Origin of the sequence: Rhizobium sp. BK538 (genome assembly GCF_014197575.1) — a bacterium.
Classification (GTDB): Bacteria; Pseudomonadota; Alphaproteobacteria; order Rhizobiales; family Rhizobiaceae; genus Rhizobium.
Window position 1 is genome coordinate 1 of the sequence record NZ_JACIFT010000008.1, and the last position, 56,258, is coordinate 56,258.

General features: G+C 60.0%; 54 protein-coding genes and 1 pseudogene (1 of these 55 running past the window's edge). 34 read left to right on the top strand and 21 right to left on the bottom strand.

The window, feature by feature from the left end:
- Positions 1-185: 185 nt before the first annotated feature.
- The 3 genes and pseudogenes from FHX09_RS11300 to FHX09_RS11310 all read left to right on the top strand — a co-directional run.
- Positions 186-341, top strand: a pseudogene (locus FHX09_RS11300) (polysaccharide deacetylase family protein); the annotation flags it as partial.
- A 96-nt stretch (positions 342-437) separates the two neighbouring features.
- Positions 438-1,364 (top strand): Gfo/Idh/MocA family oxidoreductase, encoded by a 927-nt coding sequence (locus FHX09_RS11305; protein ID WP_132591820.1) that lies wholly within the window; start codon positions 438-440, stop codon positions 1,362-1,364.
- A 61-nt stretch (positions 1,365-1,425) separates the two neighbouring features.
- Positions 1,426-1,974 carry a GrpB family protein gene (locus FHX09_RS11310; RefSeq protein WP_132591818.1) on the top strand — a complete coding sequence of 183 codons (549 nt, stop codon included), beginning with the start codon at positions 1,426-1,428 and terminating at the stop codon, positions 1,972-1,974.
- Between the two features lie 3 nt (positions 1,975-1,977).
- Here the strand turns inward: FHX09_RS11310 and FHX09_RS11315 are convergent, their stop codons facing one another.
- Together FHX09_RS11315 and FHX09_RS11320 are read right to left on the bottom strand one after the other, a co-directional pair.
- Positions 1,978-2,427: a DNA polymerase III subunit chi gene (locus FHX09_RS11315; RefSeq protein ID WP_132591816.1), complete on the bottom strand. Its 450-nt coding sequence runs from the start codon at positions 2,425-2,427 to the stop codon at positions 1,978-1,980.
- On the bottom strand, positions 2,424-3,917 hold the full coding sequence (locus FHX09_RS11320) for a leucyl aminopeptidase (protein ID WP_132591814.1): 1,494 nt from the start codon (positions 3,915-3,917) through the stop codon (positions 2,424-2,426). Before FHX09_RS11320 ends, FHX09_RS11315 begins: the two co-directional genes overlap by 4 nt.
- A gap of 190 nt (positions 3,918-4,107) precedes the next feature.
- Between FHX09_RS11320 and FHX09_RS11325 the strand changes: the two genes are divergently transcribed.
- The 7 genes from FHX09_RS11325 (at position 4,108) to rsmA (ending at position 12,592) form a co-directional block, all read left to right on the top strand.
- Entirely contained in the window at positions 4,108-4,878 is a 771-nt protein-coding gene (locus FHX09_RS11325) for a phosphatase PAP2 family protein (protein ID WP_132591843.1), read from the top strand.
- A gap of 97 nt (positions 4,879-4,975) precedes the next feature.
- Positions 4,976-6,154 (top strand): LPS export ABC transporter permease LptF, encoded by a 1,179-nt coding sequence (lptF, locus tag FHX09_RS11330; protein WP_132591812.1) that lies wholly within the window; start codon positions 4,976-4,978, stop codon positions 6,152-6,154.
- Positions 6,151-7,239 carry an LPS export ABC transporter permease LptG gene (lptG, locus tag FHX09_RS11335; RefSeq protein WP_132591810.1) on the top strand — a complete coding sequence of 363 codons (1,089 nt, stop codon included), beginning with the start codon at positions 6,151-6,153 and terminating at the stop codon, positions 7,237-7,239. The genes lptF and lptG overlap by 4 nt, the downstream gene beginning before the upstream one ends.
- The gene (locus tag FHX09_RS11340) at positions 7,239-9,596 is read left to right on the top strand and encodes an LPS-assembly protein LptD (protein ID WP_007800945.1); all 2,358 of its coding nucleotides are present in this window, start codon (positions 7,239-7,241) and stop codon (positions 9,594-9,596) included. The genes lptG and FHX09_RS11340 overlap by 1 nt, the downstream gene beginning before the upstream one ends.
- Before the next feature lie 187 nt (positions 9,597-9,783).
- On the top strand, positions 9,784-10,734 hold the full coding sequence (locus tag FHX09_RS11345; protein ID WP_132591808.1) for a peptidylprolyl isomerase: 951 nt from the start codon (positions 9,784-9,786) through the stop codon (positions 10,732-10,734).
- Between the two features lie 5 nt (positions 10,735-10,739).
- Positions 10,740-11,765 (top strand): 4-hydroxythreonine-4-phosphate dehydrogenase PdxA, encoded by a 1,026-nt coding sequence (pdxA, locus tag FHX09_RS11350; protein ID WP_184449983.1) that lies wholly within the window; start codon positions 10,740-10,742, stop codon positions 11,763-11,765.
- A complete protein-coding gene (gene rsmA, locus FHX09_RS11355) occupies positions 11,765-12,592 on the top strand; it encodes a 16S rRNA (adenine(1518)-N(6)/adenine(1519)-N(6))-dimethyltransferase RsmA (RefSeq protein ID WP_132591804.1) in 828 nt (275 codons plus the stop codon). Before pdxA ends, rsmA begins: the two co-directional genes overlap by 1 nt.
- A 109-nt stretch (positions 12,593-12,701) precedes the next feature.
- Here rsmA and gmk read toward each other — a convergent pair whose 3' ends face one another.
- The 7 genes from gmk to fabD all read right to left on the bottom strand — a co-directional run bounded on the left by gmk (position 12,702) and on the right by fabD (position 19,221).
- Positions 12,702-13,367, bottom strand: a complete 666-nt coding sequence (gmk, locus tag FHX09_RS11360) for a guanylate kinase (RefSeq protein WP_007800937.1) — start codon at positions 13,365-13,367, stop codon at positions 12,702-12,704.
- Positions 13,368-13,370: 3 nt separating this feature from the next.
- Positions 13,371-14,258, bottom strand: coding sequence for a YicC/YloC family endoribonuclease (locus FHX09_RS11365; protein WP_132591802.1), 888 nt, complete (start codon positions 14,256-14,258; stop codon positions 13,371-13,373).
- Between the two features lie 15 nt (positions 14,259-14,273).
- A complete protein-coding gene (gene mltG / locus FHX09_RS11370) occupies positions 14,274-15,509 on the bottom strand; it encodes an endolytic transglycosylase MltG (RefSeq protein WP_007800933.1) in 1,236 nt (411 codons plus the stop codon).
- 117 nt (positions 15,510-15,626) lie between these two features.
- Positions 15,627-16,889 (bottom strand): beta-ketoacyl-ACP synthase II, encoded by a 1,263-nt coding sequence (gene fabF, locus FHX09_RS11375; RefSeq protein WP_037084008.1) that lies wholly within the window; start codon positions 16,887-16,889, stop codon positions 15,627-15,629.
- A gap of 93 nt (positions 16,890-16,982) precedes the next feature.
- Entirely contained in the window at positions 16,983-17,219 is a 237-nt protein-coding gene (locus tag FHX09_RS11380; protein ID WP_003547058.1) for an acyl carrier protein, read from the bottom strand.
- 290 nt (positions 17,220-17,509) lie between these two features.
- Complete coding sequence (gene fabG / locus FHX09_RS11385; protein ID WP_132591800.1) at positions 17,510-18,247, bottom strand: 3-oxoacyl-[acyl-carrier-protein] reductase; 738 nt, start codon at positions 18,245-18,247, stop codon at positions 17,510-17,512.
- Positions 18,248-18,276: 29 nt separating this feature from the next.
- Positions 18,277-19,221 carry an ACP S-malonyltransferase gene (gene fabD, locus FHX09_RS11390; RefSeq protein WP_132591798.1) on the bottom strand — a complete coding sequence of 315 codons (945 nt, stop codon included), beginning with the start codon at positions 19,219-19,221 and terminating at the stop codon, positions 18,277-18,279.
- Positions 19,222-19,427: 206 nt separating this feature from the next.
- Between fabD and FHX09_RS11395 the strand changes: the two genes are divergently transcribed.
- The 6 genes from FHX09_RS11395 (at position 19,428) to rplI (ending at position 25,152) form a co-directional block, all read left to right on the top strand.
- The gene (locus FHX09_RS11395) at positions 19,428-20,471 is read left to right on the top strand and encodes an aldo/keto reductase (RefSeq protein ID WP_132591794.1); all 1,044 of its coding nucleotides are present in this window, start codon (positions 19,428-19,430) and stop codon (positions 20,469-20,471) included.
- A 193-nt stretch (positions 20,472-20,664) separates the two neighbouring features.
- A complete protein-coding gene (locus FHX09_RS11400) occupies positions 20,665-22,440 on the top strand; it encodes an adenylate/guanylate cyclase domain-containing protein (protein WP_184449984.1) in 1,776 nt (591 codons plus the stop codon).
- A gap of 255 nt (positions 22,441-22,695) precedes the next feature.
- Positions 22,696-23,154, top strand: coding sequence for a 30S ribosomal protein S6 (gene rpsF, locus FHX09_RS11405; protein ID WP_007800921.1), 459 nt, complete (start codon positions 22,696-22,698; stop codon positions 23,152-23,154).
- 12 nt (positions 23,155-23,166) lie between these two features.
- Entirely contained in the window at positions 23,167-23,415 is a 249-nt protein-coding gene (gene rpsR, locus FHX09_RS11410) for a 30S ribosomal protein S18 (RefSeq protein WP_004680498.1), read from the top strand.
- Between the two features lie 156 nt (positions 23,416-23,571).
- Positions 23,572-24,555 (top strand): DUF2232 domain-containing protein, encoded by a 984-nt coding sequence (locus FHX09_RS11415; protein ID WP_132591790.1) that lies wholly within the window; start codon positions 23,572-23,574, stop codon positions 24,553-24,555.
- 21 nt (positions 24,556-24,576) lie between these two features.
- Positions 24,577-25,152, top strand: coding sequence for a 50S ribosomal protein L9 (rplI, locus tag FHX09_RS11420; protein ID WP_007800916.1), 576 nt, complete (start codon positions 24,577-24,579; stop codon positions 25,150-25,152).
- Between the two features lie 60 nt (positions 25,153-25,212).
- Here the strand turns inward: rplI and FHX09_RS11425 are convergent, their stop codons facing one another.
- Genes FHX09_RS11425 through FHX09_RS11435 form a run of 3 tightly spaced genes read right to left on the bottom strand, consistent with a single transcriptional unit; the run spans position 25,213 to position 28,429 of the window.
- On the bottom strand, positions 25,213-26,277 hold the full coding sequence (locus FHX09_RS11425; protein ID WP_132591788.1) for an HlyD family secretion protein: 1,065 nt from the start codon (positions 26,275-26,277) through the stop codon (positions 25,213-25,215).
- Between the two features lie 15 nt (positions 26,278-26,292).
- The gene (locus FHX09_RS11430; protein ID WP_132591786.1) at positions 26,293-27,975 is read right to left on the bottom strand and encodes an MFS transporter; all 1,683 of its coding nucleotides are present in this window, start codon (positions 27,973-27,975) and stop codon (positions 26,293-26,295) included.
- A 10-nt stretch (positions 27,976-27,985) separates the two neighbouring features.
- The gene (locus tag FHX09_RS11435) at positions 27,986-28,429 is read right to left on the bottom strand and encodes a MarR family transcriptional regulator (RefSeq protein ID WP_007800909.1); all 444 of its coding nucleotides are present in this window, start codon (positions 28,427-28,429) and stop codon (positions 27,986-27,988) included.
- A 341-nt stretch (positions 28,430-28,770) separates the two neighbouring features.
- Here FHX09_RS11435 and FHX09_RS11440 point away from each other — a divergent pair, with 341 nt between their 5' ends.
- The gene (locus FHX09_RS11440; RefSeq protein WP_007800907.1) at positions 28,771-30,267 is read left to right on the top strand and encodes a replicative DNA helicase; all 1,497 of its coding nucleotides are present in this window, start codon (positions 28,771-28,773) and stop codon (positions 30,265-30,267) included.
- Between the two features lie 31 nt (positions 30,268-30,298).
- Here FHX09_RS11440 and FHX09_RS11445 read toward each other — a convergent pair whose 3' ends face one another.
- The 3 genes from FHX09_RS11445 to FHX09_RS11455 all read right to left on the bottom strand — a co-directional run bounded on the left by FHX09_RS11445 (position 30,299) and on the right by FHX09_RS11455 (position 32,194).
- Positions 30,299-30,601, bottom strand: coding sequence for an AzlD domain-containing protein (locus tag FHX09_RS11445; protein ID WP_007800906.1), 303 nt, complete (start codon positions 30,599-30,601; stop codon positions 30,299-30,301).
- Positions 30,598-31,302, bottom strand: a complete 705-nt coding sequence (locus tag FHX09_RS11450; RefSeq protein WP_132591785.1) for an AzlC family ABC transporter permease — start codon at positions 31,300-31,302, stop codon at positions 30,598-30,600. Before FHX09_RS11450 ends, FHX09_RS11445 begins: the two co-directional genes overlap by 4 nt.
- Positions 31,303-31,372: 70 nt before the next feature.
- Entirely contained in the window at positions 31,373-32,194 is an 822-nt protein-coding gene (locus FHX09_RS11455; protein ID WP_132591841.1) for an AraC family transcriptional regulator, read from the bottom strand.
- Positions 32,195-32,374: 180 nt separating this feature from the next.
- Here FHX09_RS11455 and alr point away from each other — a divergent pair, with 180 nt between their 5' ends.
- Positions 32,375-33,541 carry an alanine racemase gene (gene alr, locus FHX09_RS11460; protein WP_184449986.1) on the top strand — a complete coding sequence of 389 codons (1,167 nt, stop codon included), beginning with the start codon at positions 32,375-32,377 and terminating at the stop codon, positions 33,539-33,541.
- 4 nt (positions 33,542-33,545) lie between these two features.
- Here alr and FHX09_RS11465 read toward each other — a convergent pair whose 3' ends face one another.
- Positions 33,546-34,181: a LysE family translocator gene (locus tag FHX09_RS11465; RefSeq protein ID WP_132591781.1), complete on the bottom strand. Its 636-nt coding sequence runs from the start codon at positions 34,179-34,181 to the stop codon at positions 33,546-33,548.
- Between the two features lie 150 nt (positions 34,182-34,331).
- Between FHX09_RS11465 and radA the strand changes: the two genes are divergently transcribed.
- The 4 genes from radA to FHX09_RS11485 all read left to right on the top strand — a co-directional run bounded on the left by radA (position 34,332) and on the right by FHX09_RS11485 (position 38,935).
- Positions 34,332-35,735, top strand: coding sequence for a DNA repair protein RadA (radA, locus tag FHX09_RS11470; protein ID WP_007800895.1), 1,404 nt, complete (start codon positions 34,332-34,334; stop codon positions 35,733-35,735).
- A gap of 93 nt (positions 35,736-35,828) precedes the next feature.
- Entirely contained in the window at positions 35,829-36,455 is a 627-nt protein-coding gene (locus FHX09_RS11475; protein ID WP_132591779.1) for a CvpA family protein, read from the top strand.
- 170 nt (positions 36,456-36,625) lie between these two features.
- Positions 36,626-38,116, top strand: coding sequence for an amidophosphoribosyltransferase (gene purF / locus FHX09_RS11480; RefSeq protein WP_007800891.1), 1,491 nt, complete (start codon positions 36,626-36,628; stop codon positions 38,114-38,116).
- A 78-nt stretch (positions 38,117-38,194) separates the two neighbouring features.
- On the top strand, positions 38,195-38,935 hold the full coding sequence (locus tag FHX09_RS11485; RefSeq protein WP_007800889.1) for an SDR family NAD(P)-dependent oxidoreductase: 741 nt from the start codon (positions 38,195-38,197) through the stop codon (positions 38,933-38,935).
- Between the two features lie 10 nt (positions 38,936-38,945).
- Here FHX09_RS11485 and FHX09_RS11490 read toward each other — a convergent pair whose 3' ends face one another.
- A complete protein-coding gene (locus FHX09_RS11490) occupies positions 38,946-39,695 on the bottom strand; it encodes a GH25 family lysozyme (RefSeq protein WP_132591777.1) in 750 nt (249 codons plus the stop codon).
- Positions 39,696-40,052: 357 nt separating this feature from the next.
- On the opposite strand from FHX09_RS11490, the gene cysS reads away from it, so the two are divergent.
- The 6 genes from cysS to cimA are packed head-to-tail and all read left to right on the top strand — an operon-like array spanning position 40,053 to position 45,478.
- Positions 40,053-41,444, top strand: coding sequence for a cysteine--tRNA ligase (cysS, locus tag FHX09_RS11495; protein ID WP_184449988.1), 1,392 nt, complete (start codon positions 40,053-40,055; stop codon positions 41,442-41,444).
- Positions 41,441-41,917, top strand: coding sequence for a GFA family protein (locus FHX09_RS11500; protein WP_007800882.1), 477 nt, complete (start codon positions 41,441-41,443; stop codon positions 41,915-41,917). The genes cysS and FHX09_RS11500 overlap by 4 nt, the downstream gene beginning before the upstream one ends.
- Positions 41,914-42,402 carry a GFA family protein gene (locus FHX09_RS11505; RefSeq protein WP_132591773.1) on the top strand — a complete coding sequence of 163 codons (489 nt, stop codon included), beginning with the start codon at positions 41,914-41,916 and terminating at the stop codon, positions 42,400-42,402. The genes FHX09_RS11500 and FHX09_RS11505 overlap by 4 nt, the downstream gene beginning before the upstream one ends.
- Complete coding sequence (locus tag FHX09_RS11510; protein WP_007800878.1) at positions 42,399-42,875, top strand: GFA family protein; 477 nt, start codon at positions 42,399-42,401, stop codon at positions 42,873-42,875. The genes FHX09_RS11505 and FHX09_RS11510 overlap by 4 nt, the downstream gene beginning before the upstream one ends.
- Positions 42,872-43,831 carry a prolyl aminopeptidase gene (gene pip / locus FHX09_RS11515; protein WP_132591771.1) on the top strand — a complete coding sequence of 320 codons (960 nt, stop codon included), beginning with the start codon at positions 42,872-42,874 and terminating at the stop codon, positions 43,829-43,831. The genes FHX09_RS11510 and pip overlap by 4 nt, the downstream gene beginning before the upstream one ends.
- A 30-nt stretch (positions 43,832-43,861) precedes the next feature.
- Positions 43,862-45,478 carry a citramalate synthase gene (gene cimA / locus FHX09_RS11520; protein WP_184449989.1) on the top strand — a complete coding sequence of 539 codons (1,617 nt, stop codon included), beginning with the start codon at positions 43,862-43,864 and terminating at the stop codon, positions 45,476-45,478.
- A gap of 3 nt (positions 45,479-45,481) precedes the next feature.
- On the opposite strand, the gene FHX09_RS11525 is transcribed toward cimA, so the two are convergent.
- Positions 45,482-46,345, bottom strand: a complete 864-nt coding sequence (locus FHX09_RS11525) for an rRNA adenine N-6-methyltransferase family protein (RefSeq protein WP_184449991.1) — start codon at positions 46,343-46,345, stop codon at positions 45,482-45,484.
- A gap of 108 nt (positions 46,346-46,453) precedes the next feature.
- On the opposite strand from FHX09_RS11525, the gene rarD reads away from it, so the two are divergent.
- A complete protein-coding gene (rarD, locus tag FHX09_RS11530; RefSeq protein WP_184449993.1) occupies positions 46,454-47,368 on the top strand; it encodes an EamA family transporter RarD in 915 nt (304 codons plus the stop codon).
- 65 nt (positions 47,369-47,433) lie between these two features.
- On the opposite strand, the gene FHX09_RS11535 is transcribed toward rarD, so the two are convergent.
- Positions 47,434-48,060, bottom strand: coding sequence for a TIGR00730 family Rossman fold protein (locus tag FHX09_RS11535; RefSeq protein WP_132591763.1), 627 nt, complete (start codon positions 48,058-48,060; stop codon positions 47,434-47,436).
- Positions 48,061-48,215: 155 nt separating this feature from the next.
- On the opposite strand from FHX09_RS11535, the gene FHX09_RS11540 reads away from it, so the two are divergent.
- The 5 genes from FHX09_RS11540 to FHX09_RS11560 all read left to right on the top strand — a co-directional run bounded on the left by FHX09_RS11540 (position 48,216) and on the right by FHX09_RS11560 (position 54,391).
- On the top strand, positions 48,216-50,213 hold the full coding sequence (locus tag FHX09_RS11540; RefSeq protein ID WP_184449994.1) for an Ig-like domain-containing protein: 1,998 nt from the start codon (positions 48,216-48,218) through the stop codon (positions 50,211-50,213).
- 195 nt (positions 50,214-50,408) lie between these two features.
- Positions 50,409-52,286 (top strand): ABC transporter ATP-binding protein/permease, encoded by a 1,878-nt coding sequence (locus tag FHX09_RS11545; protein ID WP_132591759.1) that lies wholly within the window; start codon positions 50,409-50,411, stop codon positions 52,284-52,286.
- Positions 52,287-52,526: 240 nt separating this feature from the next.
- Positions 52,527-53,225: a phosphatidylserine decarboxylase gene (locus tag FHX09_RS11550; protein WP_132591757.1), complete on the top strand. Its 699-nt coding sequence runs from the start codon at positions 52,527-52,529 to the stop codon at positions 53,223-53,225.
- A 17-nt stretch (positions 53,226-53,242) separates the two neighbouring features.
- Positions 53,243-54,091 (top strand): CDP-diacylglycerol--serine O-phosphatidyltransferase, encoded by an 849-nt coding sequence (gene pssA / locus FHX09_RS11555; RefSeq protein ID WP_183722299.1) that lies wholly within the window; start codon positions 53,243-53,245, stop codon positions 54,089-54,091.
- A 159-nt stretch (positions 54,092-54,250) separates the two neighbouring features.
- Positions 54,251-54,391 carry a hypothetical protein gene (locus FHX09_RS11560; protein WP_007792383.1) on the top strand — a complete coding sequence of 47 codons (141 nt, stop codon included), beginning with the start codon at positions 54,251-54,253 and terminating at the stop codon, positions 54,389-54,391.
- Between the two features lie 470 nt (positions 54,392-54,861).
- On the opposite strand, the gene FHX09_RS11565 is transcribed toward FHX09_RS11560, so the two are convergent.
- Together FHX09_RS11565 and FHX09_RS11570 are read right to left on the bottom strand one after the other, a co-directional pair.
- Entirely contained in the window at positions 54,862-55,485 is a 624-nt protein-coding gene (locus FHX09_RS11565) for a LysE/ArgO family amino acid transporter (RefSeq protein WP_183722302.1), read from the bottom strand.
- 37 nt (positions 55,486-55,522) lie between these two features.
- Positions 55,523-56,258: the 3' portion of an SOS response-associated peptidase gene (locus FHX09_RS11570; protein WP_132591753.1), read on the bottom strand. 29 nt of this gene lie beyond the right edge of the window; only the last 736 of its 765 coding nucleotides appear in the window; the start codon falls outside the window, past its right edge; it ends in the stop codon at positions 55,523-55,525.

Genomic DNA, 56,258 nt, shown 5'->3' on the forward strand with positions numbered 1-56,258 from the left:
ATGTGGCTTCCATAACCTGTTCCTTCTGAGCGAGTGCTTTGATGCAGCCTCACTCTGCCAGAGCGTCGGCCGCTGTTCACTCCTCATGGGATCTAGAGCTAGTTGGACACCGCACTATTCTGTGCATTCCCGGACGATCGAAACCGATCGTTGACTATAATCATCAAGGTTGTCTCACCATTTATAAGCCCGGCCGCGGCATCATTCTCATGCACGACATCCACAATCGCACTGCGACAATGCTGCCGACGCTTCTTTCAACGCTCGAGGCCGAGGGGTATAAGGTCGTGACGCTGCAGTTCAAGAAGCCGACAGCGCCCGCCGAGATGGCGTCTCTCTGATGGGGCTATCGACGCTTGCCCGCCGGTTTCTTTCTGTTAAAACAGGCGCCAAATAAATCATACTTTTGAGTGAAACACCGAACGCGAGCCACCAGCATGTCACCTATCAACCTCGCCATCGTTGGCGTCGGCAAGATCGTCCGCGACCAGCACCTTCCTTCGATCGCAAAGAATTCCGACTTCCAGCTCGTTGCAACGGCGAGCCGCCATGGCACCGTCGAGGGCATCCAGAGCTTCACCACGATCGATGCGATGCTCGATGCAGTCCCGGCGATCGACGCAGTTTCCCTCTGCATGCCACCGCAATACCGCTACGAAGCGGCACACAAGGCGCTTTCCGCCGGCAAGCACGTCTTTCTCGAAAAACCTCCGGGCGCAACGCTGAGCGAAGTGGCCGATCTTGAAAGTCTCGCTGCAAGCAAGGGCGTTTCACTATTTGCGAGCTGGCATTCGCGCTATGCGGCGGCCGTTGAAGCCACGAAGTCCTTCCTCGCGTCGACGACGATCAAGAGCGTTCACGTCATCTGGAAGGAAGATGTTCGCCATTGGCATCCAAACCAGGACTGGATCTGGCAGGCCGGTGGTCTCGGCGTTTTCGACCCGGGCATCAACGCCCTTTCAATCGTCACTCACATCCTGCCGAAAGCGATCTTCCTGACGGGCGCAACGCTCGAATTTCCGGAAAATCGCGACGCACCGATTGCTGCCGATCTGCATTTCAAGAACGCTGACGACGTGCCTGTTTATGCCGAATTCGACTGGCGACAGACCGGCAAGCAGAGCTGGGACATCCTCGCGGAAACGGAAGCCGGCCATGTGCAGCTTGCGGAAGGCGGTTCCAAGCTGTCGGTCAATGGCGAGCTGAAGTTCTCGGCGCCGGAAGAGGAATATCCGGCGCTCTACCGTCGCTTCGCGGAAATCGTCAAGGCCGGCAAGTCCGACGTCGATCTCGCGCCTCTTCGCCATGTTGCCGACGCGTTCATGCTCGGCAAGCGCAAATTCGTCGACGCGTTTCACGATTGATAGAAACGTGCCGAACCTCCTAGTATTGTGAAGAGCTCACGGTCTGTCGCGGAGGTTCGGCATGCGAGACGATGCGTCTTATGGTCTTGGCTTGAAGAACATGACGGTTTCTCTCGCCGAACCCAATACCCTGTGGCAACAAGCCTATGCCAACGAGGCGCAAGCCATCCGACAAGTGCTCGGGGACATCGCAATCGACATGCAGCACGTCGGTAGCACCGCCATTCCTGGTATCAAGGCAAAGCCGATCATTGACATACTTGTCGGTGTCAAACACCTGGATGACGGTCCGCGCTGCATCGTCGCCATGGAAGCAATAGGCTACGATTATGCCGGTAGCGACATCGTTCCTGACGATCACATTTTCGGCCGCGGCATCAAGAATGAAAGCCGGACCCATCTGGTCCATGTCGTGGAGTATCGTGGCGACAACTGGAACCGGATGATCGCCTTTCGCGACGCCTTGCGTAGCGATGTCGGGCTCGCACGTGCCTACGAGCAGCTGAAGGTTGGCTTGGCCGGCGAGCATGCAGAAAGCCGCGCACAGTATACCAAGGCAAAGCAGGCTTTCATCGACGAGGTCGTGATGGCTTCCGGCCTGGGCCAATAGAGCTCAGGCCTTCTTCTCCCATCGCCCCTCGGATGTTTGCTGCCAGTATGTCAGGCTGTGCCCCTCACCTTTCAGCTTCTTCCATTGCGCGCGGGCACCTTCCAGCTGCTCTTGGTCGTGACCATCGAACATGAAGACGATCCGCTGATAGGTTTCAACCGGAGGTGGCTCCGCGCCATCGACGATAAACCGGACTGTCGCGGCGTTGGCATTCCCTTCGGAAACCGTGAGGAGAACCGGCTGATTTGCTGCCAGGCCCCGCTCATCAGTGCCATGCGGCAGGAAGCTATCCTCGCGAAATGTCCAGAGATGATGATCGAGCAGGTCGCGCCGCGCCGCGTCTTTCAACTGTACGGCAACCCGCCAGCCGCGCTCGACACTTTTCTCGAGCAGCGGCGGCAGGGCGTCCTCCAATTTGGATTCCGTCAGATGGTAGAACAGAACTTCCGTCATGACTCGTAGTTGGCGCGCACCAGCTCATCGAGCAGGCGCACGCCGTAGCCGGAGCCCCAGGATTGATTGATCTCGTCCTGTGGCGACCCCATCGCAGTTCCCGCGATGTCGAGGTGCGCCCAAGGCGTATCCTGCACAAACCGTTTCAGGAAATGAGCCGCGGTGATCGAGCCTGCGTGGCGGCCGCCGGTGTTCTTCATATCCGCGAACTTGCTGTCGATCAGCTTGTCATATTCTTTACCGAGCGGCATGCGCCAGAGCTTCTCGCTCGTCGTCAGCCCAGCCGCAGTCAGTTGCTCAGAGAGCTCGTCATCATTCGAGAACAAACCAGCATGGACGTTGCCGAGCGCAACAAGAATCGCGCCCGTCAACGTTGCCAAATTGATCATGAATTTGGGCTTGAAGCGGTCGTTGCAATACCAGAGCGCATCACAGAGCACGAGCCGGCCCTCGGCATCAGTATTGATGACCTCGATCGTCTGGCCAGACATCGAGGTGACGATGTCGCCGGGGCGCTGGGCGTTTCCGTCGGGCATGTTCTCGACGAGGCCGATGATGCCCACGGCGTTCACGGCCGCCTTGCGCACCGCGAGGACATGCATCAGGCCGGTGACCGCCGCAGCGCCGCCCATGTCGCCTTTCATTTCCTCCATGCCGGCAGCGGGCTTGATCGAAATGCCACCTGTGTCAAAGACGACGCCCTTGCCGATGAAGGCGATAGGGCTTTCATTGTCCTTGCCGCCCTTCCATTGCATGACAGCAAGTCGCGGAGGTCTGACAGAGCCTTGCGCAACGCCCAATAGGGCGCCCATGCCAAGCTTCTGCATCTCCTTCTCGGTCAGGATTTCCACGTCGACGCCGAGCTTCGCCAGTTCGCTCGCCTTGGCGGCAAACTCCACCGGGCCCAGAACATTCGGCGGCTCGTTCACGAGATCGCGCGCCAGATTGACCCCTGCCGCAACGGCTTCCGAGACCTTGATGGCTTCTGCGGCATCAGTGGCATTTGCGGTAACGATCGTCACCGCCACCCGTCCATTGCGGTTATTGCCGTCCTCGTCCTTCTTCTTGGTTTTGTAAGTGTCGAAGCTGTAGGCGCGCAGAAGCATTCCAAGCGCAAAATCCGCCGCCTCTTTCGCGCCGACGCTGGCGCCCGGCGCATCGACGAAGATCGCAACCTTTTCGGCCTTCTTGATCTTGGACGCCGCGACACCACCGGCCTTGAGCCAATCGTGAGCGGTCTGATCCTCCTGCTTGCCAAGGCCAACGACGATAAGCCGCTCGGCTGCCGAACCCTCCGGAGCGACAAGATCCAATACAGTCGTCGCCTTGGCGGAGAAGCCAGCGATCTTTGCCGCTCTCGAGATCACCCCAGCTGGGTCCGCGACCTTGGCCCCGGCGGCAAAATCGGCACCGCTTGCCTGCAGAAGGACCGCGTAGGCACCGGCGATCTCGGCGGAGGTTGCAAATGAAATATCGAACTTGGTTGACATATCTTCTCCAGTGGGATTGTCCTAAATCCGCTTTACCCGATCATTTCGGGTTTCACCCCCGAAGACAAGTCTTCGGACCGAAGACGTGGCCGCTTGACTAGCCGCCAACTCGTTAACGGGATGTCATCTTCGGCGCATATTCCTCCCGTGGAACTAAGTCCACAGGAATTCCAAATTGCTCTCTCTTCTAATGTCGGCAAAGACAAGGGCGTCTTGGCGCGTACGGCAGCCTGACAGCGATACCACACATGCGTTCGTAGGCCTCTTCTGTCTGTGGTGGTTGCTGCTCCTGCTGTTCAATGCCTTTCCGCAGATCGATATCGACGTGTCGGCGCATTTTTTTGTGCGCGAGACATGCAGCGCTCCCGCGACTCTCGGGGAGAACTGCGGTTATTTTCCCTACCGGCATGAGACGTACCTTGGGCTCCTGAGAACGCTCTTTTTCCGGCTTCCGTATCTCATCGCCATCGTGTTGCTGTGGAAACTGGTGGAGTGCTATTGGCACTGTGGAACCACTTTCAATGTCACACGCGCCCGCGCGTTCAAGATCGCTCTCGGCTCGCTGATTATCGGCCCCGTGATCCTCACAAATCTCATCCTCAAGACATACTGGGGCAGACCGCGCCCGTCCCAAACGCTGGATTTTGGAGGCTATCTGGACTTCGTGCAGGCAGGCTCCATGGCCGGACGATGCGTGTCGAACTGCTCGTTCATTTCCGGCGAAGCGGCAGGCGCCGGCTGGATTTTCTGTCTTATCTTCCTGATACCGCAGCCAGCGCGTTCGGCACTTGCACTGCCACTTGCTGCAATCTCGTTTCTGGCGCCCGCCATGCGGGTTGCTTTCGGCGCCCACTATCTTTCGGACGTGGTCCTCGGATGGCTTTCGTCCGTCGTGGTCTTCGTAGGTCTTCTTGCTCTCACCGATTCGCAACAGCGCAAAAAAAAATTGAAATTTGAATGAATTTTCGACGCCCGCTTGTCGCAAAAGCGAACCAAAGAGCGTAGATGGATTTCGCTGCATAGCGGCATCGGTTCGCAAATGGCGTTCAAGGGCATGAATGAAACTGCTTGAAACATACATACTCCGGCGTGTTGGCCAGATGTTTCTCGTTGCCCTGTTGCCGGTGCTCGCGATCATTTGGACGACTCAGGTTCTGCAGCGCGTCAATCTGGTGACCGATAGCGGCCAGTCGATGGGTTCGTTCGCCAAGCTGGCAACGCTGATCCTTCCGTCGATCATTCCCATCGTACTGCCATTCGCGCTTGTCATCGGCGTCACGCAGACGCTGACAACGATGAACAACGATTCGGAACTGACCGTCATCGATGCGGCAGGCGCCAAGCGCAGTATCATCCTGCGCCCGATTCTTATCCTCGCAGCCGTCATTAGCGCCTTTTCGTTTCTGGTAGACAACGTCGTCGAGCCAAAGGCCAAGACCGGCGTTCGCCAGATGGTGGCGGCTGCCTATGCGGATCTGCTCTCCTCCGTTATTGAGGAGAAGAACTTCCGCCGCATCGATACGGGACTTTACGTGCAGATATCGGAGCGATTGGCCGGTCGTGTGCTCAAGGGCTTGTTTGTCGTTGACGAGCGTGACCCTGCATTCGAGCTTATCTACTACGCACGCGAAGGCGCAGTTGACGAGAAGGGCACGTCACTCATCATGCATGATGGCGAGGTTCACCGCAAAACGCAGACCGGCGACGTCTCCGTTATTCGCTTCGATTCCTACTCTTTCGACCTGTCCGATCTGACACAGAACCGCGGTCAGGCAACGCTTCGTGCATCCGACCGCGAGCTTCCATTCCTGCTTAGTCCGGATCCGAACGACAAGGACTACATCGCCAAGCCCGGCAGTTATCGTGCCGAATTGCACCGCCGTCTGACGGATTGGGCTCTGCCGATGGTGTTTGCGCTGATTTCACTCGCGATTGCCGGCGATGCGCGCTCCCATCGTGAAGCGCGGCTGCATCCGATGGTGGCGGCGCTCATCTTTGCATTCGCGATTCGTTGGGCCTCATTTTATGCAGCAAATCAGATCGACACCGATCCGGAGTATATCGGTGTGCTGTATGCGATTCCCGTGATCGCCAGCCTCCTCGCAATCGCATCCCTGTCGCATCACAAGCGTCTGTCGGTCGTGTCCGCAATGAGCGACCGCATCGCCGCATCTTGGCAGAGCTTGCTGCAACGCTTCGGCCGGTCGGCGGACCCCTCCGCGGGAGGCAGTGCATGATCTTCGGGACGCTCGGCCGTTATTTCTTCCGTCGCTATGTGCTGACCACAATGTGGTTCTTTCTCGGCGTGATTGGCATTGTCTACCTCGTGGATTTCAGCGAGACGGCCGGCCGCCTTTCGGGCCTTCCCGGCTATACCGTGACCGGGGGCCTCGTCATGACAGCCGTGCGCCTGCCGCTCATCCTGCAGCAGACCGTTCCCTTCATTGCCCTCTTTGTGGGCATGACGGTTTTGATCGGCCTCAACAGAAAATACGAACTGGTCGTGACGCGCGCTGCCGGCATCTCGGTTTGGCAGTTCATGTCGCCCTTCCTTATCGGCGCCTTTTTGCTCGGCATCCTGGTCATGACTGTCCTCAATCCGCTGGCAGCATGGGGGCAACGCCAGGCCGCCATCGTGGAGAGCAACTGGCGCGGAGAAGGCTCAGGGCCGAATACCGCAACGCAAGTTCCGTGGCTTCGGCAGATCAGCGGTGGCGACGATGCGATCATAGGTGCGCATACGGTTCTCGAGAACGGCACGCTACTGATGGATGCGGTATTCGTGCATTTCGATTCGACCGACCACATCATCCTGAGACAGGACGCCGCGTCGGCAAAATTGGAAGATGGTTACTGGCTTCTAAAGAACGTTGTCGAGCGCCGTCCCGGCGAAGTCGCGGCGCGCAAGGATGAGGTGCGTGTCCGCACCAATTTGAAACAGGATTTCGTCCAGCAGAGGCTAACAGCCCCTGAAAGTATTGGATTTTTTGATCTTTCGAGCCGAATCGACGCCGCGAAATCCTTTGGGATTCCGACCAAGGCTCTCGAGACGCAATTTCATTCGTTGTTGTCCCAACCACTGCTACTTGTCGCCATGACTCTCATTGCTGCAACAGTGTCCCTAAAATTTAGCCGGTTCAACCAATCGAGGTCAGTGATTCTGGGTGGAATCCTGTCAGGCTTCGTGCTTTATGTGGTCACCGTGCTTGTAAAAGCATTCGGAAGCAGTGGGGTTGTCCCGCCTTTCGTGGCGACGTGGATTCCGGTCACCGTTGCCTTGGCTTTGGGTGCAACAATTCTGCTTCATCAGGAGGATGGCTAGTGGCGGCAGGCGACCGCAAGACTCTTAGTAAACAGTTGGTTGCCCTGTTCGTAGGCGCAGCTCTGTCTACCTATTCCAATGGCTTTCCTGCTGCCTTCGCGCAGGATGCCCTGCAAGGTTTGAAGCCGAACGTATCGGACGACCAGAAGCTGATTCTGTCGGCAAACGAACTCGTCTATAACAAGGACGCGCAGATCGTTTCGGCCATCGGCGGCGTGCAGATTAACTACGGCGGCTACAGGATGGTGGCGCAGCGCGTAGAGTATAATCAGCAGACTGGGCGCCTGATGGCGCTAGGCAACGTCGAACTCATCGGCCCCGATGGCAACCGCATGTACGCCGACAAGCTTGATGTCACAGACGACTTTGGAAACGGCTTCGTAAACGCACTCAGAATCGAGACCGCCGACAATACGCGCCTGGTTGCTGAAACCGGCGAGCGTGTTGGCGGCACGCAAATGATCCTGAACAAGGGCGTCTATACTGCCTGTTTGCCTTGCGCCGAGAAACCGGAACGGCCTCCCTTCTGGCAGGTCAAGGCTGAGCGTGTCATTCAGGACGGCGTCAAGCACACGATTCGCCTCGAAAAAGCGCGCTTTGAGCTCCTTGGTCATCCACTTGCCTACGTGCCGTGGATCGAAGTCCCCGACAACACCGTGAAGCGGAAGTCTGGCTTCCTCTTTCCTAGCTTTGTCACCGCTCAAAATCTCGGCTTCGGTCTTTCCGTCCCGTATTACTACGTTATTTCGCCGAGCAGCGATATAACGGTGACGGGCACAGGTTATACGACCCAGGGCTTCCTTCTGGACGCGGAATATCGTCAGCGATTCGAAAACGGCACGCACATATTGCGCATGGCTGGTATCAATCAGCTCAGCCCGGAGACCTTTACGCCCGGCACCAGTGATGCCGAAAATGACTTCCGCGGCGTTGTAGCGTCCAAGGGAGATTTCAGGATCAATCCGCGCTGGGCGTTCGGCTGGGACGTTATGGCGCAGAGCGACAATAACTTTTCTCGGACCTATAGTCTAAAAGGGCTGGACAACTCAACGCAGACAAATCAGGTCTACCTGACCGGTCTCGGCAAACGGAATTACTTCGATCTGCGTTCGTTCTATTTCGACGTTCAGGACGCCGATCCGAACGACGTTAAGGAGAAGCAACAGGCGATCGTCTATCCGGTGATGGACTATCACTTCGTGGCGCCGCAGCCGCTAGCCGGGGGCGAACTTTCCGCCGACGTCAACTTCACGAACCTGTCGCGCACCCATGACGACTTCTACAGTGTCGCGGGCTTCGACCGGTTCCGTGGCCTTGAGGGCCAGACGTCCCGCCTGACGGGCGAACTGGAATGGAAGCGGACGTTTGTCACGCCTGAGGGTTTCCTGATCACGCCGTTGCTCGCTGCCCGTGGCGATGCCTTGGCACTGAACATGACGCCACCGCCTACTTCCGGTACGTTTGTCTATGATGGCAATTATGATGACAGCAATGCGGCGACGCGTTCGATGTTTACTGCCGGACTGGAGATGCGCTATCCGATCCTCGGGACGACCGAAAACAGCACGCACCTGTTCGAACCCATCGTTCAAATCTACGCACGGCCTGACGAACGCCTTGCTGGCGGTCTTCCGAATGAAGACGCACAGAGCTTCGTGTTCGATGCGACCAATCTTTTCGAGCGTGACAAGTTCTCGGGCTATGATCGCATCGAAGGCGGCACACGCGCTAATGTCGGCTTCCAGTACACCGGCACGTTCGACAATGGCTACAAGCTGCACGGCATTTTCGGGCAATCCTACCAGCTGGGCGGCCAGAACTCTTTCGACACAGCCGATCTGGTGAATGTCGGTGCGGATTCCGGTCTGGAAAGTGACGTGTCCGACTTTGTCGGTCTCGGCGGCATCGAAACGCCGCAGGGCCTCGCCCTTGCAGCCTCCTATCGGCTTGACGAAAAGAGCTTGGGTTTCCGTCGCGGCGATTTCACGGCTGGCTTCCAGAACGACAATCTCCAAAGCCAGCTGATTTACACGCATGTCTCAGCACAGCCAGAGTATGGCTTTGCTGAAGACAACGATGAGATCCAGGCCAAGGGAACTGTTAAGTTCAAGGATTATTGGTCGGTATTTGGCGGCATAGCCTGGGATCTTCAGGACAACAGCATCGTCAGGAAAACATTCGGTCTGACCTATGAGGACGAATGCACGATCTTTACGATCGCATATAGCGAGAAGCGTGATACCACCGCCGAAACCGCTAGCGACTGGAGTATCGGCGCCAGGTTGACCTTCCGCACGCTCGGCGACATCAACCTCGGCGGCGCGGTGGATACCAACACAACCATCTACCAGAATTGACGGCGAGTTCAGTCTTACGGCGAAAGAAAGGGCCTTTCTTTCGCCGTAAGACTATGCAGGACATTGTCGCCAGTTGATATCTGGGGCATATGCTGAATTTTCAATTTAGAGCGGCAGTGCCCGTTTGTCTCGAGAAGGTATGCGCGCCGCGACGTAAATGCGCGGCGTCAATGGGAAGGGTCGATAGATGATTGGCGCAAGAAAAATCGTAACGACGATGATTGCCGGCGCGGCTTTCGCGATGCTGGCGGCTTTTGCCTCGCCTCGGACCGGCTCAGCTTTCGCTGCAAGCGAAGTCAGGGTGGTCGTCAACGGCACAGCAATTACCAGCGGTGATGTTGCCAAGCGTCAGGCATTCCTCCGGCTGCAGCACCAGAAGGCAGATGCCAAGGCTGCAGAAGAGCAACTGATCGACCAGACGCTGAAGCAGCAGGAAATTGCGCGCGTGCGCATGTCGGTTTCCAAGGACGACGTCGATGCATCGTTCGCGCGGTTTGCGACCGGCAACAAGCTGACGACCGATCAGATGACGCAGATTCTCGAGCGCGCCGGCGTCGGTGTCGTGCATTTCAAGGCTTTTATTGCCGTGCAGATGAGCTGGCCGCGTCTTGTCAATGCACGCTACGGCTCAAGCACCCGTATGTCGAATTCCGACCTTGTTGCGCGCATGATGGAGAACAAACAGAAGCCGGAAACCACGGAATATATTCTGCAGCAGATGATCTTCGTCGTCCCCGCCAGCAAGAAGGGCATCGTAGGCAAGCGCAAGAGCGAGGCCGAAGCATCCCGGTCGAAGTATCCAGGTTGCGAGCAGGCCAAGGTGTTTGCCGCAACGATGCGCGACGTATCGGTGCGCGAGCTCGGTCGTGTTCTCGCGCCGGAACTTCCGGCCGAATGGAAGCCGCTTGTCGAGCAGGCTAAGGGCAACACGACAGCCACGCGCGTAACGGACAGGGGCGTTGAATACATTGCCATCTGCAGCCAGCGCCAGGTTTCCGATGACCAGGCTGCGGAATTGGTGTTCCGCCAGGAAGATCTCGATAAGGCGAAGGCGGGGAAGAACGCACCTCCGGAGAATCCGAACGCCCAGAAATACATGGAAGAACTGCGCAAGAAGGCGCAGATCATGCGTCCCTGAGCAAAATGACGATCTCGTTCTCGCGCCCGCTTGCTCTGAGTCAGGGGGATCCGGCTGGTGTCGGCCCTGACATTACATTGCTGGCCTGGATGCGACGTAGGGAGCTTGGTCTTCCTCCGTTCGTGTTTATTGGCGATCCTGATGTGTTGGCGTTGCGTGCCAAGCTGCTGGGCCTGACGGTTGCCATTCGCGAGACCGATTGCGCCAACGCCAATGACGTCTTTGTCGACGCCCTCCCCGTGCTTCCCATATCTGCAGGTATTGAGGTGGTTGCGGGTGAGCCCCATGTCGCGACAGCCAAGGCCACGATCGCCGCGATCGAAAAAGCCGTATCGCTGACGATATCAGGTGGGGCCCTTGGCGTCGTCACCAATCCAATCGCCAAGTCGGTGCTCTATGAGTCCGGCTTCCCCTTCCCCGGGCACACCGAGTTTCTGGCAGATCTCGCCGCACGAGCGACTGGACAAGCGGCCATGCCGGTGATGATGCTCGCTGGTCCAAAGCTCCGCACCATTCCGGTCACGATCCATATTCCCCTTAAGGATGTGCCTCAAGCACTCAATGCGGAACTCATCATCAAGACCTGCCGAATTGCCGATGCCGATCTCAGGTCTCGCTTCGGGATCGCGAGTCCCCGCCTCGCAATTGCCGGTCTCAATCCGCACGCGGGGGAAGATGGTACCATCGGCAAAGAGGATGAAGCGGTCATCAAGCCGGCCATTCAATTTCTGAGGTCCAAGGGCATCAACGCAATTGGGCCGCTGCCCGCCGATACCATGTTCCACGATGAGGCCAGGGCGCGCTACGACGTTGCGATCTGCATGTACCACGACCAGGCCCTGATACCGGCCAAGGCGCTTGGTTTCGACGACTCGGTCAACGTGACACTTGGATTGCCCTTCGTGCGCACCTCGCCTGATCATGGCACCGCCTTCGGCATTGCCGGCAAAGGGCTTGCCCGCGAAAGCAGCCTCGTCGCGGCCCTAAAGCTCGCAGGCCACCTCGGACGCACCACGGAAGGGCGCATTTGATGGCTGCCTTGGATGGGCTTCCGCCTCTTCGCGACGTCATTCAACGCCATGGCCTCGATGCACGAAAGGCCCTCGGCCAGAACTTCCTGCTCGATCTCAACCTGACGCAGAAGGTTGCTCGAACAGCCGGCTCGCTGGAGGGGGTCACGGTCTTCGAAGTCGGCCCGGGTCCGGGCGGTTTGACGCGCGCCATTCTGGCACTTGGCGCAAAGAAAGTTGTCGCCGTCGAGCGCGACTCTCGCTGCCTACCGGCCCTCGCCGAAATTGCGGACCACTATCCTAGGCGGCTCGAGGTCATCGAAGGCGACGCATTGAAGACGGACTTCGAAGCTTTGGCACCCGATGGCCGTGTGAAGATCATCGCCAATCTTCCCTACAACGTCGGGACGCAGTTGCTGGTCAATTGGATCCTCCCGAAGCAGTGGCCGCCTTTCTGGGAATCGCTGACGCTGATGTTCCAGAAGGAAGTGGGAGAGCGCGTCGTCGCGACCGAAGACGACGACCACTATGGACGTCTCGGCGTGCTCTGCGGCTGGCGTACGAACGCGCGTATGGCGTTTGATATACCGCCGCAGGCATTTACGCCGCCGCCGAAAGTCACGTCGACGGTCGTCCATCTGACGCCGAACGAGAACCCCATCCCCTGCTCGGTCACCGATTTGGAAAAGGTGACCCATGCAGCCTTCGGCCAGCGCCGAAAAATGCTGCGGCAAAGCCTCAAACCCCTCGGGGGCGAAGCCTTGCTCAATAAGGCGGACGTAGATCCTCAGCGCCGCGCCGAAACGCTTTCGGTCGCCGAGTTCGTTCGACTGGCGAATTGCCTCTAGGTAACGTGCAGGCGATCTCTCACGCAGAGCGATAGCTTAGACCCTTGGAGACAGGTGGTAACGTCGAGCGGACCGGCTCGCAAATGCCTTCGCTTCAAACTTGCTGAACTTAGAGCTTCGGCTCTTCCGTCAACAGGCCGTTAACAAAGTCGAACAAGCCGTGGCGTCGGTCCCGGCGGACGCGCTCGGCATTGACGATGCAGCTCACGTTGCGAAACGCTTCGTCGAGATCGTCGTTGACGATGACATAGTCATATTCGCGCCAGCGTTCGATCTCGGCGCGAGAATTCAGAAGCCGCGTACGAATGACCTCTTCCGAATCCTCTGCGCGACGATGCAAGCGCGACTGCAGTTCGGTCATGGTGGGCGGCAGCACGAAGATCGAGACGATATCAGCCTTCATCTTGTCCTGAAGCTGCAGAGCACCCTGCCAGTCGATATCGAACAGCATATCGCGACCTTCGGCCATCGCGGATTCCACGGGTTCCCGCGGCGTACCGTAGAAATTACCGTGCACCTCCGCCCATTCGAGCAGGTCGCCTGCGTCTCGCATCCTCTCGAACTGCGGGACAGTGATGAAGTGGTAGTGCTTACCGGCAATTTCGCTGGGCCGCTTGGCTCTGGTCGTAACGCTGACAGAGATTTCGAGGCTATGGTCGTCCCTGAGGAGGTTGCCGGCAATCGTCGACTTGCCTGCACCAGACGGCGAGGACAGGACAAGCATCAGCCCGCGCCGGGCAATTTTAGTTGGTGTGCTCGAGTGGGCCGGGCTCATGTATCACTCCAGATTCTGGACCTGCTCGCGGAACTGGTCGATGACCACTTTCAGCTCGATGCCGGCGGCGGTAACGGCGGCCGAATTCGACTTCGAACAGATAGTATTCGATTCTCGGTTAAATTCCTGTGCAAGGAAATCAAGCTTGCGCCCGACCGGGCCGCCCTTGCTGAGCAGGTCGCGAGCGGCAACCACATGCGCCTTCAGGCGATCGATCTCTTCACGAAGATCCGCCTTCGTGGCGAGCAGAGCAGCTTCCGCATGCAACCTCTCGCGATCCAGCTTTCCCGACCCGTCCATGAGCATTGCGACCTGCGCGGCCAACCGGCCAGCGATCTCTTGCGGAGAGCGGGAAGGATCACGCTCGATCACCTGCGTCAGTCCCTCAATTGTCGAGACATGGTCCAGCAGTACGCGCGACAATGCGGCGCCCTCCAATTCCCGCATCTGCCGCAAATCGACAAGGGCGGCAATCAAGCCATCGACAATGTCGGAATCGCGCGCTGCAATCGCTTCATCGCCGTCTTCCCTGTCCCGGAATTCGATAATGCCTCGAATAGCGAGCAAAGTATCGAGTTGCAACGGCGCGGGATCGATGATGCCGCCAAGCTGGTCCCGCAGAGCGAGCACTGCGGAGAGAGCTTCCTGATTGAGAACGGTTTCGATGCGGCTCTCACCGGCAGAGACGGACAGCGACGCCTGCATATTGCCGCGGCTAAAGCGCTCGCCGGCAAGCCGACGCACGTCATTCTCCATGCGCTCCAGCCCCGGCGGGAGGCGCAAGCGCAGATCCAGGCCTTTGCCGTTGACCGAACGCAGTTCCCAGGCCCAACGCCAGCGGCCACTCGTGCCCTCACGCCGCGCAAAACCGGTCATGGACTGCAAAGCCATGCGAGCCTCCGAAAATCAGTTCGTCTTCTTTTTCTTCTGGGGAGCCGGAGCGGCAGGTGCGTCCGACTGCGTCTGGCTTTCAGGCTGTCCATCAACGACAATATTGGGGTCGGCACCCTTGGCCGCTTCCAGCTGACGCCAGCGTTTGACGTTGGCATTGTGTTCCTCGAGCGTGGCCGCGAACACATGCCCGCCGGAACCATCGGCAACGAAATAAAGATCCTGCGTCTTCCAGGGATTGGCGACAGCCTCCAGCGCATCACGACCCGGATTGGCAATCGGCGTCGGGGGAAGGCCCTTGACCACATAAGTGTTGTAGGGCGTTTCCTTCTTGAGGTCCGATTGATAGATCGGGCGATCCGCCGGTTTTCCGTCACCGCCGAAGAGGCCATAGATGATGGTCGGATCGGACTGAAGGCGCATCCCCTTGCCCAGCCGGTTAAGGAAGACCGAGGCCACATGGGCTCGCTCGTCGGGAACGCCGGTTTCCTTTTCGACGATCGAAGCAAGGATGATCAGTTCGTCCTTTGACTTGAGCTGCAGCGACGTATCGCGCTTGTCCCACACCTGGTCGACAAGCTTCTGCTGTGCCGCAGCCATCTGCTCGATGATCTCTGCCCGCTTTGTGCCGCGCGAGAACTTGTAGGTATCCGGACGCAGGCTTCCTTCGGCAGGCACGACGGTCGGCAGGTCGCCTTCCAGCACGGCATCCTCGTTCAGACGATTGAACATCTGGCGGACAGTGAGGCCTTCCGGAAACGCGACGGAATACAGGATCGACTTTCCCGATTTCAGCAGTTCCATGATGTCGTTCATGGAGGCATGCGCCTTGATTTCGTACTCGCCCGCCTTGAGGCTCTCGCCGTCATCAAGATGCGTCGTGGTGAGGTAACGGAAGATACGCGCGTCCGACACGATGTTGTTGCGTTCGAGGCTTGCGGCGATCTCAGCAACGCCGGCGCCGCTTCGCACGATGAAATTCGTGTTTGTCTCCAGCGGACCGGGATTCTGGTAGGCAGAGATCGTGTAATAGAAAAGGAAGACGGCCGCTGCGCAGCCGAGCACGACAAGCGTCATCAGGAAGTTCAGGAAAATGATAACTTGGCTGCGCGCCTTCTTCGAGCGCTTCGGCGGCTCGGGTACGCGTTCCGGCCGAAGCGCCTCGCTCGGCGACTTGGGAATGATCGGCCCGCTCTGCGTCTGCTGGCTTTCCTCGCCGATCGTCCCGTTGCTCTGGTTCGTATCGCTCACCGGCAATCCTCTAAACTTGGCCTCAAGTCCCGCTTCTTGCTAAGCAATGCGGCAAAATGCAGGTGGGGCCGCGCCGCGCAAGGTGCAGCCCCACTGTCAGGACGTCAACGCCTGCACTCAGGCGACGTAGCGGCGCAGCACCAATGATGCATTCGTACCGCCGAATCCGAAAGAATTCGACAGCGCGACGTTGATTTCCCGCTGGCGCGCCTTGTGCGGAACGAGATCGATTGCGGTCTCGCGCTCAGGATTGTCGAGATTGAGCGTCGGAGGCGCAACGTTGTCGCGGATGGCAAGCGTTGCGAAGATCGCCTCGATCGCACCAGCCGCACCGAGCAGATGGCCCGTCGCAGACTTCGTCGACGACATCGAGATCTTGGAGGCTGCATTGCCGACCAAGCGCTCGACGGCACCGAGTTCGATCGTGTCAGCCATCGTCGACGTGCCATGCGCGTTGATGTAGTCGATATCGGCGGGCGTCAAGCCGGCGCGCTTCAACGCCATCGTCATGCAGCGCTGCGCGCCTTCGCCGTCCTCTGACGGCGCAGTGATGTGATAGGCGTCACCGGAAAGACCATAGCCCACGACCTCGGCATAGATCTTGGCGCCGCGCGCCTTGGCGTGTTCCAGTTCTTCGAGAACGACGATGCCGGCGCCCTCACCCATGACGAAGCCGTCACGATCCTTGTCGTAGGGGCGCGATGCCTTGGTCGGATTATCGTTGTGCTGGGTGGACAATGCCTTGCAGGCGGCGAAGCCGGCCAGCGAGATGCGGCTGACCGGGGACTCCGTGCCGCCGGCGACCATGACGTCGGCATCGCCGAATGCGATGAGACGGGCGGCGTCGCCGATCGCGTGCGCGCCAGTCGAGCATGCCGTGACCACCGAGTGGTTCGGCCCACGCAGCTTGTGACGGATCGATACCTGGCCGGACACGAGGTTGATCAGACGGCCCGGAATGAAGAAAGGAGAAATACGGCGCGGGCCCTTGTCGCGCAGCGTGTAGCCGGCTTCGACGATGCCTTCGATGCCGCCGATGCCCGAACCGATCAGGACACCCGTCGAAACTTGGTCTTCATCGCTTTCTGGGTGCCAGTTCGCATCGTTCAGCGCCATGTCAGCGGCTGCCATGCCGTAGATGATGAAAGGATCGACCTTGCGCTGTTCCTTGGGCTCCATCCAGTCATCGACATTGAATGTGCCGTCGCTGCCATCGCCAACCGGAATGCGGCAAGCAATCTTTGCGGAAAGGTCGTCGATTTCGAATTCAGTGACCAGGCGGGCGCCGTTTTGACCCGCAAGCAAGCGGGACCACGTCACTTCCGTTCCGCATCCCAAGGGCGAGACCATACCGGTACCTGTTATAACGACCCGTCTCATCGACTGTATTCCCCTGCCTTTTATGTTCTTGGAGAACCATGCCAGAAATAAAAAGGGCGGACTCCGGGTCCGCCCTTTCATAAATGCTCAGGATTAAGCCTGGGCCTTTTCGATAAACTTTACGGCATCGCCGACCGTCAGGATCGAGTCAGCAGCGTCATCCGGAATCTCGACGCCGAATTCTTCTTCGAACGCCATAACCAGTTCGACGGTATCGAGCGAGTCAGCGCCCAGATCGTCGATAAAGCTGGCGCTTTCGACAACCTTGTCGGCATCGACGCCAAGATGATCAATAACAATTTTCTTTACGCGTTCTGCGATATCGCTCATGTCGGTTTCCTCGACCTTATGTCCTGATCAGAATGCCTTGTGACATCCCTACCCTGTTTCAGCCTGCGGCGCCCCTTAAAGCCACCTCGGCAAACTCTTTGAACCCGGCTACCAGAAATGTCCCAGGCTTGCACAAAAGCCCGCCGGTCCGTCTGCTTTCTCGGGAGACTGTTCACAGTCATGGCCCGCTTAACACGGTTTAAGTCTGCCGCAAAGCCAGAAAATCAACCCCATCGGGTTGGTCAACACGCTATTGCGGGGAAAATCTGCCCGAAAGGCAGTTTCCCGTTTCAGATCATGGCCATGCCGCCGTTTACGTGCAGCGTCTGGCCTGTCATATACGCAGCTTCCGACGAGGCGAGATAGGCGACGGCGGAGGCAACTTCGGCGCCCGTGCCCATGCGCTTCATCGGGATCGCTCCCATGATCGCTTCCTTCTGCTTGTCGTTCAGTTTGCCAGTCATCGCGGACTCGATGAAGCCCGGCGCCACGCAGTTGACCGTGACGTTGCGGGTTGCAATCTCCTGAGCCAGCGATTTCGTGAAGCCGATCATGCCGGCCTTGGAGGCGCAGTAATTGGCCTGGCCTGGGTTACCGGTGACGCCAACGACTGACGTGATGTTGATGATGCGGCCATAACGGCGGCGCATCATCGGATGCGTCAACTCGCGCGTCAGGCGGAACATCGCCGTCAGGTTCACTTCAATGACGTTATCCCAATCCTCGTCGCTCATGCGAACAAAGAGGCCGTCCTTGGTGATGCCGGCATTGTTGACAAGAATGTCGACGCCTTCGAGATCGGCTTCGGCCTTGACGCCGAGCGCCTTGACTTCGTCGCGGTCTGCGAGGTTAGCCGGGAAAATCTTGACGCGATCTCCAAGCTCGTTCGCCAGCGCCTCAAGCTTATCTACGCGCGTGCCGTGCAGGCCCACGATGGCCCCTTGCTTGTGCAGGATGCGGGCGATTTCTTCGCCGATGCCGCCGGAGGCGCCGGTAACCACAGCCTTGCGGCCGGAAAGATCGAGCATGGAAGTGTTCCTTGTATTCGTTAAATCTATCAGGCCATCAGGGCGGCAACGGCCGCATCGATATCAGCAGGCGTGTTAACGGCGATGCCGTTCACGGTCTTGTCGATACGGCGTGCAAGGCCGGTCAGGACCTTGCCGGAGCCGATCTCGTAGAGCGTCGTCGCGCCGTTGGCCGCGAACCACTCCACCGTCTCTCGCCAGCGGACCTGGCCTGTCACCTGCTCGACGAGCAGCTTTGCAATCTCGTCTGCGTTGGTCACCGGTGCAGCGCGCACGTTGGCGACCAAAGGCACGACCGGGTTCGACTTCTTCACGCCCGCCAGCGCCTCGCGCATTGCTTCGGCAGCAGGCGCCATCAGCGAAGAATGGAAAGGAGCGGAGACCGGCAGCAGGATCGCGCGCTTCGCGCCCTTTTCGGTCGCGATCGCTGCACCGTTCTCAACGGCCGCCTTCTGCCCCGAAATGACGATCTGGCCGCCGCCATTATCGTTGGCGATCTGGCAGGAGCCGACGGCAGAGGCTTCTTCGCAGACGGCGACGACATCGTCATGTTCAAGGCCAATGATGGCAGCCATCGCGCCGACGCCAACCGGCACGGCAGCCTGCATGGCATTGCCGCGAATGCGCAGCAGGCGCGCAGTGTCGGCAAGCGAGAAGGTGCCTGCGGCACACAGAGCGGAGTATTCGCCGAGCGAATGACCGGCAACGTAGGAGACCTTCGCCTTCAGATCGACGCCCCTGGCCTCGAGAACACGGATGACCGCCATCGAGACCGCCATCAAGGCCGGCTGCGCATTCGCCGTCAGCGTCAGCTTGTCTTCCGGGCCGTTGAACATGGTCTCCGACAACTTTTCGCCCAGAGCTTCGTCGACTTCGTGGAAGACGGCGCGTGCCTCGGCGAAGTTTTCGGCGAGATCCTTGCCCATGCCGACAGCCTGGCTGCCCTGACCCGGGAATGTAAAAGCAATGGTCATGCTATGTCCCTTTTATACGGACCTCTGGTTATTTCGCCTCCAATTGACATTCTTTCCTGCAGAGTCAAGTGCCGGACGCCCGCGTTCCAAGGCTTTTGCGGCTGCGAGAAAGCCCGGTTTTGCCTCTTGCGCTTGCTCAATTCCAGTCTAGATTTGCGCCGTCCTTCCAGACCATTCCTTTTCCAGATTACCTTCAGGGCTTTCAGATGAAAAATAAGAAACTTGGCCGCACGGATATTTCCGTGTCCGAAATCTGCCTCGGCACCATGACCTGGGGCACGCAAAACACGGAGGCCGAGGCGCATGAGCAGATGGACTATTGCGTCGAGAAAGGCGTCAACTTCTTCGACACGGCCGAGCTCTATCCGACTACTCCTGTCTCCGCCGAGACGCAGGGGCTGACCGAAGACTATATCGGCAGTTGGTTCCAGAAGACGGGCAAGCGCAAGGATATCGTGCTCGCCACGAAGGTCGCGGGTCCCGGCCGTTCCTATATTCGCGGCGGCGACGGGGCCGATGCCAAGAACATTCGCCTGGCGATCGAGGCAAGCCTGAAGCGCCTAAAGACGGACTATATCGACCTCTACCAGATTCACTGGCCGAGCCGAGGGCATTTCCATTTCCGCCAGGCTTGGCACTACGATCCCTTCAAGCAGGACCACGCCAAGGCCATCGCGAATATCACCGAAATACTGGAAACGATGGGCGCCCTTGTGAAAGAGGGCAAGGTTCGCGCCTTCGGCCTCTCCAACGAGACGACATGGGGTACGCAAAAATATCTGGCGCTTTCCGAACAGCTCGACCTGCCGCGCGCCGCCACGATCCAGAACGAATACAATCTGCTGTACCGTCACTACGATCTCGACATGGCGGAGCTGTCGCATCATGAGGACGTCGGTCTGCTCGCCTATTCGCCCCTCGCCGGCGGCATCCTCAGCGGCAAGTATGTCGACGGCGCCAAGCCGGATGGCTCGCGCGGGTCGATCAACGGCGACATCGGCGGTCGTTTGCAGCCCTTGCAGGAAGCGCCGACGAAGGCCTACCTCGATATCGCTGCACGGCACGGGCTCGACCCTTGCGTGATGGCGCTCGCCTTCTGCCTGAGCCGCCGCTTCATGGCGTCCGTGATCATCGGCGCAACGACGATGCAGCAGCTCGAGACGGACCTGAGCTCGGTCAGTCTCAAGCTGTCACACGAGGTTCTGGCTGAGATCGAGCAAGTTCACCGCCAGTATCCGATGCCGATCTAGGGCAGTCAGCGACGCATAGCGATCTGACCTTCCCTGGCCAGGTCGTTCGCCGCATGGAAGCCATGCGGCCTTCGCCAGCACTTACAACGACAAGTTTCGGCGACTTCGCCCGGGCATCAATTTCTGCTTCTCCGTTCCGCGCATTTCAGCTAGGTTCATAAGGCTCTGGCAGCGCCGCAGGAGCGCTCATACTGTGGAACGGAAGCTCGCAGTCATCCTTGCCGGCGACGTTGCTGGCTACAGCCGCCTCGTTGCAACCAACGAGGAAGACGCGCTTGCGACGCTGAGCATCTACACCGCCACGATCGGCGATTTCGTGCGAGAGCACGGAGGACGCGTCTTCGGCAGCGCCGGGGACAGCGTCGTTGCGGAATTCCCAAGTGCCGTACAAGGTGTTCGCGCAGCTGTTGCCATTCAACGTGCGCTGCATCGACGCAATGCCGACCTGCCGGCGGACCGGCGGATGGAGTTCCGTCTCGGGCTCAATCTCGGCGATGTCGTCGTCTCCGGGGAGAACCTGCTTGGCGACGGCGTGAACGTCGCAGCCCGTCTCCAGGAGGTGGCGCTGCCGTCCGGTATCTGCATCTCTGGTGCGCTACGCGAACAAATCGAGGGGAAGCTCGACTTCCCCCTCGTGCCGATGGGCGACCGCACGCTGAAGAATATTCCTCGCCCGGTGCCGGTGCATCGGGTTCATTGGAGCCGGGAGGATCCCGTGGAGGCGGGTGCGCTCGGTGGACCGCTCAGGCTGCCTGACAAACCCTCGATCGCAGTACTGCCCTTCGTCAACATGTCCGACGACCCCGAGCAGGAGTTCTTCGCGGACGGGCTGACAGAGGACATCATCACCGCGTTATCGCTCTACCGCTGGTTTTTCGTCATCGCCCAGAACTCATCCTTTGCGTATAAGGGGCGCGCGGTCGATGTAAAGCAAATCGGGCGCGATCTCGGCGTGCGCTATCTCGTCGAAGGAAGTGTCCGCAGGTCCGGGACGCGCGTCCGTGTCACCGGACAGCTGATCGAAGCCGAAAGCGGCGTTCACCTGTGGGCGCAACGCTACGACAGGGAAATATCCGATATCTTCGCCATTCAGGACGAACTGACGCAGAATGTCGTCGGCGCAATCGAGCCGGAAATCCTAATCGGTGAAAGCCGGCGTGCGTTGATAAGGACAACCGACAATCTGGACGCCTATGAGAGCCATATGCGCGGCACCTGGCTCCATAACGCGCAGGATACGGTCGAGCATTTCATCGAGGCCATTACCTGGCATCGCCGCGCGATCGAGCTCGATCCCGATTTCGCACGCGCCCATATGATGCTTGCCCGCTCACTCTACGCCCGATGCTTCCATGGTTTCAGCGACGACGTGGACCGGGATAGCGCAGAGCTGCGAATAGAGGCCGAGCGCGCTGTCGCGCTCGATCCGCGTGACCCCTACTCGCACTACGCAATGTGCCTTGCGCATTTCGTAGCCGATAACGCGCCGGCGGCGATTGAGGCCGCCCAGCAGGCGATTGACCTCAATCCCAATTTTGCCCTCGCGCATATGGGTCTTGGCTGGGCGCGGATATTCAACGGTCACTTTGTCGAAGCTCTGGACCCCCTTTATATGGCGACAAGGCTAAGCCCGCACGATCCGCTGGCCTACCTCATTCTCGACCGTATTGCGCTATCGCACTATCACTTGGGCAACTACGAAGAGGCTGTGCATTACTCCGAGCGAGGTCTTTCGCTCCGCCGCGCCTATTTCAATCGCGTTGTGCTTCTTGCCAGCCTGGGGCAGCTCGGACGCCAGGAGGAAGCGCAGAGGCTGATACCGGAAATCCTGGCAAACGTACCGGCCGATCTCGAGCATTATTGGAAGATGCTGACACCCTATGTGGCGCACAGCCATTACGACCACTTCGTCGACGGCCTGCGCAAGGCGGGGCTGCCTTCGCTGGACTCACAGCAAGAACATTGCTGAGTGTCCCTTGCGTTTCCGCCAAAAATCCGTATAAGCCGCCCTGTTCGCAAACCCGGTCTTCTGGCTGGTGGCTGAACGGAGGGCCGGTTTTCGCAAGAGAATCGTCGGAACGGAAGCGTTCCAGCCTCCCGTGTCTCCGCTCTCGACCGTCTCGGAACGCTTTTCTTGCTTGGCGCTTGCCGCCTCTCAGGAGCAGTCGTTGAGGCTTAGCCGCCGATTATCGGGTTGAACCAACGCAAGAAAGGCAAAGCTGTCATGGCTCTTTATGAACATGTATTCCTTGCCCGACAGGATATTTCCGCTCAGCAGGTCGATGCCCTCGTAGAACAGTACAAGGGCGTGATCGAAGCTAACGGCGGCAAGGTCGGGCGCATCGAGAACTGGGGCCTTAAGTCCCTTACCTACCGCATCAAGAAGAACCGCAAGGCACATTACGTCCTCGTGGACATCGATGCACCGGCAGCTGCCGTCCAGGAAATGGAACGCCAGATGCGCATCAGCGAAGACGTCCTGCGCTACATGACGATCGCTGTCGAAGCACACGAAGAAGGCCCGTCTGCCATGATGCAGAAGCGCGACCGCGACGACCGCGGTCCGCGTGATGGTGCCGACCGTGGCCCGCGCCGCGAATTCGGTGACCGTCCGCCGCGCCGTGACGGCGACTTCCAGCGTGGCCCGCGTCCGGACCGCGCTCCCCGCGAAGACCGTGCATAAGGAGATCTAAGAATGTCTGAAGCTTCCTCCGCTCCGGTTCGTCGCCCGTTCCATCGTCGTCGCAAGACTTGCCCGTTCTCCGGCGCAAACGCTCCGCGCATCGACTACAAGGACGTTCGTCTCCTGCAGCGCTACATTTCCGAGCGCGGCAAGATCGTTCCTTCCCGTATCACTGCTGTTTCGCAGAAGAAGCAGCGCGAACTCGCTCAGGCGATCAAGCGCGCTCGTTTCCTCGGCCTGCTGCCGTACGTCGTCGCTTAATCAGCTGACGAGACCAAATCGAGGGAAGGCAGCGATGCCTTCCCTTCTCCCTTTCGCGATGGGCGCGGATCGGAACTCTTAAAACCCATGTTGAGGCCTTTCTGAAACCGATTCAGGAAAGTCCCTCTAACTGCTTGATGAAGCAGGACAGCGACCGTGACGCAACTGAACGCAAAAACGCTAGGCATCGGCGCGCTCGCCGGAATGACCGCGGCACTTCTGGTGCTCGGCGCAAGCATGCAGCCGTCGTTCAGTGCTGTTCTCTACGCGGCCTCCGCCCTTCCCATTCTTCTCGTCGGCCTCGGCTGGGGCAACATGGCGGCAATTTCCGCCGTCGCCACCGCCGCTGCGGTTGGCGCGATCGCCATCTCGCCGTCCTTCGCGTTGATGATGACGCTGGTCACGCTGCTGCCGGCCGGCTGGCTCAGCCACCTTGCAAACCTTGCCCGCCCCGCCTCCGAACTCGGCGGTCCCGAGCATCTGATGGCCTGGTATCCGCTTTCGGACATTCTGCTACACCTCTGCGGTCTGGTGACGATCGCCGTCATCGTGGTCGGCGTGATGATCGGTTACGGTCCGGATCTCATCGATCGGCTCGTGGACGTGATGTTTGGCTCGCTTGCACAGCAGCAGCCCGAGTTTTCGCCCGATCCGGCGGTGACGGCGCAGACCAAATCGCTGGTGCTCCTCATGCTGCCCGCCATTCAGGGCGGCATGTGGGTCGTCATGTTGTTTGCCGCCTATTACATCGCGACCCGGATCGTCAGCGCATCCGGCCGCGGCCTGCGTCCCCGCGAGGACATTGCCTCGGCGCTGCGCATGAACCGCAATTCGATCTTCGTTTTTCTCGTCGGTCTTGCCGCCACCTTCTTCGGCGGCATGCCGGCGATGATCGGAGCAACCGTGGTCGGCACCTTCGGCGCCGGCTTCCTGCTTTCCGGCTTTGCCGCGCTGCATTTCCGCACGCGCGGCAAGGATTGGCGCCTGCCAGCGCTTATCCTCTGCTACCTGGCATCGCTCATCCTGATGGTGCCAGCCTTTTTCATCCTCGTGGTGGGCTTGAGCGATACCCGCAAGGCAATCGCACTTACCCCGAACAAGGATGTCGATGCCCCCAAACAGACAGACACGAAAATCTAAAGACACGAAAGGAACACGAACATGGAAGTCATTCTTCTTGAACGCATCTCCAAGCTCGGCCAGATGGGCGAAACCGTAAAGGTTCGCGACGGCTTTGCTCGCAACTACCTCCTGCCGCTCGGCAAGGCGATGCGCGCCAACGAAGCCAACAAGAAGCGCTTCGAATCCGAGCGCGCAACGCTCGAAGCTCGGAACCTCGAGCGCAAGTCGGAAGCACAGAAGGTGGCCGACGCTCTCGACGGCAAGTCGTTCATCGTCGTCCGTTCTGCTGGCGAAACCGGCCAGATGTACGGCTCGGTCGCTGCTCGCGACGTCGTTGAAATTCTCGCTGCGGAAGGCTTCAACATCGGCCGCAACCAGGTTCACCTGAACACGCCGATCAAGTCGATCGGCCTGCACAAGGTTGAGCTGCAGCTCCACGCTGAAGTCGAAATCCACGTCGAACTTAACGTTGCTCGTTCGGCTGAAGAAGCCGGGCGTCAGGCCAAGGGCGAAACCCTCAACTCCGTCGATGCCATCTACGGCGTTGACGAAGACGCTCTGCGTCCGGAAGACTTCTTCGATCCGGAAGCCGACCTCGAAGGCGACGAAGCTTAATTTTCCCGAGAGATCCTCTCTGGAAATGGACGAAAGCCCGGCTCGCGCCGGGCTTTCTGCTTATTTGGCGGCTGTATTCTGCTGCGGCGGAGCGTTCTTGTCGACGTCGACGACGACGGAGAGCCCCGGCCCCAGATCCTTGACGACCGGCTGGTCGGGATCAAAGCCGATGCGCACGCCGACGCGCTGTGCAATCTTCACGAAATTGCCTGTCGCATTGTCCGCCTTGATGACCGCGAATTCCGACCCGGCTGCGGGCGAGAAGCGCTCGATGTATCCCTTCAGACGCTGCTTGCCGAGCGCATCGACCGTGATGGTCACCGGCTGCCCGACCTGCATGCCGTACAACTGCGTCTCCTTGAAATTAGCCACGACCCACACATCCTCCGGCACGACGGCCATGAGCTGCGTACCCGCCGCCACATACTGCCCGACGCGTACGCCGACTTCGCCGAGATGACCGTCGCGCGGTGCGACGATCTTGGTGTTCTGCAGGTCGATTTCCGCAAGGCGCACGACGGCTTCGGCGCTTGCCACATTGGCTTCCAGAAGCGAGCGATTGACGATGATCGTTGCAAGGTTTTGCTTGGAAACTTCCAGCGCGGCCTTTGCCTGGTTCAGGGCAGCCTTGGCCTGGTCAAGTGTGGCCTGCGCGGCCTCTGTCTCACTCTGCGATGCAATGCCGCGATTACTGAGATTGTTGACGCGATCCCAGGCCTGCTGCGCGCGCGTCAGCGCTGCATTTGCGCTATCGATCTGCGCCTCGCTGGAGGCGATGCTCGCCTTTGCCGCAAGCTCTGACTGGCGGGAATTCTCCAGCGACGCCTTCTGCCCGTCGAGCGCCGCACGTGCCTGGGCAAGCTTCTGGGCGTAGATGCGGTCATCGATCTGAGCAAGCGTATCGCCCTGCTTGACCTGCTGATAGTCCTTCACGGGCACATCGACGACATAGCCGCTCACCTGTGGGCTCATGATCGTGACATAGCCGCGAACATAGGCATTGTCGGTCGTCTCCACCGATGTCACGAACGGCGGCAGCCGCCACGCATAGAGAACGAGAAGGACGCCGGCGACGCCGGCGAGCACTGCGATGATAGTCGAGGGAGAGCGAGGGAACTTCAACATACTGGGACCCTGAGATCACGATTGAGCGGGGATTGCATCGGGCTGGCTTATCCTGGGCCAGGGCAGCCGGCGCCACGCTTGATGGAAAAGAATGACGATCAGGCCGAAGACAGAGGAGTAGCCGATGACGAGGAAGGTGTCGTTGTAGGCGAGAATATAGGCCTCGCGGCTGACCTGCTGGGCGAGCAGCACCAAACCTTCAGCGTTGAGCAGCATCTTGTCGCCAAGCACCTTGCCGTAAGCGGCGCTCAGCTGAGAGACGCGCTGCGCCACGATCGGATCCTGCAGCAGGATGTGCTCGACGAGCACGTTCGAGTGGAACTTCTCCCGGATTGTCACGAAAGTCCCGAGCATCGCCGAGGCGAAGAGCGAGCCAATGCTCTGCGTGAAGACGAAGATCATCAGGAAGTTGACGATGTATTGCCCGCCCCGCGAGATCGCGGCCTTGAAGCCGTTCGCCATGACAGGAGGCAGGAACATCGCGGCGCCCGCGGCGACCATCGCCTGGCTCAAATACATCTGAGGTGGCCGTGTCAGGCTTGTCGACTGGCTATCCAGAAAGGCGCCGGCTGCAATGAGTGCGAGCGCCAGCACGTGGGCTGTTTCGACGTAGCGCGTCGTCATCAGAAACGCGCAGAAAAGCCCGCCAACCAAGGAGGCGAGAAGAATGATCGTATAGAGTGTCACTGTCTGATCGTTCAGAAGCCCGAGCTGCTGATAGAAGTTGGCGGCAGTTGACGACTGCTCCGAGGAGACGAAGCGGAAGAGAAGCAGGACGCCTGCCATTCGCATGTTGGCGCCCGAAAACAGCCAGCGGAAATCGATCAGCGGATTGGTGCGCGGCAGCTCAATGGCCAGCATCAGAGCAAGAGAGCCGACCGACACCGCCAGTAGAACGCCGATCCAGGGCGCCTCGAACCACCAATAGAGCCGGCCGAGCGTCAGCGCGACGGCAAGACACCCGAAGCTGACCGCCAGGAGGAGATAGCTTAGTATGTCATGTCGTTGAATGACGTTCGCCCGAGGCGGCGCCGTAAGCGGCAGCAGATAGATGATCGGAAACACGGCGAGCGCGAGGCCCATCTCGAACATATAGAGCGCCTGATACCCGCCGAACTGAAGCAGCGAAGGTGAGACGATGCGCGCGACGGGAGACGCAAACAGCGTGCACATCAGGGCAAGGCTGATCCCGAGCGAGAGCTTCTTTTCCTGCGGGAAAGGCTCCAGCATATATAGGAAGCCGAGCGTCGAAAGGGGAGCTGCGGCCATGCCGCTCAGGGTGCGCACAACGATCGCGGAATGCAGGTCAGTGATGAGGAGATTGAGCACCGCCGCAACGACGAAACAGATAATGCCAAGTTCGGCGAAACGACGAAGACCGTATTGGGTACGAATCTTGAAGAGTGCAATCGACATGCTGGCGTAAGGTGCCATATAGGCCGCCGAGAGCCAGGAAACTTCAGTGGTGGTCGCGGAAAACGAGCCCTGCAGCTGATAGATGTTGGCAGTCAGCAGGTTCATGCCGAGGCCCTGCGTCAGAAACAGCAGGACCGACGCCGCCATGTAGAGCGGTACCCTCCAGGCCGGCATCGGCATGCCCGCTGCGGGTGGCGGCGACGGCATCTGTTGTGTGCCCGGCTTCGCCTCCTCGGCGGGCCGTGGCGCCACATTGTCGTTGGCGGTCTCGGCCAGGCTCATCGGCAGGACCTCAAATTCCGCGAATGCCCTGCAGGTTGGCTTGCATGGCCCGGATCACTTCCAAAGTAGTCTTCAGATCATTTTCGGGAATACCGGCGATAACCTGCGCCCGCACTTTTACGGCAATGTCATCGATTTCGCCGGCCACGACCTTGCCGGTCTCGGTGATGTAGATTTCCTTGGCACGGCGATCGGAGCCGGCCACGCGCCGCTGGACGAAACCCTGCCCTTCCATGGCATCGAGAATCCTGACGAGCGTTGGCGTCTCCAGCTCCAGCCGTTCGGCAAGTTCACGCTGGTTGATTCCGTCCTTTTTATTAAGCGTGAAGAAGACACGGGCGCGCGGCAGCGTCATGTTGCGCTCCCGCACTATCTTGTCGAAGACGGCCCTTAGCTTACGATTGAAAGCGGCAAGGTCTTCGATAAGCTCACGCCCGAGAACGGGATTTCCCATATATTTCAGTCCTATTTTGTTAGCGCACTAATTATATTGTTGCTATCTATATTGTTTTCCGATCTTTTTCAAGAGCCGACGGCCTCTGTTTGGATGCAAGTCTCCCCCGACAGGCTTAGACTACCACGCAAGCCGCGATGGAAGTGAGTCGTTTCTGGCCGTGTTCTGCAGGTGACACTTTCGGTATTTTTGCACTGACCGCAAGTGCGACTGTGGAGAAGTCGAACAACGGGCAAAGCCTTCCCGTATCGACGGCGGCACAGGAGCCTTCTCGCTTCCGCGCTTGATTTTGCCGCTTGCGCGCGCCACACCCGAAGCTGAAGAAGACAGAACGGATCAAGATGAACGACGTCGCTCGAAAGATTGCCGCCGTTGCTCCAGCGGAGCAGCACTACCGGGAAGCCCCCAACAATATCGAAGCCGAACAGGCGCTTCTCGGCGCGATCCTGATGAACAACGACGCCTATTATCGGGTGTCGGACTTCCTGAAGCCGATCCATCTCTACGAACCGCTGCACCGCAAGATCTTCGAAGTCGCGGGCGACATCATCCGCATGGGCAAGATCGCCAATCCGGTGACGATCAAGACGTTCCTCAAGGCCGAGGAAAAGGTCGGCGACATGACGGTCTCCGAATACCTCGCCCGTCTCGCCCGCGAAGCGGTCACCATCATCAATGCAGAAGACTACGGCCGCGCCATCTATGATCTGGCGCTTCGCCGCGCGCTAATCACCATCGGTGAAGATGTCGTCAATATCGCTTACGACGCGCCGCTCGACATGCCGCCGCAGACACAGATCGAGGACACCGAGCGCCGTTTGTTCGAACTCGCTGAGAACGGCCGTTACGACGGTGGCTTTCAGTCATTCAACGACGCGGTAGCACTTGCGATCGACATGGCGGCAGTCGCCAAGGAACGTGATGGGGGGCTTTCCGGCATCTCCACCGGGATCCATTCACTGGACGGCAAGATGGGCGGCCTGCAGCGCTCTGACTTGATCGTGCTCGCCGGTCGTCCGGGCATGGGCAAGACCTCGCTCGCCACAAACATCGCCTACAACATTGCCGCCGCCTACGAGGGCGAAGTGCAGCCGGACGGCAGCATGAAGGCGAAGCAAGGCGGCGTCGTCGGCTTCTACTCGCTCGAAATGTCGTCCGAACAGCTCGCCACGCGTATCATCTCCGAGCAGACGGAAGTCTCTTCCTCGAAGATCCGCCGCGGCGACATCAACGATGCCGACTTCGAAAAGCTGGTCGCCTGCTCGATGATGATGCAGAAGGTGCCGCTCTACATCGACCAGACCGGTGGTATCTCGATCGCACAGCTTTCGGCGCGCGCCCGCCGCCTGAAGCGCCAGCGCGGCCTCGATTGCCTGGTGGTCGACTACATCCAGCTGATGACCGGCTCGGGCAAGTCAGGCGAAAATCGCGTGCAGGAAATCACCCAGATCACGACCGGCCTGAAGGCGCTCGGCAAGGAACTGAACGTTCCGATCATTGCCCTCTCCCAGCTCTCGCGTCAGGTCGAAAGCCGAGACGACAAGCGCCCGCAGCTCTCCGACCTTCGTGAATCGGGCTCGATCGAGCAGGACGCCGACGTCGTACTCTTCGTGTTCCGTGAGGAATACTACGTCAAGAATCTCGAGCCTCGCGATCCTAACGATCCGAAATATGCCGAATGGGAAGCGCTGTTCGACAAGGTAAAGGGCACGGCTGACGTTATCATCGCCAAGCAGCGCCATGGACCGACCGGCACGGTGAAGCTCGCCTTCCAGTCGGAATTCACGCGTTTCGCAGATCTCGCCGATCCCTCCTTCATCCAATACGAGGAGCACTGACGAGATCCTTCTCGTCAGCACGCTGCCCGGCCTACAAGCCGACGGCTCGCAAAATGGCAACGGTTGCCACGCCAACGGCAACGCTTGCCAGCATCGGCAGCCGGCGCGCTGCGAGGGCTGTAACCAGGCAGGCAGCCGTCTCGGCCCAGCCTGTCGCAAAGGCGGTGGGCGCAATTACTGCCATTAGAACCGCCGGCGGTATCGCCTCGATGGCCGTTCGGGTCTGCTCGGTCATTTCGACATGGCGAATGAGAAGCAGGCCGCTCATGCGGGTCAGCACCGTTGCAGCCGCCATGGCGAGAATCGCAAGAAGCGTGTGTATCTCCAGGGTCATGCCGTCACCGCCTTTGCCTTGCCTGTCAACAGTGCCGCGGCAAGCCCGGCGAGCGCGCCGGCTGCGATGTACCAGACACCCGGTACGACCTGGTGAACCAGGACGGCGGCCAGAGCGCTCGCAGCCAATACCGAACCCGTCTCACGGCCCTTCCAGAACCCCATCGCCAGCACGACAAAGACTGCGGGAAAGGCGAAGTCGAGCCCTATGGCAGCGGGATCGCCTAGAAACGCGCCGAGAGAGGCGCCAATCAGCGTGGAGCCGACCCAGGCCACATAGAACGGCATGGCGATGCCGGCGAACCATGAAGGTGTCAGCCGCGCCACGCCTGCGCGGAATTCCGCAATCGCCCATATCTCATCAGCCAGGAACAGCATGGCGGCATATTTTCGCAAGCCCGAGAAGGCCTGCATCTTCGTGCCGAGGGACGCGCTCATCAGGACGTGGCGGATATTGACGAGCAGCGCGGCAAAGCCGACGCCCGCCCAGCTTGCGGGGTGCGTCCAGATATCCATGGCGACAAACTGTGAGCCACCGGCAAAGACGAGCGCGCTCATCAGGGTCGCTTCGAGAGGAGACAGACCTTTCGTGGCCGAAACCGCACCGAAGACGAGACCAATTGGAATGACGGCGACGATGAGCGGAAGGATTGCCCGCGCTCCGGCCAAAAAGTCGCCGATCGATCGCCTTTGAGTAAGCATTGGAACCTCCAGAACTGCTAAGGTCGGAGGTGTTAAGCTGCTGCGCAGTGACCGTCTTGAACGAAAGTGATCAGCCCGCGCGATACTGTCCCGGCGTGACGCCGGTGCGTGCCTTGAAGTGGCGGGTGAAGTGCGCCTGGTCGGCGAAGCCGCACTGGATTGCCACATCGGCTGGCGCCTGTCCTGACCGCAATAGCTTGCGCGCCTCGCGCACACGCTTGTCGGTCAGAAAGGCATGCGGGGTGATGTGGTATTCGCGGCGGAACGCCCGGATGAGATGCGCGCGGCTCAAGCCTGCGACCTCGGCCAATTCGTCAAGCCCGATATCGCTGTCGAAATTTTCGGTCAGATAGTCGCGAGCGCGGCCGACTGCGGTGCGCTCCTTGGTATCCACCGGCACGACAATCGTGCTGCCGTAGCGTTGGAAGATTGCCGCGAGCACGCGAAACATGCCCTCTTCTGATTCCAGCGCTCCGGCACCGCTCTCCAGCACGCGATGGGCGGTATGGAAAGCGGCGGCCATCTCGGGATCATTGAGAAGCTCCTTCGGGAAGGACGGCGTGGCGTTGAAAGCCTTGCCGGTCACGTCTTCGAGAATATCGACGAAGAGCTTGGTATCGGGATAGATCATCCGGTAGCGATACCCCTCGCCGCCGGGAACGCCGTCATGCACGACGCCGGGGTCGATGAGATAGAGATCGCCCGCGCCGGTCTCCTCGCGAACACCCTTCATCGTTGCGATCTGCGTGCCACTTTCGATGGCGCCGATCGAGAAGGTGTCGTGGGCATGAGGCGCATATTCGTGCGTCAGGAAGCTCGCGCTCAGGCATTCCATGTTGCGGAATCGGCGGTCGCGCCAGAAACACGCCCGTTCGAGACCTGCAAGCGGCATCGCCTCGGCCGCCTCTTTCTGCGATACATTCTCCATCAAACCAGACTACTTCACGCGCGACCCCTGCGTCTTGAACAAAAGTGATCGCAAGATCGATATCTCCTCGGCTTGCTTTCACTTTGCCTTATTGATCTCTAGACTACCACGCGACAAGCACTCTCCCTACTTTTGTGAAGCACCATGACTGATTTTGTTGATAGTTTCGAAGATGAAGACCCATTCGACTGCGCTGGCCTGCGCCTGACCGTCGACCTGACGGCACTGACGGAAAACTGGAAGGACATGGCGCGACGCTCCGGCAAGGCTCGGGCCGCGGCTGTCGTGAAGGCTGACGCCTACGGCACTGGCATCGAAGACGCTGGCGAAGCGCTCTTTATGGCCGGCGCGCGTGATTTCTTCGTCGCCACCGTCGATGAAGGCGTGACGCTGCGGCCCTACGCGCCCGACGCTCGCATTTTCGTGCTCGCGGGCGTCTGGCCCGGCACAGAGCGACGGCTCTTCGAAAACGACCTCGTGCCGGTGATCTCGTCGGAAGAACAACTCGCCTTCTGGATGGCGGTGCTCGCCGAATACGGCGACTACCCCTGCGCCCTCAATGTCGATACAGGCTTCAACAGGCTGGGCCTTTCCATGGACGAGGCGATCGCGCTTGCCGACGACGTTTCGCGCCCGGCAAGTTTTGCGCCGGTGCTCGTCATGAGCCATCTCGCCTGCAGCGACGACCATTCCTCGGAGATGAACAAGCAACAGCTTGAATCGTTCCGGCGGGTTAGCGCAGCCTATGAAGGTATCGAGTCAAGCCTAGCGGCATCGGGTGGCATCTTCCTCGGCAGTGACTATCACTTCGATCTCACGCGTCCCGGCATCTCGGTCTATGGCGGCGAAGCCGTCAACGGCGTGGCGAACCCGATGCGGCCGGTCGTGACCGCCGAGGCGCGGATCATTCAGGTTCGTAGGGCCAAGGCGGGCGACACCGTCGGCTACGGCCGCGCCATGCGATTGACACGTGACAGCAGGCTCGCCGTGGTGTCGGCCGGATACGCCGATGGGTACCTGCGAAGCCAGTCGAGCGGCGGCGTGCCTCTGCGCCAGGTCGTGCCGCAGGCAGGCCAGGGTTTTCTGGCCGGGCGAAAGGTTCCGGTTGCCGGCCGCATCACCATGGATCTGACGATTTTCGATGTCACGGATCTTCCGGAAAATGCAGTGCTCGCAGGCGATTACGTCGAACTGTTCGGAAAGAACGTGCTCGTCGACGACGTGGCGAGGTCGGCAGGTACGATCGGCTACGAGATCCTGACCAGCATCGGCCTTCGGCACGAGCGACGCTACCTGTACGAGGAAGACTAAGGACCTACCGCGTCGTCAGGGCCAACCGCACGCCGAGCGCCACCAGTAGCGCGCCAAGGCCGCGATCGAGCCAGAGGCCGATGCTTCTCTTACGCTTGACGAGATCGGCAAGCCGTCCTCCCGCAAGGATGAGCGGCGGCTCGATGAAGGCTGCAACCGCAATGATGAATAGGCCATGGACCGCCAGCTGTAGCCAGGTCGGTCCGGCGCCCGCGACCACAAATTGCGGTAGGAAGGCGAGGAAGAAGATCGCGACCTTCGGGTTCAGCAGCGAAACGAGGATGCCCTGCCTGTAGACATGGTTCCAGGGCAGGACGTCCTTCGCCGCACTGACCAGGCCGCCCTCGGATTTCGAGCGCAATGCCTGAATGCCGAGCCAGATGAGGTAGATCGCACCGACCCACTTGACCACCGAAAAGGCCAGTGCGGAGGCGGCGAGAATCGCAGATAGACCGAATGCTGCCATCCCCACATGCAGGCAGGCGCCGGTCCAGATGCCGAACAGCGCGGCAAAGCCGGTCTTCGTCCCGCTTTTGAGGGTGTGGCCGAGAATGAAAGCCATGTCGGGACCCGGCGACAGGTTGAGCAGGACCGCCGCGGTCAAGAACGCGATCCAGTGCGCGAGCGAATAGTCCAGCATCGTCGTGGCCTCCAAGACAGTGGAGAACAAGTGCCACCGTCGCCCCTGATAGGGAAATCATTAGTTTTGATCGGTGCCACGAATGATTATTTGAGCAATCAAACTGATTCGATGTGACGCGCTGGCGGCATCCAACCGAAAGCATAATTGATGGCGAAGGCCAGGACACAATTCATCTGCCAGAGCTGCGGTGCGGTCCATAACCGCTGGGCGGGCAAGTGCGATAGCTGCGGCGAGTGGAATACCATCGTCGAAGAAGACCCCATGGGCGGCATCGGCGGTGGACCGGCAAAGACGCCGAAGAAAGGCCGCCCAGTGGCACTGACGGCACTCTCTGGCGAGATCGAGGAAGCTCCGCGTATCCACACCGGCATTTCGGAACTCGACCGGGCACTCGGCGGCGGCTTCGTGCGCGGTTCGGCGGTGCTGATCGGTGGCGATCCTGGTATCGGCAAGTCGACGCTGCTGATGCAGGGCGCGGCAGCGCTTTCGCGTCGCGGCCATCGGATCATCTACGTTTCGGGCGAAGAGGCGGTGGCCCAGGTAAGGCTGCGGGCGCAACGCCTGCAGGCAGCGGACACTGATGTCCTGCTGGCTGCCGAAACCAATGTCGAGGACATTCTGGCAACGGTGGCGGAAGGCAAGCGGCCCGATCTTGTGATCATCGATTCCATCCAGACGCTCTGGAGCGAACTGGCCGAATCCGCGCCTGGAACCGTGACGCAGGTGCGCACCGGCGTTCAGTCGATGATCCGCTTCGCCAAGCAGACCGGCGCGGCCATGGTTCTCGTCGGCCATGTCACCAAGGACGGCCAGATCGCCGGTCCGCGTGTCGTCGAGCACATGGTCGATGCGGTGCTCTATTTCGAAGGCGATCGCGGCCATCACTATCGCATCCTGCGCACCGTCAAGAACCGCTTCGGACCGACGGACGAGATCGGCGTCTTTGAAATGTCAGACAAGGGGCTGCGCGAGGTCGCCAATCCGTCTGAGCTCTTCCTCGGCGAGCGTAACGAAAAATCGCCGGGAGCTGCCGTCTTCGCCGGCATGGAAGGCACCCGCCCCATCCTGGTCGAAGTGCAGGCGCTCGTTGCCCCGACGTCGCTCGGGACCCCTCGCCGCGCCGTGGTCGGCTGGGACTCCGCACGCCTGTCGATGATCCTTGCCGTACTCGAGGCTCATTGCGGCGTCCGGCTCGGCCAGCACGACGTTTATCTGAACATCGCTGGCGGCTATCGCATCTCCGAACCGGCCGCCGACCTCGCCGTCGCCTCGGCCCTGGTTTCGTCGCTGGCCGGTATTGCCCTGCCGGCCAATTGTGTCTATTTCGGCGAAGTCAGCCTGTCGGGCGCCGTCCGGCCGGTTTCACATACGTCCCAGCGCCTCAAAGAAGCCGAGAAGCTGGGCTTTTCTGCCGCGTTGCTTCCCTCGGCGTCAGCCGACCTGCCGAAGGGTTCGGGCAGTCGCTGGAGCGAGATCGAGAGCCTGCCGGACCTGGTTGCACGTATTGCTGGGTCGAAAGGCGCACTGCGACGTGTGGAAGAAGAGGTTTGATCCTTTCATCGCCAGCATCGGTGATGTTATAGGAAGCACGCAATGAGGCGCGACCAAGCCGTATATAAACGGCGGTCCTGGAGTTGAATTTATATGCCCATTACGATTTTCGACGGTATTGTCATCGGCGTCGTTCTTTTCTCCGCCGTACTTGCAATGGTGCGCGGCTTCTCCCGCGAAGTTCTTTCGATCGCAAGCTGGGGCGGCTCTGCGGCCGCCGCATACTATTTCTACCCCTACCTGGTCCCCTACGCGAAGAGGTACACGGATGACGACCGCATTGCGATCGTCGGCTCGGCCGCGGTGGTGTTCCTGATTGCGCTGATCGTGATCTCGTTCATTACCATGAAGATCGCGGACTTCATCATCGACAGCCGGATCGGCGCTCTCGACCGCACTTTGGGCTTTCTCTTCGGCGCGGCTAGGGGCATACTTCTTCTCGTCGTCGCCGTCGCTTTCTGGAACTGGCTCGTGGACGCGGATCACCGCCCGGCCTGGGTGAACAACGCCAAGTCGAAGCCGTTCCTGGACTCGATGGTCGTGAAGTTGCAGTCCGTACTGCCGGCAGAATTCGCGCAGATGGTGCGGGCGAGCGTGATGGACAAAATTCAGCCGCAGGGCGGCAATACTGAGAGCGGCAACGCGCCGGCATCCGATCAGGCGCCAGCCGAAGACGTAGCGCCCGCTCCTGCGAATGGTGCACAGCAGCCGTCGAATTGACGCAGTGTTCAACAGCTTGACCCGCCACCTGGCAATTGCCATTTGAGCGGAACGTGAATAAAGGTCCGGCCGGGCATCCGCTCTGCCGGGCCTCAGCCGTTTAAAACGCATGATAACGGCGTCATGCTATGGAAGCCGATCCATTCTTGTGAGAGCAAAGGCCCGCATCGATGAACCAGTCTCATTCCTTGACGTTCAATGACGAATTCGATGGAGACACGCTCCACGAAGAATGCGGCGTCTTCGGCATTCTTGGCCATGACGATGCGTCAACGTTGACGGCGCTCGGCCTGCATGCCCTCCAGCATCGCGGGCAGGAAGCGGCCGGTATCGTCTCCTTCGATGGGCTGCGCTTCCACTCCGAACGGCATATGGGCCTGGTCGGCGACCACTACACTGACCCGACTACCCTCGCCCGCCTGCCCGGCAACATCTCGATCGGCCACAACCGATATTCGACAACGGGCGAAGTGGCGCTCCGCAACGTGCAGCCGCTCTTTGCGGAACTCGAAGTCGGCGGCATCGCCATTGCTCATAACGGCAACTTCACGAATGGCCTGACGCTTCGCCGCCAGCTGATTGCCGGTGGCGCTATCTGTCAGTCCACCTCGGATACGGAAGTGGTTCTCCACCTCATCGCCCGCTCGCGCTACAGCTCCACGGCCGACCGTTTCATCGACGCGATCCGCCAGATGGAAGGCGGCTATTCGATGCTCGCCATCACGCGCACGAAGCTGATCGCGGCGCGCGATCCCACCGGTATCCGTCCCCTCGTCATGGGCGAACTCGACGGCAAGCCGATCTTCTGCTCGGAGACCTGCGCGCTCGATATCATCGGCGCCAAGTTCGTCCGCGATGTCGAGAACGGCGAAGTCATCATCTGCGAAATCCAGCCGGACGGCTCGATCTCGATCGACGCCCGCAAGGCGGGCAACGGCCAGCCGGAGCGCCTCTGCCTGTTCGAATATGTCTACTTTGCCCGTCCGGACTCGGTCGTCGGTGGTCGCAGCGTCTATGTCGCGCGCAAGAACATGGGCATCAACCTCGCAAAGGAAGCGCCTGTTGAGGCTGATGTCGTCGTTCCCGTACCGGATGGCGGCACGCCGGCAGCGCTCGGCTACGCTCAGGAAAGCGGTATTCCGTTCGAATACGGCATCATCCGCAACCATTATGTCGGCCGCACCTTCATCGAGCCGACGCAGCAAATCCGCGCCTTCGGCGTCAAGCTGAAGCACTCCGCCAACCGTGCGATGATCGAGGGCAAGCGCGTCGTGCTCGTCGACGATTCGGTTGTACGCGGCACCACCTCGCTGAAGATCGTGCAGATGATCCGCGATGCCGGCGCCAAGGAAGTGCATCTGCGCGTCGCAAGCCCGATGATTTACTATCCTGACTTCTACGGCATCGACACGCCGGATCGCGAGAAGCTGCTGGCCAACCAGTACGACAGCCTCGAGGCCATGTGCAAATATATCGGGGCTGACTCCCTGGAGTTCCTGTCGATCAACGGCCTTTATCGCGCCGTCGGCGGTGAGGACCGTAATGACGCCCGCCCGCAGTTTACCGACCACTACTTCACCGGCGACTATCCGACGCGCCTTCTCGACAAGGACGGCGAAACGATGGGCCGCAAGGTTTCCCTGCTCGCGACCAATGGCTGACTGCCATTGGCTTTGACATTTGACTAGGGGGCGCTTATTGCGCCCCTTAATTTTTCAGCGATGCAGGACCGGGGCACAATGACTATCAACCTTGAAGGCAAGATCGCACTCGTCACCGGCGCATCCCGCGGCATCGGCTATTTCACGGCAATTGAACTGGCAAAGGCCGGTGCGCACGTAATTGCCTGCGCCCGCACGGTCGGCGGTCTCGAGGACCTCGATGATGCAATCAAGGCGGCTGGCGGTTCCGCGACACTGGTTCCTTTCGATCTTGCCGACATGAACGCTATCGATGCGCTCGGCGCCTCGATCTTCGAGCGCTGGGGCAAGCTCGACATCCTCGTCGCCAATGCGGGCGTGCTCGGCGTGATCTCGCCGATCGGGCATATCGAGGCGAAGACCTTCGAGAAGGTGATGAACATCAACGTGACCGCGACGTGGCGGCTGATCCGTTCGGTCGACCCGCTGCTGTCGCGCTCGGATGCCGGCCGCGCCGTCATTCTCTCATCCGGTGCCGCGCACAAGTGTCGCCCGTTCTGGGGTCCCTACTCCGCCTCCAAGGCAGCTGTCGAAGCGCTGGCCCGCACCTGGGCAGGTGAAACGCAGCGCACGCCACTCCGTATCACTAGCGTTGATCCAGGCGCCACCCGCACCGCCATGCGCGCGCAGGCCGTTCCGGGCGAAGATCCCGAGACGTTGCCGCATCCTTCCGAGGTCGCCAAGGCGATCCTGCCGCTGGTCGGTCCCGACGTGACCGAGACCGGCAAGCTCTTCATCGTTCGCGAAAACAAGCTGGTCGACTACCGCCTGCCGGAATAGGCGCGTTTACTCAATTGGCCGCGACAGCCGGGAACAGGTGTGAGAAACCAGTTTCCGATGGGCACAGCGCATTGAGATCGACCGGGCCTTGAATGCCATCCAGCGTGCCGTTGTCGGCGAATTGCCAGATCGACCAGTCACGGCAATCGTTCTGGTGTGGCTCTTTGAATACGCTTCGGAGCCACAGGTAGTGTTCGGGGAACCGCGACTCGTTGCCTTTGAGGTATCGATCAAAAAACTCTTGGGTGACGTAGAATATCGGCTTCTCCGGAAAGGTGCTTTTTAGTTCAGCGAAGAATGCGTTCACCTCCGATGCCATTTCCTCCACCGTCGGGACTTTGCTGCAATTGCCGACAAACTCGAGATCTACGGCGATCGGCAACGTTCCCTGCTCCTTTGGGACGGTTGCCAAGACATTCTGTGCCTGATCCTTGCCTGGGCGGCAGAAGGTGAAAAAATGGTATGCGCCGCGTACCAAGCCCGCATCTTTCGCGAGTTGCCAGTTCGTGGCGAACTTGGCATCTCGGTGATCGCCGCCTTCGGTCGCCTTCATTATCGCAAAGCGGACGCTCGGTTGCGCCGCGACCGTCTTCCAATCGATATCGCCTTGGTGGTGACTAACGTCTATCCCTTGGAGCGGATAGTGGCTGAGGGATGGATTGTTGAAGCGAGCCATTCCGAAATCGTAGGCGAAGTATGCAGCGGATGCGACCAAGAAAATTGCTGTCGCTCCGATTGTCGTGTATACCGCCTTGCGCACATATTCCTCCCGGTTTTTCAACATGTTCGTAATTGGCTAGATCAGATTTACGCCGCGAGAATGGCGAACGAATCTCAGATCATCCGCTCAAACCAGCTAGATGTTCGTCGCTGCAATCGATTCACTGGATCGATTGCTCCGGCTGGCGCCGACCGCTTCTCATCCCCCTTGACCAATCCCCGTTCCCGCGCCATAAAACCCGCCATGAAAACGGTTACCTGCATTATCTGCCGGAAGATTATTCGCTAGCGCGCTCGCTGGCCTGGCCGTTTTCGTCTCCCAAAGACCCAAGATGAGAAACGCCCCGGCCCGCCGGTGGAAGTATTTTTCGGATCATTGCATTTTGGGAGAGTAGACATGGCCGGCGCGCCAGACACTAAGAAGCCGGAACTAAAGCTTTACAACACGCTGTCGCGCGAAAAGACGGCGTTTGCGCCGATCGATCCGCTAAACGTCCGCATGTATGTCTGCGGCCCGACTGTTTATGACTACGCCCATATCGGCAACGCGCGTCCCGCTATCGTCTTCGACGTGCTGTTTCGGCTGCTGAACCATGTCTATGGCGCCGAACATGTCACCTACGCGCGCAACATCACCGACGTCGACGACAAGATCAATGCGCGGGCTCTGCGCGACCACCCCGGTTTGCCGCTGAACGAGGCGATCCGGCTGGTCACCGAAAGAACCGAGACGCAATATCTCCAAGACGCCAAGGCCCTCGGCTGCCTTGATCCGACGATCCAGCCGCGGGCGACCGACAACATCGCCCAGATGATCGAGATCATCGAGAAGCTGATTGCCAAGGGTCACGCCTATCAGGCGGCCGGCGAAGTGCTGTTCAACACGAAATCCATGGCAGATTACGGCGCGCTTTCCAGGCGCAACCTCGAGGAACAGCAGGCCGGCGCCCGCGTCGCGGTCGAGGCGCACAAGAAAAACCCCGGCGACTTCGTGCTGTGGAAGCTTTCGAGCGAGAGCGAGCCCGGCTGGGAGAGCCCCTGGGGGCGCGGTCGTCCGGGATGGCATATCGAGTGCTCGGCCATGAGCGAGCGCTACCTCGGCGAGGTCTTCGACATTCACGGCGGCGGTCTCGACCTGATCTTCCCCCACCATGAGAACGAGATCGCCCAATCGCGTTGCGCCCACGGCACCAAGGTCATGGCGAACGTCTGGATGCACAACGGCTTTCTGCAGGTCGAGGGCCGAAAGATGTCGAAGTCGGAAGGCAATTTCGTCACTATCTACGAGTTGCTGCACACCGAGAAGTTCGGCGGCCGGCAGTGGCCCGGCGAAGTCCTGCGTCTTGCCATGCTGATGACCCACTACCGCGAGCCGATCGATTTTTCGGTCAAGCGGCTGGAGGAGGCCGAACGGGTGCTCGCCAAATGGCCGGCAGCAGACGCTGCGGGCGCGCAGCCCGACGCTGCTGTCCTCAGCGCCTTGGCCGACGACGTCAACACGGTGGCAGCCATCCAGGCGTTGCATGCGCTTGCCCAGTCCGGCGATCACGCGACATTCGCCGCCAGCGCGGCTTTGCTCGGCGTTCTGCCTGAGAAGGCCGAGATCGACGAAGCGGTCGCCATCGAAATCGACCGGCGCGTGAAGGCGCGGCTCGAATTGCTTAAGGCGAAGAACTTCGCCGAGGCCGACAAGATCCGCGACACGCTGCTTGCCGAAGGCGTCCAGCTCAAGGACGGCAAGGATCCGGCCACCGGCGAACGAGTGACCAAGTGGGAGGTGAAGAGATGAGCACCTATACCGGCGGCTGCCAGTGCGGGGCGATCCGCTTCCGCGTTCGCGGAATGTTGAAGGATTCGTCCATCTGTCATTGCCGCATGTGTCAGAAGGCGTTCGGTGCCTATTACGCACCGCTGGTCTCCGTGCGTGGCGCCGAGTTCGAATGGACGCGCGGCAAGCGCAAGCGCTTTCGTTCGTCCAACGTGGTCGAGCGCGGCTTCTGCGCCGATTGCGGCACGCCGCTGACTTACGAGGCGCCGGATGGCATGGCGGTCGCAGCAGGCGCCTTCGATGATCCGTCCGCCCTTCCGCCAGTCATCCAGTTTGGCACCGAAGGCAAGATCGGCTTCGTTGACCACCTGCATGAGTTGCCCGCGCGCGAGACCGAAGAGGATGCCGAGGCGGCCCCCTTCGTGCTCGACATCGTCTCCTACCAGCATCCGGACCATGACACGACGACGTGGCCCGAGGAGAGAAATCCATGACACCAGCTGTGGCTCTGAGTGGAGGTTGCCAATGCGGTGCGGTTCGTTACCGGGCCGTCGGCGAACTCGGTTATCCGCACCTCTGCCATTGCCGCATGTGCCAGAAGGCCGCCGGGAACTATTTCATGCCGCTGGCCGCGGCGAAGCGAACGGATTTCGCACTGACGCGCGGCGAGCCCAAATGGTTTCACTCTTCCGATATCGTGCGCCGCGGCTTTTGCGCGGACTGCGGGACACCGCTTTTCTACGATGTTCCAGGTGCGGACTTCATCAACATCGTGCTCGGTTCATTGGACGATCCCGATAGCGTCAAGCCGGTGATGCAATCGAACACCGGACGCAAGATGAGCTGGTTTCACAAACTCGATGCCCTGCCCGTCGAGCCGGAACCAGAAACACCCGAGCGCGAAAACGCGATTGACGCGAGCAATCATCAGCACCCCGACCACGACACAGCCCATTGGCCAACCGGAGCGTCAGCATGAGCGAACCCATTCGAGCCGGCGGTTGCCAGTGCGGCGCAGTCAGATTCCGCATCAGCGGCAAACTTGGCCGCCCTTCGATCTGCCATTGCCGCATGTGCCAAAAGCAGTTCGGCGGCTTCTTCTCCGCTCTCGTCACCGCACCTGACGAAGGCATGGAGTGGACGCGCGGCGAGCCCAGCTATTTCCAGTCTTCCGTCAATATCGATCGCGGCTTTTGCAAGAACTGCGGCACGCCCATGACCTATCGACACCCCGGCGGGTTGGAGTTGGCGATCGGCACCTTCGACGATCGCAGCGATCTGGCACCGCAAATCCAGGTCAATTACGACGCACGCATTCCGTGGGTCGAGACGATCTTCGATCAACCTGTTCACACGGACCCCGATTATTACGCGCGGCAGGAGGCGATCATCTCCTTCCAGCATCCCGATCACGATACTGCAACCTGGCCAGCCGAAGGCGTCAAAATATGACTGAAGTGCTCCGTACCCTCTATCCCGAGATCGAACCCTATGCGTCGGGCCACCTCGACGTCGGTGACGGCCACAAGATCTATTGGGAGCGTTCGGGCACACCGGGTGCAAAACCGGCAGTGTTCCTGCACGGCGGTCCCGGCGGCGGCTTTTCGCCGAGCCACCGCCGCTTGTTCGATCCCGCACTCTACGATGTGCTGCTGTTCGACCAGCGTGGCTGCGGCAAGTCCACGCCACACGCAGACCTCAATGCCAACACGACCTGGCACCTCGTCGCCGACATCGAACGGCTGCGCGAGATGGCAGGCGTCGAGAAATGGCAGGTGTTCGGTGGCTCATGGGGTTCGACGCTGGCGCTCGCCTATGCCGAGAAGCACCCGGAGCGCGTTTCCGAGCTGGTTGTGCGCGGCATCTATACGCTCACCAGAGCCGAGCTCGACTGGTATTATCAGTTCGGCGTGTCGGAGATGTTCCCCGACAAATGGGAGTGCTTCATCGCGCCGATCCCACCGGAAGAACGCCATGAGATGATGCTGGCCTACAATCGCCGACTGACCGGGTCGGACCGGGCCGTTGCCCTTCAAGCGGCCCAAGCCTGGAGCATCTGGGAAGGCGAAACGATCACGCTGCTGCCGGAAAAGTCGACCAGCGGCAAGTTCGAGGAGGCCGACTTCGCCTATGCTTTCGCCCGCATCGAGAACCACTTCTTCGTCAATGCCGGCTGGATGGACGAAGGCCAGCTGCTGCATGATGCCCATAAGCTGAAGGACATTCCCGGCGTCATCGTGCATGGCCGTTACGACATGCCCTGCCCGGCAAAGTATGCCTGGCTGCTGCACAAGGCATGGCCAACGGCGGAGTTCCATCTGATCGAAGGCGCGGGGCATGCGTTTTCGGAGCCCGGCATCCTCGACAAGCTGATCCGCGCCACAGACAAGTTCGCCGGAAAGCAATAACGAGCCCACAAGGCCGACAGGACCACCATCATGACACGCGAAAAGATCTACCTCTTCGACACGACGCTCCGCGACGGGCAGCAGACGCCCGGCATCGACTTCTCCGTCGAGGACAAGATTGCGATCGCGACCATGCTTGATGAGTTCGGACTTGATTATGTCGAAGGCGGCTATCCCGGCGCCAATCCGACGGATACTGCCTTTTTCGCCGAGAAGCGCACGACACAAGCTCGCTTCGTCGCCTTCGGGATGACGAAACGAGCCGGTGTTTCGGCCTCGAACGACCCGGGCCTGGCAAGCCTGCTGCAGGCCAAGAGTGACGCGATCTGTTTTGTCGCCAAGAGCTGGGACTACCATGTGAAGGTGGCGCTCGGTTGCACGAACGAGGAAAACCTCGAAAGCATCGCTGAGAGCGTCAAGGCCGCCGTCGCCGCCGGCAAGGAGGCATTGGTCGACTGCGAACATTTCTTCGACGGCTACAAGGCAAACCCCGCCTATGCTATCGCCTGCGCCAAGATCGCCTATGAGTCCGGCGCACGCTGGGTCGTGCTCTGCGATACCAATGGCGGTACGCAGCCGCCGGAAATCCGGACCATCGTCCAAGCGGTTATTGCGGCGGGCGTTCCCGGTCACTGTCTTGGCATCCACGCGCACAACGACACCGGTCAGGCGGTCGCCAATTCGCTTGCCGCCGTGGAAGCGGGTGTGCGACAGATTCAGGGCACGCTGAACGGCATCGGCGAGCGCTGCGGCAATGCCAACCTCGTGACCCTAATCCCAACGCTGGCGCTGAAGGAAGCGTATTCATCCCGGTTCGAAACCTCGATCGACACCGAGCGATTGTTGAATCTCACACGACTCTCGCACGCTTTCGACGAGCTGTTGAACCGCTCGCCCGATCATCAGATGCCTTATGTCGGCGCGTCTGCCTTTGCGACAAAGGCTGGCATTCATGCTTCGGCTTTGCTCAAGGATCCGCGCACTTATGAGCATGTGACGCCTGAAAGCGTCGGTAATTTCCGCAAGGTCATGGTCTCTGACCAGGGGGGCAAGGCGAACTTCATTAACGCACTGAAGCGGCGCGGCATCGAGGTCGGCAAGGACGATCCGAAGCTCGACCGCCTGATCGCGCTGGTCAAGGAGCGCGAGGCATCGGGCTATGCCTATGAGGGCGCCGATGCGAGCTTCGAGCTGCTTGCTCGGCGGACCCTCGGAACCATCCCGGAATTTTTCTCGATCGAGGGGTTCCGCGTGATGGTCGAGCGCCGCTTCGATTCCCACGGGCGAGTTAAGATCGTCTCGGAAGCGGTGGTGAAGGTCGTCATCGACGGGCAGACGATCATGTCGGTGGCAGAAGGCGACGGTCCGGTCAATGCGCTCGACCTCGCACTGCGCAAGGACTTCGGCAAATACCAGCACGAGATCGACGATCTGGTGCTGGCCGACTTCAAGGTCCGTATCCTCAACGGCGGTACCGAGGCGATCACCCGCGTTCTCATCGAATCTACCGATAGTGACGGCGTTCGCTGGTGGACGGTCGGCGTGTCTGAGAACATCATCGATGCGTCGTTCCAGGCGCTGATGGAGTCGGTGATCTACAAGCTCATGAAGAACCGACAACTGGCCGGCAAGATGGCCGCCGAGTAGGCGTCAGGCACCGAAGACGAGGCCCCAATCCGCCTCCGAATACCACTCCCTGCCCTGTCGTGCGGTCTTCCAGCGCAGGGCGCGGACCTGTTCCACACCGCCCTTGTAGAAGGCGGCCTCCAGCCGCCGGTAACTATCGAACCCACCCTTTACGGCCTCCGCCCAGACAAACGCGACGGGCCCAAGATATTCGGCAGCGTAACCAAGGTCTTCGCGGCGGAACAGGAAGAAGCCAGCGCAGGAACCAAGACCGGTCGGCCCCGCCGCATCGACATCAGGGACGCCCAGCGGCAGGATCAGCCGGCCGCCGACACTCAATCGCTCCACCCAGGCTTCGGCTGGGAAGTGGATGGCAAAGTTCACATAGACGGCATCTGTCGGCTCGCGCGGCCATTCGACCCCATTGCCATGGACAACGCGAACATTCGGATAGTCGCGGAGATTTTCTTCTGCCCGCATCGCCAGTTCGCCATCGAATTCGACGGCGGTGACATGACCGCCGCTGCCAACAAGCAGGGACATGATTGCCGTGTAGTAGCCGCTGCCGGCGCCCACATGACAGACGGTATCCCCCTGACGGAGCGCCAACTTGTGGATTCCCCGGGCGTGAAGGCTCGGGCTGCCGTTGTTGATATGCCGTTCATGCTGAAGCGCAAACAGCACGTCCTGATAGACGACAGAGGGATCTCCCGAAGCATCGACATAGCCTCCCCATCCCGCCATCTTCCATGGCGGCGGCCCTAGGAACCGCTCGCGCGGTACCGCTGCAAAGGCCTGTAGCAGCGCGTCGTCGTCTTGCACGCCTTCCTTCGCAAGTACCCGGGAGGCAAATGCTCTGCGGCAGTTCGCAAGAGCTTCTTCGTCCATGGTCTTCACCGTCGCGATGGGCCAGCATCTATTCACCGAAATGAATTGGCCTATTCACGTCCGTTACGTTAAGCGGATCCATAACAAGAACAAATATGGAAACACTCGATGTCCGCCAATGCAAGCGCTCCGATCGTCAAGAACGAAGACAGTCCACGTGGCTTCGCCTTTGCACTGACGGCGTATCTTCTGTGGGGTTTCCTTCCGATCTACATGAAGGCCGTCGCTCATATTTCGCCGGCGGAGGTCATCGCTCATCGCATCCTCTGGTCCTTGCCCTTGGCGGGTCTAGTGCTCATCGTCCTCGGCCGAACGCAAGATATCCGCACTGCCTTGCGGTCGCCGCAGATGCTGGCCATGGCGGCGCTCACTGCTGCGCTGATCACCGTCAATTGGGGCACCTATGTCTGGGCGATCGGCAGTGGCCACGCGATCGATGCGGCGCTCGGCTACTTCATCAACCCGCTGTTCAGCATCTTCCTTGGCGCGGTCGTGCTGAAGGAGCGGCTGCGCCCGGCGCAAATCGCAGCTATTGCGTTGGCTGGCCTTGCGGTCGTCGTACTGGCGCTTGATAGCGGCGGCATTCCCTGGATAGCGCTGACGCTGACGATTTCCTGGGGTCTCTATGCTCTGTTTCGCAAGACGTTGCCGCTCGGCCCGAACCAGGGTTTCTTCCTCGAGGTTTTGATCCTCAGCGTCCCGGCGCTGTTCTACGTTCTCTATCTGGAGCTCGGCAGCGGTGAAGGACACTTCTATCGCACCGGCTGGGCCGATACCGCCCTGCTGCTCGGATGCGGCATCGTCACCGCCGTACCGCTGATGATCTATGCCAATGGCGCCAAGCTGTTGCGGCTTTCGACCATCGGCATCATGCAGTACATCGCGCCGACGATGATCTTCCTCATCGCGATCTTCATGTTCCACGAACCGCTCGGCACCGCGCGCATGATTGCCTTCCCACTGATCTGGGCGGGCTTGTTCCTCTACAGCTGGGCAATGCTCAAGGGGAGCCGGGAGCGCTAGCAGGATCCCGGGTCGTCCAGATTTCAGCCCATCGGGCCTAAAGTCATCCTGATCTAGGGACGGCGTTACATCTTCGAGATCACCGCATCCTCGCCCTCGCGGTCCAGCGATGCGATTTCGGCCGCCTGTGCCATGATGCCGGGGATGATTTCGGATATGTCGTCTATAACGAGCGGCTGGACGCGATGGGCCGTGTGGACGAAACCTTCGTCTGTCATGTGGCGCATGAGCTCCATCATCGGATCCCAGAAGCCGCCGATATTGGCAAACACCATCGGCTTCTCGTGACGGCCGAGCTGCGCCCAGGTCATGATCTCGACGATTTCCTCCAGCGTGCCGATCCCGCCCGGCAGCGCGACGAAGGCATCGGAGCGCTCGAACATGGCATGTTTGCGCGTATGCATATCAGGCGTTACAATCAACTCATTGAGCTGGCCGAGGGAATGGCGCGTAGCCTCCATGTCGATCAGGAACTCGGGGATGATGCCGGTTACCTGACCACCGTTCGAAAGCACGCCGCTCGCCACAGCCCCCATTATGCCCTTGGTGCCTCCACCATAGACGAGGCGCAGGCCATACTCGGCGATTTCCTTACCCAGCGCACGGCCGGCTGCCATATGGCGGGGATCGCTGCCCGGTCGCGAGCCGCAGTAAACACAGATGGAGCGAATGGAATGAGATTGATCTGTCATACGGGCAAACAACTATTCTCTCTGGCTCCAGTCAAGAAAAATGACGGAAAACCTGCGTCTCACATTTGCCCGGCTACTTTGACTGCTTGTGCAAAGCAGCGGGAATCGCTAGCAATTTTAGGAAGTCCGGCAAGATTGCCGCCTGGGGAGACGTGATGATGAGAAACCGTGCCGGCTTGCTGGCCCTTGCAGTGCTTGTAGTCGCAATTCTTTTGATGGTCTTTTTCGTCATGCCCCGCATCGGCGGAGACGCCGCCAAAGTTGGTGACGCAATAAACCAGGCCGGCTCCGAAGTGAAGAAGACGGTTACCGAATCTGCCAAGACTTCACGCCCGTCAGCCCCCGACGATGCCGAAACGACCCGGAAAGTCGGTCGCCTTGCTTCGGAGGCAGGCCAGTCCATTTCGGAACTTAAGGCGCTCTTTGCAGACGGCAATGACCCGACCCAGGAAGTTTTCGAAGCGGCCAAGTCGAAGGCGACGACCTCTTTGCAGACCCTCGCCGATCTTGCAATCCCGGAAGGCACGAACCCGGTGACGGCGGCGGCCGCCACCAAGATCAAGGATGGCGCAGCCAAGGCACTGACCATCATCAAGGCGCTGCCGGAAAACACCGCCGACGCGGCAGCCGCGATCGCGAAAGCCGAAGCAGCGCTGACCGCCTCGCCTGAGCTAACAGCACCCGCCAACCAGCCGCCGTCCGCGGCGTCCCCTGCCGAAAACGCCAACAACCTCCCGACCTTCGACGTGCTGCGCGTAGAACCGGATGGCTCGACGGTTATCGCCGGCTCGGCCGAACCGAACAGCAAGCTTGAAATCATGGACGGGGACAAAGTCGTGACCACGACGGACGTCGGTCCGACCGGCGATTTTGTCGCGGTGCTCGACAATCCGCTTTCCGCCGGCGATCACCAGCTCGTCCTGCGAGCCACCGGCAAGGATGGCAAGGCGTCGACATCGGAAGAGGTCGCAACCGTATCCGTCCCCAAGGATGGCAAGAGCTCCGAGTTGCTGGCGATGGTTTCCAAGCCCGGCACCGCAAGCAGAATCATCACGGCACCCAAGCCGGATGCTGAGGTTGCCTCCACTGCGCCGTCGGGCCAACCTGCAACTAACGCCAGCCAAGCGCCGGGCTCGACGGATATGGCGAGCGCGCCTGCAGCTGCTGGTGCGCAGCCTGGCCCCGCAACGACTGCCGACGTTGTGGTCAGCGCTGTCGAAATTGAAGGCGACAAGATCTTTGTTGCAGGCACGGCGAAGCCCTTGGCGAACGTCGTCGCCTATGCCGATGACAAGCTGATCGGCAAGGCGAAAGCTGGTCCCGACGGTCATTTCGTTGTCGACGGCGTGATGCCGCTCGCAATTGGCGATCACAAGATTCGCGTCGACGTTCTCGATGACGCCGACAAGGTCGCCGTTCGTGCCTTTGTGAACTTCAACCGCCCGGAAGGAAATCAGGTAACGGTTGCCGCGCAGGGCGCGACCCCTCAGGCCGGAGGCCCCACAGCGATGGTGCCGCTTGACGAGAGTGCGCTCGGAAAGCTGAAGAATGATGCCGCCAAGGCCTTCTCTCTTCTTAGCGGGCTCTTTGCCGACGGCAAGGTGCCAGGAGCAGAACAGCTCGCCGCAGCCCGCTCCGCCAACGAGTTTGCCCTCCGCGCCATCGTGGACTTTCGCACCGCAGCCGATGCCGCAGCCGACGTCAAGCAGCAGGCCTCGACGGCAGCAGAAACCGCTGCGGGTGCCCTGAAGACGCTGCAGGCGTTGCCCACGGATGCGAAGTCCGTCGGCGATGCGCTCGGCAAGCTCGGCGGCGATATAGCCCAGCTGACGGGTTCTGCCACTGCGCCGGCCGCGAATGCACCCGCAACCAACGAAATCGCAGGAGCTCAAGGCGGGCCAACGACAATCGAGCAGGCACCGCTCGCTCCGAGCAACGAGACGGTCATCATCCGCCGCGGCGATACACTCTGGCAGATATCGCGGCGCATCTACGGCGCGGGCGTGCGCTATACGACGATCTATGTCGCCAACGAGGACAAGATCACAAACCCGGACCGCATCTTGCCGGGCCAGATTTTCGGCCTTCCCAAGGATGCCCTGCCGAACGCGGAAGAGCTTCATCGCAAGCGGCTTTCGGGCGAGCACCTCTAAGGCGATCATGCCCTAATCGAGCGGCTGGACGGAGATCATGTCCGGCCGCTCTTTTCCTGTGGCGTCCATTTGTTGTATTGCTCCCGCCAACCCCTATATGGCGGTGACGACGATCATGTCCGGCGAGGCCTTTTTGGCATTTCCGCCGCTCCCAAATTTGTCGGCAACGCAGCGCCCTTTCGGCGGGAGATTCGCATGGCAAATGACAAAACAGTCTCTGATTCGAACCTCCTGCAGACACTGTTCAATCTCTGGCCCTACATGTGGCCGACGGGTCGGACGGATCTCAAGATGCGAGTGGTCTGGGCGTCGGTCTATCTCCTTGTTTCCAAGTTCGTGCTGCTGCTCGTCCCCTATTTCTTCAAGTGGTCGACGGATGCGCTGAACGGCAAGATGGACCTGGCCGGCAAGGTGCCGGACCTGCTTGTCGGCGCGACGGCATTGGTCATCGCCTACAACCTCACTCGCCTGCTCCAACTCGGTCTGAACCAGTTGCGCGACGCGCTATTCGCCAGCGTCGGGCAGCACGCGGTTCGGCAATTGGCCTACAAGACCTTCGTGCACATGCATGAATTGTCATTGCGCTTTCACCTCGAGAGAAAGACGGGCGGGCTTTCGCGTGTTATCGAGCGCGGCACAAAGGGAATCGAAACCATCGTGCGGTTTACGATTCTCAACTCTGTCCCGACGCTGATTGAGTTCCTGCTGACGGCCATCGTCTTCTGGTGGGGCTATGGGTTTTCCTACCTCGCGGTCACCGCATTCACAGTCTGGGCCTATATCTGGTTCACGATCCGCGCCAGCGACTGGCGCATCGCCATCCGTCGCACGATGAACGACAGCGATACTGACGCCAATACAAAGGCGATCGATTCTCTCCTCAACTTCGAGACGGTGAAGTATTTCGGCAACGAGGAGATGGAGGCCCGGCGCTTCGACAGGTCGATGGAACGCTACGAAAAAGCGGCCACCGATGTCTGGACCTCGCTCGGCTGGCTCAACTTCGGCCAGGGGGTGATTTTCGGACTTGGCACGACGGTGATGCTCATCCTGTCGGCGCTCGCGGTCCAGCGCGGCGAGCAGACCGTCGGCGACTTCGTCTTCGTCAACGCCATGCTGCTGCAGCTTTCCGTCCCGTTGAACTTCATCGGCTTCGTCTACCGCGAAATCCGCCAGGGCTTGACGGATATCGAGCAGATGTTCGATCTCCTCGAAGTCAAGGCTGAAGTGATGGATGCGCCCGATGCCGCCCCTCTGGACATCAATCAAGGCGCCATCTCCTTCAAGGACGTGCATTTTTCCTACGACCCTGCCCGTCCGATCCTCAAAGGCATTTCCTTCGAGGTGCCGGCCGGTAAGACCGTTGCCGTCGTTGGGCCATCGGGCGCCGGAAAATCGACATTGTCGCGTCTGCTCTACCGTTTCTACGATATCCAGAGCGGTTCGGTTTCGGTTGACGGCCAGGACATCAGGACGGTGACCCAAAAAAGCTTGCGATCGGCAATCGGCATGGTTCCGCAAGACACTGTCCTTTTCAACGATACGGTTGCCTACAACATCCGCTACGGGCGTCCATCGGCGACTGATGCAGACGTAAAGGCTGCGGCCGAGATCGCCCAGATCGCGCACTTCATCGATCTGCTGCCGGAGGGCTTTGATACCAAGGTCGGCGAGCGGGGCCTGAAGCTCTCGGGCGGCGAGAAGCAGCGCGTCGCGATCGCGCGCACGATCCTGAAGGCGCCACCGATTCTGATCCTTGACGAAGCCACGTCCGCTCTCGACACGACCACCGAGCGGGACATCCAGACCGCACTCGATGTCGTATCCAAGAACCGCACGACGCTCGTCATTGCCCACCGCCTGTCCACGGTCATCAGTGCGGACGAAATCATCGTTCTGAAAAGCGGCGAGATCGCTGAACGCGGCACGCACGCCGCGCTTTTGCAAAAGAACGGCCTCTATGCCTCGATGTGGAACCGCCAGCGCGAAGCCACGCAGGCCGAAGAGCATCTGAAGCAGGTCCGCGAGAGCGACGACATGGGCGTCGTGAACAGGCTTGCGCCCGCGAGCTAGCCTGGGTGGACGGCAATCTGGCCGCTTTACTGTTCAGAAGCCTGTCACAGATGTGGGTCATGGAGCCGTAGCATTGCCCCGGCGGCGGTTTCCCTGTAACCAGCGGTGAGAAAAGAATGCTAAAGCACGGCGCGATCTTTGAGATTCGCTTGTCGCGCTTTAGTTCTTTGTTTTCACGCATGTCTTTGGCCCGAAGCCGGCTCCCGCCTTTGGGAGACATGCTTTAGGAGAGCGGTATAAATGAGCTTGTTCAATACGGTACGCAACACGATCGTTCCGGTACACAAGGAAGGTTATCCCTTCATCGCCGCCTTCTTCGTCGCATCGCTGATCCTGGGCTGGATCTTCAAACCGCTGTTCTGGATCGGGCTGCTCCTGACACTGTGGTGCGCTTATTTCTTCCGTGACCCCGAGAGAATGACGCCTCAGGACGACGATCTCGTCATCTCCCCGGCCGATGGCAGGGTGTCGTCCGTCCAGTTGGTCGTGCCGCCTGCCGAACTGAACCTCGGCAGCGAGCCGATGCTGCGCATCTCGGTGTTCATGAACGTCTTCAACTGCCACGTGAACCGCTCCCCGGCGCGCGGGCGGATCGTCAGTGTCAACTACCGGTCGGGCAGCTTCGTGAATGCCGAGCTCGACAAGGCAAGCGAGGACAACGAGCGCAACGGCCTCGTGATCGAAACCAAGCATGGCCAGATCGGCGTTGTTCAAATCGCCGGACTTGTTGCACGGCGTATCCTGTGCTGGGCAAACCCGAACGAACCTCTGGATGCAGGTGAGCGTTTCGGCCTGATTCGCTTCGGCTCGCGCCTGGACGTATTTCTGCCGGCAGGCGCAGCACCCCGCGTGACACTCGGCCAGACGGCAATCGCCGGAGAAACGGTGCTGGCCGAATTTGGCTCAGCCAAGGGTCCGATCGTCAGCCGCCGAAGCTAACAGTACTGGAGAGCGACATGGAAACGCCCTTCCCGCCCTTCGAACCCAATGGCCCTCCCGATGATTCGGGCCGCGGACCGCGGCTTCGCGAAATCCCGCTTCGCCTCATCATCCCCAACCTCATCACGATATTGGCGATCTGCGCCGGCCTCACGGGTATCCGCCTTGCGTTCGAGAACCGGTACGAGCTGGCGGTCGGCATGGTTCTTCTCGCTGCATTCCTCGACGGGATCGATGGCCGCGTTGCGCGCCTGATGAAGGCGACGTCGAAGTTCGGCGCGCAAATGGATTCACTGGCGGACATCGTGAATTTTGGCGTGGCGCCCGCACTGGTCGTCTATGTCTTTGCGCTGGATCAGGCCCGCTCGATCGGCTGGATCGCCGCCCTGATCTATTCCATTGCGGCGGGTCTTCGCCTGGCTCGCTTCAACGTCATGGCCGAGCGCGAAAACAAGGCAACATGGCAGTCCGAATATTTCGTCGGCGTGCCTGCGCCAGCCGGCGCGATGCTGGTTCTGCTGCCCGTCTATCTCGGCTTCCTCGGCCTGACGACGGATCGTACCTTCGCCTATGTCTCCTCCGCCTACACGGTTCTGATCGCGTGCCTGCTCATCAGCCGTCTGCCCGTATGGTCCGGCAAGTCCGAGGGCAGCAGGCTGCGGCGTGATCTGGTGCTTCCTGTCATGCTCGGCGTCGTTCTCTACGTTGCGCTGCTATCGAGTTTTACCTGGGAAGTCATGGTCGTGACCGCGGTTCTTTACCTCCTCACGCTGCCCTTCGGCGCCCGCAAATGGAAGCGCAAATACGGTACACTGACGATCGAGGAACCCGGCGTCGGCGAAGACGATATCGGCCGTCACATCTGATGTTTTCCGACTTTCCTTGCGGAAGAATGCCTGACTCAAGCCTCGCGAATTATGCATTGGATACATAATTGCTGATACGCGGCGCCTCTATTTTGTCGCTATTACAGGCAAAAGAGCAATAAAAATAAGAGTCTAGGGACAGCACGTAAGGAGAGTATTGTGACCCCGAAGAAGACAAGCGTCGAACAGCCGGCAAAGTCCGACCTCAGCGCTAACTACCGCCCGCTCGGCCTTAAGGCCGTCCTTGCGGCCGCCCTGATGCTCAAGAGCAAGCCGCCCTTCGTCAAGAAGACTGCCTAGGGACGGCGCCGCGGGCTGCTACCCTCAGCCCGCTCTACTTATGCGGACTGATTGAAAATCCGACGCGTACCACCATCGCGCGCGACCTGACTGCGCCGATTTGTTAGGACGCGTTTGCATCAGCAAGCTCGGAGCCGCGATGACCGACTAAGGCCAAACAGGCTGGGCGCTCATTGGAACCTTACCGGCCTGGCTCATGTCGAAAATGGTGCGCAGCAATTATGAAGAGGCGCTGGCCTGGGCGCACAAGTCCATGGCGGCCAACGCCTACTACGGTCCATGCTTCTGGATGCTGATTGCAGCCAATGCTCGGCTCGGGCGCATAGAGGACGCCGGCGGTACCTTACAGGCCTGCTTGCGTTCTCGCCCGGTGTCACCGTCGCCCGTATCCGCGCCGGCCAAGCCGCCAAGAACGCTGACCGCATCGAGCCGATCCTCGAGGGGTTGTTGCTCGCCGGAATGCCGGAGTCCTAGGCAGGGCTGCAGAAGCGAACGAGCAGGCTGATCGCCAGCAACGCCATGACAATGCCGATTATGACATCGAGAACCCGCCAGGCAGCAGGTTTTGCGAAGACCGGCTGCAGCAGGCGTGCGCCGTAGCCCAATCCGAAGAACCAGACGAACGATGCAGTCGCCGCGCCGAGGCCGTAGGCCAAGCGGTCCGCGCCGCTATAGGCCGCGGACAGGCTGCCGAGCAGAACGACCGTATCCAGGTAGACATGCGGATTCAGAAAAGTGAAGGCCAGGCATGTCGCGACGGCCGCCTTCAGGCCCAGAGCCTGCGGAGAACCCGCCTGCATCGCGGCCGGATGAAATGCACGGCGGAATGCCATAACCGCATATGTGCCGAGGAAGATCGCGCCCCCTATCGTCACGAGCGAGATGAGCGTCGGCGAGCGGGAGACGAGGGTTCCAAGCCCGGCAACGCCGGCGGCAATCAGCACGGCATCTGATAAGGCGCAGATCAGGCACAGGATGAAGACGTGCGAGCGCAGCAGTCCTTGACGCAGAATGAATGCGTTCTGTGCGCCGATTGCGATGATGAGCGAGGCACCAAGGAAGAAGCCCGCAAGCGCGGCCGAGATGGAGATCATGTAATTTTCCGGAAAATGATGCGGTGGGAATGTCGGATTAGAAGAAGCTCAGCTGGCCGTCGTCCGGCTTTTTCTTTTCAGGCAGCGACGGCGGCTTCTCGACCATCACTCTGTCCTGCAGATCGGCCCCCATATTGGTCACTTTGTTGACCTTGTCGGAAACGGGGATTGCCTCGAAAAAATCCTCCTCGACCGGTTTCATCAGGTCGGCTACGTCGCGCGGTTCCTGCGTCTTGCAATCCAACCAGCGCGAAAAGTCCTCCGGTTTGATGACGACGGGCATGCGGTCATGGATCGAAGCGATGGCAGCATTTGCCGCAGTCGTCAGGATCGCGCCGGTGTCGACTTCCGAACCATCGGCAGAGGACCAAGTTTCCATCAGGCCCGCGAATGCGACGACGCCGCCGCGCCGTGGCTTGATCCAATAGGCCTGGGACTTTTCGCCGCTCTCCTTACTCGGGCGATGCCATTCATAAAATCCGGAAGCGGGCACGAGCACGCGCCGATGGCGCATGGCCGCGCGAAACGACGCCTTGCCGATCGCTGTCTCGGCGCGGGCATTGATCAAGAGCGGAAACTGCCTGGGGTCTTTCACCCAGCCCGGTGTAAATCCCCAGCGCAAGAGGACCGCGCGCCGCTCCGGAAGGTTGCTGCCCTTCTCCCGCGTTTCATCAGAAACGACCACGAGAATGGGCTGGGTCGGGGCAATGTTGAAGCGCGTGGGAAAGTCCTCGAGATCGATGATTCCGAGGATTTCCTTTAATTCTTCGGGG

Excerpts from the sequence above, each read along its gene's own strand:
- FHX09_RS11475 (WP_132591779.1), top strand. The coding sequence starts at position 35,829 with ATGCCCATTACGATTTTCGACGGTATTGTCATCGGCGTCGTTCTTTTC.
- FHX09_RS11430 (WP_132591786.1), bottom strand. The coding sequence starts at position 27,975 with ATGAGCCTGGCCGAGACCGCCAACGACAATGTGGCGCCACGGCCCGCC.
- FHX09_RS11365 (WP_132591802.1), bottom strand. The coding sequence starts at position 14,258 with ATGGCTTTGCAGTCCATGACCGGTTTTGCGCGGCGTGAGGGCACGAGT.
- FHX09_RS11450 (WP_132591785.1), bottom strand. The coding sequence starts at position 31,302 with ATGCTTACTCAAAGGCGATCGATCGGCGACTTTTTGGCCGGAGCGCGG.
- lptG (WP_132591810.1), top strand. The coding sequence starts at position 6,151 with ATGATCTTCGGGACGCTCGGCCGTTATTTCTTCCGTCGCTATGTGCTG.
- FHX09_RS11525 (WP_184449991.1), bottom strand. The coding sequence starts at position 46,345 with ATGGACGAAGAAGCTCTTGCGAACTGCCGCAGAGCATTTGCCTCCCGG.
- fabG (WP_132591800.1), bottom strand. The coding sequence starts at position 18,247 with ATGCTCGATCTTTCCGGCCGCAAGGCTGTGGTTACCGGCGCCTCCGGC.
- cimA (WP_184449989.1), top strand. The coding sequence starts at position 43,862 with ATGACACGCGAAAAGATCTACCTCTTCGACACGACGCTCCGCGACGGG.
- FHX09_RS11505 (WP_132591773.1), top strand. The coding sequence starts at position 41,914 with ATGACACCAGCTGTGGCTCTGAGTGGAGGTTGCCAATGCGGTGCGGTT.
- FHX09_RS11310 (WP_132591818.1), top strand. The coding sequence starts at position 1,426 with ATGCGAGACGATGCGTCTTATGGTCTTGGCTTGAAGAACATGACGGTT.
- FHX09_RS11305 (WP_132591820.1), top strand. The coding sequence starts at position 438 with ATGTCACCTATCAACCTCGCCATCGTTGGCGTCGGCAAGATCGTCCGC.
- FHX09_RS11465 (WP_132591781.1), bottom strand. The coding sequence starts at position 34,181 with ATGCTGGACTATTCGCTCGCGCACTGGATCGCGTTCTTGACCGCGGCG.
- FHX09_RS11445 (WP_007800906.1), bottom strand. The coding sequence starts at position 30,601 with ATGACCCTGGAGATACACACGCTTCTTGCGATTCTCGCCATGGCGGCT.
- FHX09_RS11545 (WP_132591759.1), top strand. The coding sequence starts at position 50,409 with ATGGCAAATGACAAAACAGTCTCTGATTCGAACCTCCTGCAGACACTG.
- purF (WP_007800891.1), top strand. The coding sequence starts at position 36,626 with ATGAACCAGTCTCATTCCTTGACGTTCAATGACGAATTCGATGGAGAC.
- rarD (WP_184449993.1), top strand. The coding sequence starts at position 46,454 with ATGTCCGCCAATGCAAGCGCTCCGATCGTCAAGAACGAAGACAGTCCA.
- pdxA (WP_184449983.1), top strand. The coding sequence starts at position 10,740 with ATGACGATCTCGTTCTCGCGCCCGCTTGCTCTGAGTCAGGGGGATCCG.
- FHX09_RS11510 (WP_007800878.1), top strand. The coding sequence starts at position 42,399 with ATGAGCGAACCCATTCGAGCCGGCGGTTGCCAGTGCGGCGCAGTCAGA.
- FHX09_RS11485 (WP_007800889.1), top strand. The coding sequence starts at position 38,195 with ATGACTATCAACCTTGAAGGCAAGATCGCACTCGTCACCGGCGCATCC.
- FHX09_RS11500 (WP_007800882.1), top strand. The coding sequence starts at position 41,441 with ATGAGCACCTATACCGGCGGCTGCCAGTGCGGGGCGATCCGCTTCCGC.
- FHX09_RS11435 (WP_007800909.1), bottom strand. The coding sequence starts at position 28,429 with ATGGGAAATCCCGTTCTCGGGCGTGAGCTTATCGAAGACCTTGCCGCT.
- FHX09_RS11380 (WP_003547058.1), bottom strand. The coding sequence starts at position 17,219 with ATGAGCGATATCGCAGAACGCGTAAAGAAAATTGTTATTGATCATCTT.
- FHX09_RS11535 (WP_132591763.1), bottom strand. The coding sequence starts at position 48,060 with ATGACAGATCAATCTCATTCCATTCGCTCCATCTGTGTTTACTGCGGC.
- gmk (WP_007800937.1), bottom strand. The coding sequence starts at position 13,367 with ATGAGCCCGGCCCACTCGAGCACACCAACTAAAATTGCCCGGCGCGGG.
- rplI (WP_007800916.1), top strand. The coding sequence starts at position 24,577 with ATGGAAGTCATTCTTCTTGAACGCATCTCCAAGCTCGGCCAGATGGGC.
- fabD (WP_132591798.1), bottom strand. The coding sequence starts at position 19,221 with ATGACCATTGCTTTTACATTCCCGGGTCAGGGCAGCCAGGCTGTCGGC.
- FHX09_RS11565 (WP_183722302.1), bottom strand. The coding sequence starts at position 55,485 with ATGATCTCCATCTCGGCCGCGCTTGCGGGCTTCTTCCTTGGTGCCTCG.
- FHX09_RS11550 (WP_132591757.1), top strand. The coding sequence starts at position 52,527 with ATGAGCTTGTTCAATACGGTACGCAACACGATCGTTCCGGTACACAAG.
- FHX09_RS11540 (WP_184449994.1), top strand. The coding sequence starts at position 48,216 with ATGATGAGAAACCGTGCCGGCTTGCTGGCCCTTGCAGTGCTTGTAGTC.
- rsmA (WP_132591804.1), top strand. The coding sequence starts at position 11,765 with ATGGCTGCCTTGGATGGGCTTCCGCCTCTTCGCGACGTCATTCAACGC.
- rpsF (WP_007800921.1), top strand. The coding sequence starts at position 22,696 with ATGGCTCTTTATGAACATGTATTCCTTGCCCGACAGGATATTTCCGCT.
- FHX09_RS11345 (WP_132591808.1), top strand. The coding sequence starts at position 9,784 with ATGATTGGCGCAAGAAAAATCGTAACGACGATGATTGCCGGCGCGGCT.
- FHX09_RS11455 (WP_132591841.1), bottom strand. The coding sequence starts at position 32,194 with ATGCCGCTTGCAGGTCTCGAACGGGCGTGTTTCTGGCGCGACCGCCGA.
- radA (WP_007800895.1), top strand. The coding sequence starts at position 34,332 with ATGGCGAAGGCCAGGACACAATTCATCTGCCAGAGCTGCGGTGCGGTC.
- FHX09_RS11440 (WP_007800907.1), top strand. The coding sequence starts at position 28,771 with ATGAACGACGTCGCTCGAAAGATTGCCGCCGTTGCTCCAGCGGAGCAG.
- FHX09_RS11325 (WP_132591843.1), top strand. The coding sequence starts at position 4,108 with ATGTCGGCAAAGACAAGGGCGTCTTGGCGCGTACGGCAGCCTGACAGC.
- FHX09_RS11320 (WP_132591814.1), bottom strand. The coding sequence starts at position 3,917 with ATGTCAACCAAGTTCGATATTTCATTTGCAACCTCCGCCGAGATCGCC.
- rpsR (WP_004680498.1), top strand. The coding sequence starts at position 23,167 with ATGTCTGAAGCTTCCTCCGCTCCGGTTCGTCGCCCGTTCCATCGTCGT.
- FHX09_RS11315 (WP_132591816.1), bottom strand. The coding sequence starts at position 2,427 with ATGACGGAAGTTCTGTTCTACCATCTGACGGAATCCAAATTGGAGGAC.
- FHX09_RS11425 (WP_132591788.1), bottom strand. The coding sequence starts at position 26,277 with ATGTTGAAGTTCCCTCGCTCTCCCTCGACTATCATCGCAGTGCTCGCC.
- lptF (WP_132591812.1), top strand. The coding sequence starts at position 4,976 with ATGAAACTGCTTGAAACATACATACTCCGGCGTGTTGGCCAGATGTTT.
- pssA (WP_183722299.1), top strand. The coding sequence starts at position 53,243 with ATGGAAACGCCCTTCCCGCCCTTCGAACCCAATGGCCCTCCCGATGAT.
- alr (WP_184449986.1), top strand. The coding sequence starts at position 32,375 with ATGACTGATTTTGTTGATAGTTTCGAAGATGAAGACCCATTCGACTGC.
- pip (WP_132591771.1), top strand. The coding sequence starts at position 42,872 with ATGACTGAAGTGCTCCGTACCCTCTATCCCGAGATCGAACCCTATGCG.
- fabF (WP_037084008.1), bottom strand. The coding sequence starts at position 16,889 with ATGAGACGGGTCGTTATAACAGGTACCGGTATGGTCTCGCCCTTGGGA.
- FHX09_RS11395 (WP_132591794.1), top strand. The coding sequence starts at position 19,428 with ATGAAAAATAAGAAACTTGGCCGCACGGATATTTCCGTGTCCGAAATC.
- cysS (WP_184449988.1), top strand. The coding sequence starts at position 40,053 with ATGGCCGGCGCGCCAGACACTAAGAAGCCGGAACTAAAGCTTTACAAC.